Raw genomic sequence first — 56,812 nt, forward strand, 5'->3', positions numbered from 1 at the left:
GAGGAAAACCCAAAGCGGGAGGCGGCGGGTGAAAAGCCGCTTCGGGTCCCAAGCTATGAGCGCTTGGTGGCGGAGATTAACTCCATCCACGAATTCGATGTTCATGCATGCCGCTATGGTCTCGACGCCGCAAGAAAGCGCTTCGCGATGGTCCAAAACGGCGTCGACGTCGAGCGGCCACTTCAGCGCGTTGAAATCGATGAATGGCGCGTGAACCTGCAAACCCTCTGCGCAGATCTCGGGATCCTCGATAAGCTTTCAGACAAGCTGCAGTCAGAGATCGCAACCGCTCGTCCGTGGCTATGCGCTGCCCTGGATAGCGCGACATCCGTCTGTGTTGGATTCAAGCTCGGCCTCACACCGACGGCCGAGCTTGCGTTGGACACTCTCGAGATGGTGGTGACACCGAAGGCGCCGTACGCCTTGGCCGCCGGCGCGATGTGCCGAGACGACTTCTATGGCTCGCCCGAGCGCATTGTTCATGATCAGGGGGCCGCTTTTCTGTCCCTGCGATTTCGCCGCGCGATCATCGATCTCGAAGCCGACGCGGAAGCTCCGCCAGCCGGAATTCCGTCACTTCGGGGGCGCATCGAGCGGTTCTTCAGAACAGCAGGTACGCAAGCGCTTTGCCCGTACACCGGCCGGACTTTTGAATCGATCGCGGCGAAGGGTGATTACGACCCGGTCGCCCGAGTCAGCCTGACCTTGCATGAGCTCTGCGATGTCATCACCCGGTGGGTGCTCGACATCTACCACAACACTCCGCACGCCGGTTTGAAAGGAGAAACACCCGCCAACTGCTGGAAGCGGTTGGTCAAGGCCTATGGGATCATTCCATCGCCTGATCGCCACCGTCGTCGTGCCGTCTTCGGTGTCAAGCGCGATTGCTGCTTGACGCCCAAGGGCGTCAACTTGTTCGGCCTCCACTTCAATAGCCGTGAGTTGCAGGAATTTCGCCGCCAGCGAGGTGATGTCACCCTCGAGGCCCGCATGGACCATATGGACCTCGGTCACGTCTCCGTCCGCCTCGAAGATGGCGGTTGGCTCGCGGTTCCGAACGTACGGCCAGGCTTCGACGACGTCCCATTGAAAATTTGGCGCGCGGCGGAGGCGGATCTTCGGCGGCGATTCAAGGCTGAGGCGGCGGTTGCGGATGGGATCGTCGCCAAGGCGATCAAGGATGCCTGGGAGCTTGGCAGGGCGGCCGCTGCCCGCGTGAGTATCTTCTCCACTCGGCCAAGCACCGAAGAGCTGGACTACGCACAAAAGGAGCTCGGGTACGGCTTTGGTCGACCTGCGCAGCTGCCTGACGGCGCCGCGCCACTCGTCGGCAATCTGCTCGCGGGGGCGATTCCGACCGGGACCAGCGAACTCGCTGTGCCTTCAGCTGTCGCACCCAAAGCCAAGACCCGTTCATTTAAGATTACGGATTGATATTTCCATGACCTATAACTCTGACCTCATTGAGGTATTCCGCGTTTCGCTTTCAGAGCAGCAGAAAATCGTTTTGGCGGCGCGTGAAAAGCTGAAAAACAAGCATATCGAGACGGAATGGGATCCTGAGCTCAGGCGCAAGTTCGATACGCTGATGCGTTCCGTTCTGAGCCAGCGGCAGTCTGGCAGCGAGCCAGCGCACGCTCGGCATGAGGGGCGCTGCCTCTTCGTGAGCGGGGAGGCCGGAACCGGAAAAACCGCATCTCTCGAGCGGCTTTTTCGAACACACCCCATCCTTCAGCCTCGGGGAGAGCATCGCTCTCCCTTGCTCAGGGTGATCGTGCCAGCTCCTTGCACCTTAAAAACGCTCGGGCGAGAGGTGCTCAGAGCACTGGGCTACCCTCTGGCTCGGGAATTGGCGGATCACATCATCTGGGCCCGCATCCTGGAGCTTCTACCCGTTGCCGGTGTGCTGATCATCCATTTCGACGAGACGCACAATCTCACGGACAACGCCAACGTGGTCCAAATGGACAACATCAGGAAGACCTTCAAGACGCTGATGGTCTCGTCCTGGCCAGTTGGCCTGATCATTTCGGGCTTGCCCAGCCTGACCCCTGAGATGCGCAAAATCGACGAGATTCGCCGTCGTGGCCAGTTTGTGTCGGTTCCGCTGCTAAGGCTGCCCGACGACAATGAGATGGTCGGAGGCATCATCTGCGGCCTTGCGGAGGTGGTTGGCGTCGCCATTGGCGAAGACGCGGTCGAGCAGATCGCGCCTCGGCTGATCCACGGCGCCTTGCACCGCTTCGGGCTTGTGATTGAGCTTATTCACGAGGCCGTCGAGCTGGCCCTGTTGGACGAGAAGGCGCTTTCGATCGAGCACTTCGCCACTGCCTACACAGACCGAACCGGCTGCGGCGCGCTGATGAACCCATTCGTGGCTCCAAACTGGGCTGATCTCGATTGCTCACAGGTCCTGGTTGATGAGCCGCCAATCGAGCCCGTCCTACCGATTGACCCGCCGCGTCGTAGTGGTCGCGGTCGCAAGAAAGGAGGTCGCTCATGAGCGGCCTCTATCCTTCGCTCGAACTGCGGACCGGTGAGTCACCGGCGAGCTTCCTGTCACGGCTGGCACTTCTGCACCGCGCCCAGAGCCTCAGCGTGTTCGCGCTCGATATGGGTTTCCAGCACCAGCACATCGTAGACGGAGATCGGGCCGCGTTGAGCCGACTTGCCACCGTCTCCGGTGCTCCGGCCGAGCGGCTCTTCGATCGGGCCATTGTCCGTGAGCATGACCATTATCTCTATCGCGGGCAGACCTTCGTCAGATCCTCCCTTCGACGAGCGCGAGTCGCGGCCTGCCCCCGCTGCCTGGCGGAGGATCTCGGCGATGGCGCCAGTCCATGGCAAGCGAGCGGCCGCAGCGATTGGCTGTTTCAACATTACCGTGTTTGTCTGAAGCACCATGTGCGGCTGGTGGAGTTCGGCGAGGTCAGCAACGACCAGACCACTCATGACTTTGCCCGGAGAATGGCACCGCTCGTCGTCGATATTCCGACACTCGCTCAAGAGGCAAAGCCGGGCGATCCAACGGAGTTGGAGCAATATCTTGAAGCGCGTCTGACTGGCGGCGCCGGCCCCCGCTGGCTCGACAGCCTGCCATTCTATGTTGCCTGGAGAACCTGCGAAGTGATCGGTGCCGTAGACCGCAACGGGCGCGATGCGCCCATTCGCGATCTGAGCGAAGAGGACTGGCGACATGCCGGCAGCCGCGGGTACGCCATTGCCGCCGGCGGTCCTGCCGATGTTCGAGCGTTCTTGCACGATCTCTGGTCGACAAGCAGTTGCGCCAGGCAAGGCGCCTCCGGCCCTCAGGCCTGGTTTGGGCAATTCTTCAAATGGCTGTACGCGATGAAGGGCGATCCGAACTACGACCCGGTTCAAGCCATCGTCATCGACTTCGTCGCTGACGTGGCCCCTGTCAGCCCGGACGACAGGCTCTTCGGCAAGCAAATTGTTCAGGAACGATGGCTGCACTCGGTCTTCACGGCGACCCGCGCAAGTGGAATCCATCACAAGCGCCTCAGGAGGGTGCTCCGCGCGTCAGGCGTGTTGCCGCCCGATAGCGACCACCTCAGCGACAACTTGGTGACCTTCCGCCTGTCAGCAGGTGAGCCGATCATCGAGATGCTCCAGAACGTCATCACGCTGAAGCAGGCCGAGACCTACATCAATGCCGGGCGCGTGCACACCAAACTCCTGGCAGATCATGGCTTCATTCAGCCGGTGGAAGGGCATGACCGCCTCGAGCTAGGCGATCAGCGCTACCACCGCCGCGAGCTTGACGAATTCATAAGGCGCCTGTCCGCCAACGCTGTATGGGTTAAAGAACCTGAGGGGCCCCAGTTGACCATCGCAGCGGCGGCGAAGCGTGCCTGCTGCTCGGCCATGGAGATTGTAAAACTGATACTCGATCACCAGCTGCGCTGGGTGGGCTCGTGGACCGCGACAACTGGATACCATTCCATTTTGGTCGATGTCGCCGAGATAAAACGGCTTACGCACGGTGACTACGGTGACAATCTTACAATGCGTCAGGCTGCAGACTTACTTCGATCCACCGAGCGGGTTGTCAGCGCGCTCGCAAACAGCCAGCTGCTCGCGAGTGAGAGCCGGATCAACCCGATCAATCGATGTCCCTATATCGCCGTTCCCCGCAAATCCATCGAAGGGTTCAAAGCTCAATATGCATCGCTCCATGAGCTCGCCCGGAGTCGCGGAAAGCATATGCCCGCGTTGAAGCGGGAATTGGCAATGCGCGGTGTTGAGCCAGCTTGGCCGCCAAATCAGGTTGGTGCGTCGTTCTACGAGCGAGCCGCTATTCCGCCCGGCATCTAATCGAATCCAGGTTCGCTAGGATTTCAACCCGGCCTCAACGGCCGGGTTTTTTGTGTTTTGGGCTAAGCGATCGGCTAAGTTTGCGGAAGTACTATCCCTCTGATTGCGGAACTTTAATCCTGGAATCCAATAATCCCAATCAAATGATTTCAATAACTTAGGGTTTCTGTTGCGGAAACACTATGCCTCTCTCTTCATTGTTGTAGACGCTCCCGAAAGACGGCCGTTTTTCTCCAAAGCGCGCCTCGATGTGATCGGAAGCATGCCGCACTGATGAAAATGCCCCGCCGCTGACCGGCGGCGGGGTCCACCATTCAGAGAATTCTGTCTGCGAAAGAGCAGATCGGACGCCGTCTCACCGGCCGCCCTTCAGGCCTGAGCGGCCAGTCCTCGCCAAACTCTCCGTCATCACCTGCCGAGGAAGCGTCGCACGGCGACCTCGAAGGCGCTGATCATGTCGAAGGCTGCTCCGGCTGGCTCGCCATCATCCTTTGATCGATAACACCGCTGCTTAAGCTCTGCCCCTGAATGAGCCGCCGAATTGCGCGGTGAGACACTCGACCCTCAGGTTTGGCTCGCGGCCCGCTCCAGGCCGGACGCCTCTCCGCCGAAAGCGCGCGTCGCCCGCGCCGCCGCGGCGAGCAGCGGCCGCTTCATCTCGGCGATAAAGGCCTCGCTGATGCGTGTGCGCGGGCCGGCCAGCGTGATTGCGCCGACCAGGGCGGCGGCAGGTCCGAAGACCGGGGCCGATAACCCGGCCGTATCCGGGTCGCGATCGCCGAGCGACACATAGTGGAAGCTTCGCCGGATCGTTTCATAGGGCTCGCCCGCTTCCCCGGAAAACGCCGCAAGAATTCGTCCGCCTGACCCCGAAGACAGCGGCAGCACGTCGCCCTCGCGCACATGGTAGCGGATGGGGTGCCTGGATTCGATGCGGTAAAGGCAGGTCCGCAGGTTTCCAGCCGGTGCATAGAAGGCGACGCTCTCGCCGCTCTCCTCGGCGAGGTCGCGCATGATCGGCAGCAAGATGTCGGCGGCCGCGACAGAACGCTGGTAGATCGCCCCGAGCCTGAACGCTCCCGATCCAATGCGGTAGAGGCCATCGGGTAGCCGTTCGAGCAGATGTCCCCGGATCAGCGAGCCTGCCAGCCGCAGGATCGTGCTCTTGTAGAGACCCGTCCGGGCCGCGATCTCGGCCAGCGTCAGCGCCCGCTCCTGCGGCGTGAAGGCATTGAGGATCGCGATGGCGCGATCCAGCGCCGCAACGCCGTCCGAGGAGGCCGGCAGCGATGCATCGCCCGCCCGGCTGGTCTTGCTTGCCGCTTCGGTCTTTCCGGTCATGCGCGAGCGTTATCGGATCAGGTCAGCTTCGTCTAGATCGTTCTGTCTGATAGAATTCAATTCTGATTGACAGAACGATAATGGAATGACAAAAGCGTCGCCGGGCAGGCTCCAGATGAAGAAGCGCCATCAGGCCGACGCGACCCTGTCCCGGAGGAAGCCGGAATTCCCGGCCCAGAACCTTGGAGGAAATCGATGCTGTCTCGCCGTCATGTTCTGCTGGGCTCGCTCGCCACTGGAGCCGCCATCCAGGTGCAAGGGCCGATCGGCGCCGCTTTCGCGCAGACGCCGGCCCAGCTTCAGATGTTCGTGCCCGCGGCGCCCGGCGGCGGCTGGGACCAGACCGCCCGCACGATGGAGCAGGTGCTGCGCGCGGAGAAACTGATCAGCGGCGCCCAGATCACCAATGTCGGCGGCGCCGGCGGCACGGTCGGCCTGCCGCAGTTCATCAATCAGTGGAAGGGTCGCCCGAACGCGCTGATGATCTCTGGCATGGTGATGGTCGGTGCGATCATCGCCAACAAGGCGCCGGTCAAGCTGACGCAGACGACGCCGATCGCCCGCCTGACCGGCGAGTTCCTTGCGCTCGTCGTGCCGGCGGCCTCTCCCTTCAGGACGGCGAAGGATTTCATCGCCGCACTCAAGGCCGATCCGGCAAAGGTCCCGGTCTGCGGCGGCTCGGCCGGCGGGTCCGACCATATCCTGCTCGGGCTGATGGCGAAGTCGGTCGGCGTCGCGCCGGCCAAGCTCTCCTACGTCCCCTATGCCGGCGGCGGCCAGGCCGTGGCCTCGCTGCTGGGCAACCAGGTCGCGGCCGGCATCTCCGGCTATGGCGAATTCTCGGAGCAGGTGAAGGCCGGCAAGCTGCGCCTGCTCGCGATCTCCGCCGACAAGCGCCAGCCCGGCATCGACGCGCCGACGCTGAAGGAGCAAGGCATCGATGTCGAGCTGTTCAACTGGCGCGGTGTCTTCGCCCCGCCTGGCGTCAGCAACGACCAGCGCGCCGCAATGATCACCCTGATGGAGAAGATGGCCGGCAGCCCCGCCTGGCTCGACGAGGTGAAGAAGCGCGACTGGACGCCGATCCTGCTGACCGGCGACGCCTATGCCGGCTTCCTGCAGGAGGAAACCGCGCGCATCGAGGCAATCCTCAGGGATCTCGGCCTGGCGGCCTGATCGCCACCGGAGACTGCACCCTACAATTCGCTCAAGGACACCCGTGATGACCGATGTTCATCCGCGGCAGCGGACGCATGCGCGCCTGGCGCCGGCAGAAGCCCTGATCGGGCTCGGGCTTCTGCTTTTCGCTGGGCTCACGCTCTGGCAGACGCTCTCGATCCCGGTCTCGCCGATGTATGCCCAGGTCGGCCCGCGGGTCTTTCCGTACATCACGACGGCAGGCCTGGCCCTGTTCGCCGTGCTCCTCCTCGTGCAGGCCGCGCGCGGTGGCTGGCAGCCCGAGGAGGAGAAGGAGGTCGTGCTGGACTGGCGCGCCGTGGTCTTCGTCACTGCCGGCCTCGTCGCCAATGTCGCACTGATCGGCCCGCTCGGCTTCTCGGCCGCATCGACCGCGATGTTCGTGCTGGTCGCCCACGGCTTCGGCAGCCGGCGACCGCTGCGGGATGCCGCGATCGGGCTCACCCTCGCGCTCGCCGCCTATTTCGGTTTCGCGAGGGCGCTCGGCGTCAATATCGGCGCCGGCCTCATCGAAAACCTGCTGGGAGGCTGAGGTCATGGACACGCTCTCTCAGCTGGCTAACGGCTTTGCGGTCGCCTTCTCGCCGACCAACCTGCTCTGGTGCCTCGTCGGCACCACGCTCGGCACCGCCATCGGCGTGCTGCCGGGATTGGGGCCGGCGCTGACCATCGCGCTGCTGCTGCCGATTACCTTCCAGGTCGCCCCGGAAGCCGCCTTCATCCTCTTCGCCGGCATCTATTACGGCGCGATGTATGGCGGCTCGACCACCTCGATCCTGCTCAACACGCCGGGCGAGAGCGCGACCATCGTCACCGCGCTCGAGGGCAACAAGATGGCCCGCTCGGGCCGTGCCGGCGCGGCGCTCGCGACCTCGGCGATCGGCTCGTTCGTCGCTGGCACGATCGGCACCATGGGCGTCACCTTCCTGGCGCCGGTCGTCGTCGGCCTCGCTCTGCTGTTCGGCCCGGCCGAGTATTTCTCGCTGATGGTGCTCGCCTTCGTCACGGTCTCGGCCGTGCTCGGCTCGTCCGCGGTGCGCGGCCTCGCCGCCCTGTTTCTCGGCTTCTATCTCGGCATGATCGGCATCGACCTTCAGACCGGGCAGCCGCGCCTCACCTTCGGCCTGACCGAACTGCTCGACGGCACCAACGTCATCGTCGTCGCGGTCGGTCTGTTCGCGGTCGGCGAGACGCTCTATGTCGCTGCCCGCCGCTATGCCGGCAAGGACGAGATCGTGCCCCTGCGCGGCTCGCTCTACATGACGCGCGAGGAATGGTCGCGCTCCTGGAAGCCCTGGCTGCGCGGCACGGCGATCGGCTTTCCGATCGGCGCCATGCCGGCGGGCGGAGCGGAGATCCCGACCTTCCTCTCCTATGTCCTCGAGAAGCGCCTGTCGAAGAAGCCCGAGGAGTTCGGCACGGTCGGCGCGATCGAAGGCGTGGCCGGCCCGGAAGCCGCCAACAACGCCTCGGCCGCCGGCGTGCTGGTGCCGATGCTGACACTCGGCCTGCCGACCTCGGCGACGGCAGCGATCATGCTCTCGGCCTTCCAGAGCTACGGCATCCAGCCCGGGCCGCTGCTGCTCGACACCCAGCCAGCGCTGGTCTGGGGCCTGATCGCCAGCCTCTATGTCGCCAATGTCCTGCTCGTCGTCCTCAACCTGCCGCTGGTTGGGCTCTGGGTGCGCATCCTGAAGATCCCGGCGCCGCAGCTCTATGCCGGCATCCTGGTCTTCGCGACGGTCGGCACCTACGGCATCTCGCAATCACCGATCGACTTGATCCTGCTCTACATCCTCGGCGGCGTCGGCTTCCTGATGCGTCGCTTCGACTTCCCGACCGCGCCGGTCGTCATCGGGATGATCCTCGGGCCGATGGCCGAGACCGAGTTCCGCCGGGCGATGACGATCTCGAACGGCGACTGGACGGTGCTGTTTACCCAGCCGCTCTCCGCCGCACTGCTGGCGCTTGCCTTCACGGCGCTGTTCGGCCCGCGCCTCTATCGCCTGATCATTGCCTGGCGCGGTCCGCGCCCGGACCACGTCCCCGGCGACGCCTGAGAAGCGAGACACAAGATGACAAAGCTCCTCCACGGCCTTCGCGTCCTCGACCTCACCAATGTGCTGGCCGGCCCCTATTGCGGCTATCAACTCGCCCTGCTCGGGGCGGATGTCATCAAGGTCGAGGCGCCCCATGGCGGCGACCTTGCCCGCCAGCTCGGCGCCTCGCCCGCGCTCAACAGGGCGGCGATGGGCACCTCCTTCCTGGCCCAGAACGCCGGCAAGCGCTCCGTCGTCGTCGATCTCAAGAGCGAGGACGGCCGCGAGCAGTTCCGCGACCTCGTCGCCACGGCGGATGCTCTCGTCGAGAACTTCCGGCCGGGCGTGATGGATCGCCTCGGGCTCGGCTACGAGAGCCTGCGCGCCATCCGCCCGAACCTCGTCTATTGCGCGATCTCCGGCTTCGGCCAGACCGGGCCGATGCGGGACAACCCCGCCTATGACCAGATCATCCAGGGCCTCTCCGGGGTGATGAGCATCACCGGTACGCCGGAGACCGCGCCCTTGCGGGTCGGCTACCCCGTCTGCGACACGCTGGGCGGCCTGTTCGGCGCTTTCGCGATGGTCTCCGCGCTGCTGCGCCGCGCCAGCACCGGCGAAGGCGCCTTCCTCGACGTCTCCATGCTGGAATGCACGCTCAGCGCACTCGGCTGGCCCGTGTCGAACTATCTGACGGCCGGCGTCGAGCCCCGGGCGATGGGCAACGAGAACATGACGGCAGCGCCCTCCGGCGCGTTCGAGACCGGCGACGGGTTGCTCAACATCGCTGCCAACAAGCAGGAGCAGTTCGTCACGCTCTGCGGCGTGATCGGGCGGCCCGAACTCGCGAGCGATCCGCGCTTCGGCGAGCGCGAGGCCCGCAAGCGCCATCGCGGCGAGCTCAAGCAGGAGATCGAGGCCGCCCTCGCCGCCGCGCCTGCCGCGGAATGGGAAGCGAGGCTCAACCGGGCCGGCGTGCCGGCCGGACGCGTGCTGACGATCCCGCAGGTCCTGCAGGAGGAGCAGGTCACCTCGCGCAGCATGACGACCCGCTTCGAGGCGGGCGCCGGCGACGGCCCGCTGACGGTGATCCGCGGTGGCTTCCTGGTCGATGGCGAAGCGCCCCGGCCCATGCAGCCGCCGCCGAAGCTCGGCGAGCATAGCGACCAGATCCTGGCGGAGGCCCGCCGGCAGCGTGAGACGAGGAGGCAGGCATGAGCGACGGCACCCGCAAGGAAGGCCGCGAGCGCGGCGAGGAATGGTGGGCGACCGAGATCATCGAGATGCGGCCCGGATTGATCCGCCTGCGCGGCTATCCGATCGAGGACCTGATCGGCCGCGTCAGCTTCCCCGCGATGATCTGGCTGATGCTGCGCGGCGAACTGCCGAGCGAGGCGCAGGCAGCGCTGCTCGGCACGGCTCTTGGCGCGGCGGTCGATCACGGCCCGCAGGCGCCTTCGATCGCGATCGCCCGAATGGCCGCGACCTGCGGCGTCGGCATCAACAGCGCGATGGCCTCGGCCATCAACGTGCTCGGCGATGTGCATGGCGGCGCCGGTGAGCAGGCGCTGGAGTTCTTCGGCGCCATCGCCGCAGCGATGGATGCGGGTGAGCCGCTGGAGCGCGCCGCCACGGATCACGTCGCGCGCTTTCTCTCCGAAAGCGGCTATGTGCCCGGCCTCGGCCATCGCTTCCATCCGGTCGACCCGCGGGCGCCGCGGCTGCTGGCCCTGACGCGCGAAGCGGCCGCCGCCGGCACCGTCACGGGGCGGTTCGCCGATATCGCGGAGGCGGTCGAGGCCGCCGTCTCGCACCGGAAAGGCAAGCGCATCCCGCTCAATATCGATGGCGCTACGGCCGTCATCTATGGCGAGCTCGGCTTCCCGCCGCCGCTGACGCGCGGTCTCTTCGTGCTCTCCCGCTCGGTCGGCATCCTCGCCCATGCCTGGGAGCAATCCCAGAAGCCCGACCGCAACAAGGGGCCGCTGCCGCGCGAATGGCTCTGGGCCTATCAGGGCGCGCCGGAACGCCGGCTACCAGAGGCTTAAGCCGCGCAGCCATCACCATCAGACCCATAACCAAGAGCCATCTCGGGGGAGACCATCATGACGCAACTTTCTCGCCGCTCGTTCCTGCATGCTTCGCTCGGGACCTCCGTCACCGCGCTCGGACTCAGCCGATTGGCCAGCCCGGCGTTCGCGCAGGCGTATCCATCGGCCAATATCAGGATGGTCGTCCCCTATGCCGCTGGCGGCACCACCGATTTCGTCGGGCGGCTGATCGCAGAGGCGATAAGCGAGCAGCTCAACGGCCACCGCTTCTTTGTCGAGAACAAGACCGGCGCGGCCGGCGCCATCGGCATGAAGGACGTCGCCGGTTCCAAGCCCGACGGCTACACCGTCCTGCTCGGCGATTCCACCATGGCGGTGACGCCGACCCTGACCCCGGCGGCCGGGATCGATCCGCTCAAGATGTTCAGGCCGGTCTGCCTGATCGCGACGTTCCCTTCGGTGCTCGTCGTGCATCCGAGCGTGCCGGCCAAGACCGTCGCCGAGCTTGTCGCCTATGCGAAGGCGAATCCGGGCAAGCTGAATTTCGGCTCGGGTGGCGTCGGCACCGTGCCGCATCTCCAGGGCGAGCAGTTCAAGCTGAAGACCGGCGCGAGCCTGCAGCATGTGCCGTACCGCGGCGCGGCGGCGGCCCTTCAGGATGTCGTCGCCGGGCAGATCCAGATGCTGTTCACCGCGGCGCCGACCGCGCTCTCCTTCATCGAGGGCGGCCAGCTCAGGCTGATCGCGACGACAGGAGCAGAACGGCTGCCGATCGCCGCGCAGGTGCCGACCCTGGTCGAAGCCGGCGTGAAGGACTTCGTCTCCTCGCAATGGTTCGGCCTGCTCGCCCCGGCCGGAACGCCGGAGCCGGTCGTCGCACGCCTCAACGAACTCGCCGTCCAGGCGACCCGCAATCCGAGCGTCGCCAAGCGCATCACCGACCAAGGCGGATTCCCGCAGCCGGGCGCGCCGGAGGATTTCGCCAAGTTCATCGCGAGCGAAATCAAGACCTGGGGCGACGTCGTTCGCGCCTCGCAGGCCTAGCCGAGTCATGCGGCAAATCTCACGCCGGAGATCCGAACAATGAGCTGGTTCGCACCGCCGCAGCCGATCGAGACGACGGTCCATGCCCGCCTGCCCGACGATTTTCGGGAGCGGCGTCCAAGCGCTTGGGGCGATGCCAACAAGGGCGGGCAGGCGGTCGACTCGTTCCTGGAAGGCCCCTGCCTCGGGCCTGACGGCACGCTTTATGTCGTCGACATCCCGTTCGGGCGAATCTTCGCGATCGATTCCGCCGGGCAATGGCGGTTGGTCACCGCCTATGACGGCTGGCCGAACGGTATGAAGGTCGCGTCGGACGGCCGGCTGATCGTGGCCGACTACCGCCTCGGCCTGCTCTCGATCGATCCCGGAAGCGGGGCGATCGAGATCATTCTCGGGGCCGTCAACAGCGAGGGTTTCAAGGGGCTGAACGATCTCCAGCTCCTGCCCGACGGCTCGATCCTGTTCACCGACCAGGGCCAGACCGGCATGCAGGACCCGAGCGGCCGGCTCTACCGGCTCTGGCCGGATGGACGCCTCGACCGGATCATCTGCAACGCGGCGAGCCCGAATGGTGTCGCCGTCTCGCGCGAGGGAACCCATGCCTTCCTGGCGCTAACCCGCGCCGCCCAGATCTGGCGGGTGCCGCTCGACCCCAGCGCCCAGGCTGGAAAGACCCAGGTCTTCGCCCAGTTGCCCGGCGGCCAGTCCGGACCGGACGGGCTGGTGGTGGATCGACATGGTCGCCTGGTCGTCTGCGATCCCGGCCATGGCTGCGCCTGGGTGCTCTCGCCGCTCGGCGTACCGCTCTACCGCATCCTTTCCTGCGCCGGCCGGACGGTGACGAATGCGGCGCTTCTGCCCGATGGAGCGACATTGCTTCTGACTGAATCCGAAAGCGGGCAGATCCTGCGCGCGTACCTTCCGGATACGTAACCGCCACAATGATACCGACCGCGCGCAGGGAATTGCAGCCCCTTCTGAGTGATCAGGAGGGGCAAGGGACTGCCGCCGCGCCAATGGCTTTGGCCTATCGCGGCCCAACGGAGGTAGACCTCTTTCTACTGATAGGGGCGGCAATGCCGACTTGCATCAGGCTCCCCTGCGCTGCGGCTCGGGTCGCCGACCGATGAAGCCTGCGGGCTCGCTGCCGTGGTTCGGTGGTAGCGGCAAGAGCAGTTCCGCGATCCTCCGAATCGCGGAATTTCTCCAAGCCTTTGTTTTAACGCATTTTCTTCACGCGAGCCGGTACCCGCTTCGCTTGAAAAGGCTCTAGATCTCGATCTCCACGCCCACCTCGACCACCTGCTTGGCCGGAATGTGGAAATGGGCGGCGGAGCGCTCGGCATTGCGCTGCATGAAGGCGAACAGAGATTCGCGCCACACGGCCATTCCCGCGATGTCCTCGCGCGGAATAACGGTTTCGCGGCCGATGTAATAGGAGAGGTCGGCGAGATCGATGCCGGGCAGCAGGCCGTGCTCGACGCCGCAGCGCAGGCCGTCCGGAATGCGCGGCGTCTCCATGAAGCCGAAATGCACGATCACGCGCGTGACGCCGGGCGCGAGCTCGATCGTTTCCATGCGGTTTTCATCGGCTACGCGCGGGATTTCCTCCAGCTTGCCGGTGACGAGCAAAATCCGCTCGTGCAGGGCATGGTTGTGGCGAACGAAATGCGAGAGCGAAAGCGGAACGCCGCGGGCGGCCGAGGCGAGGAATGCCGCCGCGCCCGGCAGGCGCACCGGCGGCTTCGCCGACAGCATCTCGAGAAACGCCTTCTCCGGTTCGCGCTGGCGGCTGCGCGCCGCCTCGACCAAAGCGAGCCCGCGCCGCCAGGTCAGCATGACCACCACCAGCACGAGCGCCAGGACCAGTGGATACCAGCCGCCCTCATGCAGTTTCGGCAGGTTGGCGGAGAAAAACACGAGGTCGATCAACAGAAAGAAGCCGTTGACCGCGACGACGAGGATCGGGCTGAAACCCCATTTCAGAGCGATCAGCGCCGCCAGCCCGGTGGTGATGGCCATCAGCAGGGAGACCGCGATACCGTAGGCGCCGGCAAGGGCCTCGGACGAGCGGAATGCAAAGACCGACGTCAAGGTCGCCAGGCAGATGAGCCAGTTCACGATCGGGATGTAGATCTGACCCCGCTGGTCATGAGCCGTGTGCTTGATGCGGACGGCCGGGAAGAGGCCGAGTTGCACGGCTTGGCGGGTCAGCGAAAAGGCGCCAGTGAGGATCGACTGCGAGGCGATGACGGCCGCCGCCGTCGCGAAGGCAATCAGGGGATAATGCGCCCAGTTCGGGGCGAGCTGATAAAACGGATTCTCGATCGCCTCCGGATGGATCAGCAGCAGCCCGCCCTGGCCGAAATAATTCAGCATCAGTGCCGGCAGCACGACGGTAAACCAGGCCAGGCGGATCGTCTTCGGGCCGAAATGGCCCATATCCGCATACATTGCCTCGCCGCCGGTCACAGCCAGGAAAGTCGCCCCGAGAACGGCGAAGCCGACGAGCGGAGAGGTGTGGGTGATGAAGTACAGCGCGTTGAACGGATTGATCGCAGCCAGGATGCCCGGCGCCATCAGGATGCCCCGGATGCCGAGAAGCGCGAGGATCAGGAACCAGAGCAGCATGACCGGCCCGAACAGCCGGCCGATGAAACCTGTACCCTTGCTCTGAACCAGGAAGAGGCCCATCAGGATCGCCGCGGTCAACGGAACCACGGCCGGCGCCAGGAACGGCGCGTCGACCTTGAGGCCTTCGATGGCGCTCAGCACGGAGATCGCCGGCGTGATGGCGCCGTCGCCATAGAGCAAAGCGGCACCGACGAGGCCGACGACGAGGACATAGGCCCGTGCCGAGCCCGGCTTGGCATGACGCGCCTTGAGCAGGGCCAGCATCGCCATGATGCCGCCTTCGCCACGATTGTCGGCCCGCATGATCAGCAGCGAATACTTGATCGAGATGATCAGGATCAAAGCCCAGAGGATCATCGAGACGCAGCCGACCACTGCCTCCGGCCGCAAGACGCCGCCAGCGGCCGCAGCCCGAACGGCCTCCTTGAGCGCATAGAGCGGGCTGGTGCCGATATCGCCGTAGACAACGCCGAGCGCCCCCAGAGTCAGGGCGGGAACGGAGCCGTTGTGATCGTGGGAAGACGGCCTGCCGCCCGGTGACGGAACCTCATGCGCCATGCGCTGCCCTCCCCATTATCTCGGAAGTAGGGCACGCGGCGGCGCTGACAGCAAGCCTGCGCGAACGGCCTGGGCCGCGGCCTCAGCCTGCCTCGCCGGATCGGCTGATCGCCGCCGATCTCGCTGCGAGCGAGGCCCCCGGCAAGGCCCGCGGCAATCAGCCTGGATACAAGAGGAGAAGTTTAGTTTCAGAATCATATCATGAACTGACGAATATATATTACGAACACAATCCCAGCGAATAATACTATGAGATTTTTATTTGAGTTCAACGGCTGAGCGCGATCTAAGGAGGCTTCCAAAGTCATCCGAGACCAGCGACATGCTTTCCGTGCCAGCGTTCCCATCAAGCTTCACCCGCCCGCTGATCGGCGCGCTCGGGGCATCGCTTCTCGGCGCCGTCGCCGTCCAGGCTGCCGAACCGGCCCCGAAGACGCTGCCCGCCGCCGCAACCGCTCCCGAGAAGCCGATCGACTTTGCCTTCGGCTTCAAGCTGGCCTCGGACTACAACTTCCGCGGCATCACGCAGTCGAACCACGAGCCGAGCCCGCAGGCCTATGGCGAGCTCCAGCTTTTCGACAACCTGCTTTACGCCGGTGTCGCAGGCTATCGGGTCGATCTGCCGACGCGCCCGGCAGCGGAAATCGACCTGACCGCCGGCTTTCGCCCGAAATTGGGGCCGCTGACCTTCGATCTCGGCGTCATCTATTACTATTACCCGGGCGAGCGGCGCCTGGTCGACGCCGCCGGCGCGATCCTGACACCGAAGAACACCGACTTCCTCGAATTGGCAGGCAAGGTGTCCTGGGCCGTCGACGAGCAATGGACACTCGGCGCCGGCATCTTCCACGCCGGGGACTGGCTGGGCTCCGGGGCGCCCGGCACCTATGCCAATGTGACGGCGAAATATGCGCTGCCCGACAGGTTCCTCGGCGTCCTGCCCGCTGGCCTGGCCGTGTCGGTTGAGCTCGGGCGCTACAGCCTCGGCACCACGGCGGCCGTCTACGGCTCCGTCCGCCTGCCGGATTACAGCTACTGGAACGCAGGCGTATCCTATACCTACGCCAACACCACGCTCGATCTGCGCTATCACGACACCGATCTGAGCAGGCGTGAATGCTTCAGCCTGACCACGGATCCAAGAGGCCTCGCCACGGGCTCGGCCCGTTCGAACTGGTGCGGGGCGGCCTTCATCGCGACGCTGTCCTTCGACACCACCGCGAGCCAGCTCGGCGTCTTCGCATCGCGCTGACCGCGACGGACGCCATCGGGCAGCGATCGCCTGGTCGCTTCCCGTACCGTTGGTGAGCTGCGTCGAGAAGGGGCGTGGCTAAGGCTCGATCCTGCTCAGGGCGTCTTCACCCGGCTCCCGGCTCTGCCGCCACTATGACTTTCCAATGCGGAGGAACGCTTTCCTGCATGGAACGCTTATGCGCCGCGCCCTAGTTGCTGAGACACGCACCATCTTGGGCAGTGGCGCTGAACAGCTTTCGACCGCAGGAGGCTGACCATGACGAACTCGGGAAGCATCGAAGACACCGACCTCGTTCCGGACGGCAGGCCGCCGGGAGTTCTGCCTCAGGAGCCGGCCCTGCCGAGCGCGCTGGGCTATCTCGCGGCACTCGTCATGACGGGCTTCGCGACGCTGCTCGCTTTCGCTCTCGAAAGCGCGGCGTCGATCCCCAACCTTTCCCTGGTCTTCGTTCTTCCTGTCATCATCGCCGCCATTTTCTTCGGTTTCGGGCCGTCGATGCTCGCGGCTGTCGCGGGCGCTCTGGCCTAACCTCCGTCTCGGTCGTGCTCGGCACCTCGATCCTGCGCGGCCTCGTCTCGCTGTTCTTCGGGCTGGCGCTCGCCGTGATGGGGACCGACTACCAGGCCGGCCTGCCGCGCCTGACTTTCGGCGTGCCGGAGCTGTCGGACGGTATCGGCATCACCATCGTCCTGGTCGCGATGTTCGCGGTGGGCGAGATCCTGTTCGTCGCCAGCCGCCTCAGCCGCGAGCCGCAAAAGGTCATCGAGGTCAACGGGCCGATCGCGATGTCGCGCGAGGACTGGCGGAGATCGTGGAAGCCCTGGCTGCGCGGCGCGGCGCTCGGTTTCCCGATCGGAGTCATGCCGGCCGGCGGCTCGGAAATTCCCACGCTGCTGTCCTACACGCTGGAGCGGCGCCTCTCGAAGAATCCGGAAGAGTTCGGTCACGGCGCGATCGAGGGCGTTGCCGGCCCCGAAGCGGCGAACAACGCCGCCGTCGCAGGCGTCATGGTACCATTGCTTACGCTCGGCCTGCCGACATCGGCCACCGCCGCGGTGATGCTGGCAGCCTTCCAGAACTACGGCCTCCAGCCCGGCCCGACGCTGTTCACCAGCAATCCCGAACTGGTCTGGGGCGTGATCGCCTCGCTCTATATCGGCAATCTCATGCTGCTGGTGCTCAACCTGCCGATGGCGCGGGTCTGGGTGAAGCTGCTGGCGATCCCGAAACCGCATCTCTACGCGGGCATCCTGATCTTCTCGCTGGTCGGCGTCTGGGGTCTGTCGCAGTCCTGGGTCGAGTTGCTGGCCCTCGCCGTCCTGGGCGTGATCGGATACGGCTTCCGCTGCTGTTCAGTGCCGATCGCGCCCGCGCTCATCGGCCTCATTCTCGGCCCTATGGCCGAGCTTCAGCTTCGTCGTGCCCTGGCAATCGGTCAGGGCGACCCGATGACGCTGGTTTCCTCCCCGATCGCAGCGGGCCTGCTGATCGTCGCGGCCCTGCTGTTGCTGATTCCGTTGCTCCGGTTCATTCAGAGCCGGCGGAACGAAAACCCGACTTTGACGGCTGCTCAATAAATCCACCCGGCCTCGAGTCGGCCAGGGAGGTCGAAATGCGGGCTTTCATCGGTGTTGCTCTTGCGGTGGTACCGCTCGGCACCTCAGCAACGGCCCAGGTCAAGCTTTTCGAGGAGGTTATGGCAATCGTATCGTTGCCGACACATAGCCCCTTCAATGTCTCGGGCATTGCAGCTTCATCAACCTGAGCGTGCATTAAACAATTAACCATCGCATTGAATGAATCGCACGCCTGCCGTATCGGCAACGTCTCGAAAACTCCGGACCTCTATCGTCGCGATTATTCCAATCGGACGTGAAGCCAGAAATGCTTCGAGAGCGACAGAATTCGCTACCAGCAATCGATCTTCCGGGGCCTGCCCTGTCGATCGAATTGGGAACCCGGCATAACTCCCCCGCTGCAAGTAACTCAGAGACCGAGCAACTGCGGGATATGGTTGCGCGATTGATGCACAGCGCGGCCCACGATCCATTGACCGGCCTGCTCACGCGCAGCCTGTTGCTGGAACGGCTTGAACGCGAGCTCTTGCGCGGCGACGCCGATGGCGCGGATATCGCGATCCTCTTCATCGACCTCGACAATTTCAAGCTCGTCAACGATTCCTTCGGGCACAGCAGTGGCGACCAGGTGCTGTCCGAGATGGCCAGGCGCATCAGCACCTGCACCGGACCGGATGATCTGGCGAGCCGGTTCGGTGGCGACGAGATCGTCATTCTGCACCCGCAGGCGACCACTCGCTCCGGCACGTCGCTTGGCCGGCGGATTCTCGATGCCCTGGCCGAGCCGATCTTCATCGCCGGCCGCGAGGTGGTGGTCACGGCCAGCGTCGGGATCGCGCAATGCGCCCCCGGGATGAAATCCGGCGAGCAATTGCTGCGGGAGGCCGATACCGCTCTCTACGCCGCCAAGGCTCGTGGACGTGCGCGGCTCGAGCAATTCGACGACGAGCTGCACAGGCGCGCCGAGAAGCGCGTGCAGATCGAATCGGATTTGCGAGCGGCCTTGCGGGAAGCGCAGCTCTTCGTGGAGTACCAGCCCCAGGTGCGACTGACCGACGGATATGTCGTGGGGGTCGAGGCGCTTGTCCGCTGGCGCCATCCCGAGCAAGGCATCGTGCCGCCCGGCGACTTCATCCCCGTGGCTGAGGATTGCGGGTTGATCGTCAAGATCGGGCAAGAGGTGCTGCTGCAATCCTGCCGCCAGCTTGCGGCCTGGACACGGGCGATGCCCGGCCGTTCCTTGACCATGACGGTCAATGTTTCTCCCCGCCAGATCGCGGAACCGACCTTTTTCGCAGAGCTGCGCCAGGTGATCGGGGATACGCAGATCGATCCGACGGCGCTGTGCCTGGAAATCACCGAAAGCGCGATGATGAGCGCGACGGACGAGGTCGTCGGACTGCTCAACCGCATCAAGGAACTCGGCGTCTACATCGCGATCGACGATTTCGGCACCGAGCACTCGTCGCTGTCTCGTCTTCGGGACATGCCGGCAGAGGTCCTGAAGATCGATCGCAGCTTCATCGACGGCCTCAGCAGCGAACCCGGCGATACCGCGATCGTTTCATCGATCCTGAGTCTGGCTTTCGCGATGGGCAAGCACACCATCGCCGAGGGCGTCGAAAAGCATGAACAGGCGGCGATGTTGCTCCGCATGGGTTGCGAGGTCGCACAAGGCTTCTTCTTCTCGCGGCCCGTCGCGGCCGAGCGCATCGCGCCCATGCTGATCAAGCCGATCTGGGAGCCGCGTTCGATCCGGAAGCTCCACGGCACGCGTTTCACGAGCGGGCCGGTTCGGCAAGGCCATCGCTATTTCATCGACGAGTTCCTCGACCACATCGGCGCGCCGATGGGGATCAAGGCCGCGAGGTCGCCATGATCGCAACCGTGGTCGGCATCACGACCCTGATGATCGGATCGGCCTATCTGGGGCTCGGCCTGCTCTCGATCTGGGAAACGATCAGCCTTCATCATTATCGAGGCTGGTCCCGGTTCGGCATCGGCTTCGCGCTGATGGCGGCAAGCTGCGGCCCGCATCACCTGATGCATGGCTGGCAACTGCTCCAGGGCGAGACCGTTTCCTGGCCGACGCTCGCCGCCACGATCATCGGCTTGCCGCCCGGTCTCGTATTCGTGTGGCTTCGCTTCGAAACCATGTGGAACGGCCAGGGCGACCGCGGCATCGCCGCATCGCCGCAGCGTCTGATCCTGCTCGGCTTCGTCGCGGCTCTCCTCGCCGGCGGCCTGGCCTCCTGGAATCTCGTTCAGCAGCCGGCCGCAGAACTATCTTTCCTGATCCTCTGCATTTCGCCAGCGAGCGCGGCGAGCGCGCCGGAAACCGGTTACGCCTTTGCCTCCGCCTCGTTCTTCGCCAACGCGTTCGTGACCGCCACCTATGGCATGGTCGGCTGGTATCTCGCCGATCGTCAGGTGCGCCGCTATCTTTCTGATGGCTCCTGGTCCCTGGCGGGCATCGCCCTGACCGGCATTTTCATGACCTGCGCTCTGATGCATCTGATCGATGCCAGGGCCTGTTCATCCTGGGCCACCCTGGTCTTCGACCTGATCGGCATTCCCGCCTCGATCTACTTCCTGTGGATCGTCAGGCAGGTGCATAGCGACGCCGTGACGGACTGGAACCGGCGTCCATTGATCGGCGCTGCGACGGCGCCGGCACGTCCCTCGCCCTGGAGCAGCACGAATTCCCGATCTGGATCGTACGATCCGGTGGTTCGTGACTAAGAACCTCCAACAAAAACATGACCGTCCGGGGTATCGCGCTTTCGGCGCTTTACACCGGCGACGAGGCCCGACCAGATAGACGGCCCCGATCTGTCGGCCGCCGAGCGGAGAGCTCAAATGGGTGTCGCATTGGACAGGAATGCCACGGCAACGGCCCGCGACTGGGTCGACCAGGCGATCGCGGCGATCGAAGCCGACCAGCGCCGCTCGGCCGATACCCATCTGTGGAAGCTCGATACACCCGCACTGACCGGGATCGATCTGTACCTGAAGGATGAATCCACCCATCCGACCGGCAGCCTGAAACACCGGCTGGCACGCTCGCTCTTCCTCTATGCGCTCTGCAACGGCCTGATCCGCAAGGACACGGCGGTGGTCGAGGCGTCCTCCGGCTCGACGGCGGTGTCGGAGGCGTATTTCGCCCGCATGATCGGCGTTCCGTTTTATGCCGTCATGCCGCGCTCCACCTCCCCGGAAAAGATCGCCGCGATCGAACATTACGGCGGGCGTTGCCATTTCATCGACGACGGCGAGCGGATCTATGCTGAGTCGGCGGAGCTGGCCGCGCGCCTGTCCGGCCATTTCATGGACCAGTTCACCCATGCCGAGCGGGCCACGGACTGGCGCGGAAACAACAACATCGCGGAGTCGATCTTCCAGCAGCTGGCGGGCGAACGCCATCCGATCCCGTCCTGGGTCGTGATGAGCGCGGGCACCGGCGGCACCACCGCCACCATCGGCCGCTATATCCGCTACAAGCGCCATGCCACGCTGCTCTCGGTAGCGGATGTCGAGCGCTCCGCTTTCTTCGAAGGCTTTGCCACGCGAAACCCGTCATGCCGATGCGAGCGCCCCTCGCGCATCGAAGGCATCGGGAGGCCGCGCGTGGAGCCCTCCTTCGTACCGGGTGTGATCGATACCATGCTGCGGGTGCCGGATGCCGTCTCGCTGGCAGCGATGCGAGTGCTGTCGCGCCGGCTCGGGCGCCGCGTCGGCGGCTCGACAGGCACGAATTTCGCCGCGATGTGCCATCACGCGGCCCGCATGGCGAAGGCCGGCCTATCGGGATCTCTGGTGACGCTGATCTGCGATTCCGGCGAGCGCTATTCGAACAGCTACTATGCCGATGCCTGGCTTGAAGCCAACGGCCTGGACCCATCCCCCTTCGAACCTGCCTTCGAAACCTTCCTGCAGGGCGGAGAACTCGACGTCGCCATGGAGGAGTGTGGCGGCTGAGGCGAATATCGTGGCCGTTGGGCGGGTGGGCCGCCATGGCCCGCAGGCTGGCGGGGCGAATCGAGACCTCCCTGCCCTGCGCAGAAAGCGCTCCGCCACCGACGATCCCAAAGCAGATTCGAGAGGCGCGGAATGGTGGCCGAGCACGATTTCATCATCGTTGGCATGGGCAGCCACCGCTGACCGGGCAATCTCACTTGGATCGAAACAAGATCATCGCCACTGCATCTGCCCGACCACGGTTGAGCGTCGTGGCGCGACCATGCGAGAACACGCAAGCACAGGGATCGACCTCCGGGCCGCTCCTCTCGACAAGGCGGGCTTCGAGTCCGGACGGGCAACGTGGAACACGCAAGCAGAACACCGAGCTGGGCTCCCTTCGAGGCCGGAGGCGAGACGATCTTCCGTCTCGATTGCGCCTCCCTGCTTGGCGCAGACTACCGCCGGCTGCCGCATGTCCTGCGCATCCTGCTCGAGAATGCGATGCGGACGGCGCCGGCAGAGGAAACCGACCATCTGCCCCACGCGTTCCGGGAGTGGCTGGAGAACGGTAGCAGCCTTGCCGAAATCCCGTTCCTGCCCAACCGCATCATGATGCATGACACGACCTGCGGGCCGGCCCTGGTCGATATCGCGGCGATGCGTGACGTCCTCGGCGAACATGGGGGCGACCCCGACCTGCTGATGCCGCGGATTCCGGTCGATGTCTCGACCGACCACTCCTCGGGCGTCGACTTCTTCGGCCGCGCCGATGCCTTCCAGCGCAATCTGGAGAAGGAGTTCGCCCGCAACGCCGAGCGCTACCGGCTGATGAAATGGGCGTCCGCGGCGATGCCGGGCATCCGCGTCCACCCGCCCGGCTCCGGCATCATGCACACGATCAACCTGGAACGGCTGTCCCGTATCGTCGTCCGCGAGACGCAAGCCGGGCAGCGGCGCGCCTTTCCCGACGCCCTGCTCGGCACCGACAGCCATACGCCGACGGTCAACGGCCTCGGGGTGCTCGGCTGGGGCGTCGGCGGCCTCGAAGCCGAGGGCGCGCTGTTCGGCGTGCCCGTCGTGCTGCGCATCCCCAATGTCGTCGGCGTCCGGCTGACCGGGCGGCTGCGCGAGGGCGCGACGGCAACCGACCTTGCCTTGGAGATCACGCGCGCCTTGCGCGCGCTCGGCGTGACCGGCGATTTCGTCGAGTTCCATGGGCCCGGCGTCGCCACGCTTTCCGTCGGCGAGCGGGCGGCGATCGCCAACATGGCGCCCGAATACGGCGCCTCGACCGGCTATTTCCCGATCGACGCGGCCTCGCTCGCCTATCTCGCGAAGATCGGCCGCCCCGAATCTGACCGCATTCTGGTCGAAACCTATGCGAAGGCTGCCGGGCTCTGGTTCGATCCGGATTCCTCGCTCCGCTTCACCCGTAGCATCGCCATCGACCTCGATCGGATCGAGGCGAGCGTCGCCGGGCCGCGCCGTCCGCAAGACAGGATTCCCGCCGGCAGGACCCGGAGCGCTTTCGAACCGCCGCTCTCCTCCGGTTCAGAGACCGTTCCCGACGGCGCCGTGGTGATCGCCGCGATCACGAGCTGCACCAACACCTCGGACGCCGCCATGCTGGCCGCTGCCGGCGTGCTCGCCCGCAAGGCCCGTGAACTCGGGTTGCGGCCCGCGGCGTACGTCAAGACCTCGCTGGCGCCGGGCTCGCCGACAGCGGAGCGCTTTCTGCGCCGGGCGGGGTTGATGGCGGATCTCGAAGCGCTCGGGTTCGGCATCGTCGGCTATGGCTGCACGACTTGCATCGGCAATTCCGGCGCCCTCCCCGAGGTCGTGCAAGAGCAGCTCGGTCGAGCGGGCTTTCGGCCGGTCGCGGTCCTGTCGGGCAACCGGAACTTTCCCGGCCGGGTCCACCCGGACCTGGAATACGGCTTCCTGGCCTCGCCTGCCCTTGTCATCGCCTTCGCGCTGGCCGGAACGGTCGATATCGACATCATGAGCGAGCCCCTCGGCATCGCGGCCGACGGCAGGCCGGTGATGCTGCGCGACATCTGGCCGACGGGCGCCGAGATCGATGCCGCCCTCGCCACGGGCTGGGAGGTCGGCGATTTCGACGCCGCCTACCGCGAGGCCGCCACGCGCCCGCTCTGGGTCGAACTCGACGCCCCCGCGGGACCGCGCTTTCCCTGGGACGCAGGCTCGACCTATCTGCGAAGGCCGCCCTTCGTGCGGCCGGCCGGGCTGGCTCCCGCGATTGGCCCGGCCCGCGCGCTGCTCGTGCTCGGCGACGACGTCACCACCGACCATATCTCCCCGGCGAACCAGATCCGCCCCGACAGCGCGGCTGGTCGCTACATCGTCGAGCGTGGCAGCGATCCGGCCGATCTCAATGTCTACGCGTCACGACGCGGCAATTTCGAGGTCATGCTGCGCGGCGCCTTCACCAACCGGCTCGCCGTCAACCGGCTGGTGCCGCAGGCGCCGGCCGGCATGACCCGCCACGAGCCGTCCGGCGACATCGTCACCCTGACGGAGGCCGCAGCACGCTACGCTCGCGCCGGCATTCCGCTGGTGCTCGTCGCCGGCGAGCGCTACGGCATGGGCTCGTCGCGCGACTGGGCCGCCAAGGCCGTCGCCTTGCTGGGGGTTCGTGCCGTGATCGCGGCGAGCATCGAGCGCATCCACCGCACGAACCTGATCGGCATGGGCGTGCTGCCCCTGCTGCTGCCCGAGGGTATCAGCCCGGACACGCTCGACATCGGATCGCAGGACCTGTTCGAGATCGACCTGTCGCCAAGCGGGCTCGCTCCGCGCTGCGACGTGCCGCTGGCGATCGTGAGAGCGGATGGCCGCGTGACGCGGCTCAGCCTGCGGGCAGCGATCGAGACGTCGCTGGAAGTCACCCTCCTCAAATCCGGAGGCCTCATCCCGCATGTCCTGTCCGGCCTGCTCGCCGCGCCTGAACACGCCAAGGGAGTAGCGTGACCATGCCGCTCGACACGCCGCCCGAACTAGCGGGCTCGGACCTCGACCTCGTCATCTGCGGCTTCCCCGGCAAATCCGCCTGCCATGGCGGACTTGGCTGGAGCACGGTGGCGCTGCTGCGCTCGGGAGAGCGCGTCGCACTGGTCGATGCTGGCAATTTCGGCATGCGCAAACTGATCATCGAGCAGCTGGCCGTACGTAACCTCAAGCCCGCCGAGGTCACCGACCTGCTGCTGACGCATTCGCATTACGATCATTCGGTCAACTGGACGCTGTTTCGCGACGCCAGGATCGTGGTCGGCACGGTCGAGCTGGACTGGGCGCTGAACGAGCCCTGGGGCGAGACGCCGGTTCCGGAGCTCTATGTGCGTGCGCTGGCCGATTGGCGGACCTGCGAGAAGGTCGCCGACGGATCGGAGGTCTTTCCGGGCATGACCGCCCATCTGGCCCCCGGGCATACGCCCGGTTGCCTCGTCTTCCATTGGCGCACGCCGGCACGCGACATCATCTTCACTGGCGACGCGGCGAAGAACCGGGCCGAGCTGATTTCGGGCGATACCGACATGACCTATGACGCCGCCGTCAGCCGCGCCTCGATCGAGATGATCTGGGATCGCTGGCGCGCCCGGCCTGGCACGGTGGTCGTTCCCGGCCACGACATGCCCATGGTGCTCATCGATGGCAAGCCGCACTATCTCGGCAAGCGGCGAGCATCGATCCGCGCCTGGTTCGGCGACGACATCACGACATTGACCGATATCGACCTCGCAGCCGGTGGGCAAAGCTGACGGCTCCGCCAGCTCAGGCGACAGCCTCCTGCCGGGCTATCCAGCGCCGGTACCGGCGGGCGCGCCGCGTCCCCTCGACCTGCGCGCAGAGCAGCGCCCAGACCGGCGAGACATTCGGGGCCGTGCGCCGCCGATGGCTGAGACGCGCCAGCTGGTAGCGCGCGGCCGCCATATGGGCGGACGACGCAAGCGGCTTGTTCCGCCAGGTGATCGGCCTCAGCGAGGGCGCATCGGCCTTTCCGGCCCGCCAGTTGCGCGGCAGGCGGGGCTCGATCGCCAATGCGGTCGCAATCCCCGCCATGGCGACGCCGCTGGCGATGACCCTCTCCGCGACGTCGTACCGCCTGATGCCACCGGTGACCATCAGCGGCATCGTCGCGACCTCCGCGATCTCGCGAGCGAACTCTAGGAAATAGGCTTCCCGCGCCAACGTCCGCTCGTTGCGTGCGGCGCCCATCATCGCCGGCGCCTCGTAGCTGCCGCCGGAGAGCTCGACGAGATCGACGCCGAGCGGGTTCAGCATCGCGACCACGGCCTTCGCATCCTCGGGCGAGAAGCCGCCGCGCTGGAAATCGGCGGAGTTGAGCTTGACCGCGATGGCGAAGCCCGGCGCGACGGCGGCACGAACCCCGCGCACGATCTCGGTGAGCAGGCGGGCGCGGTTCTCCAGGCTGCCGCCCCATTGGTCCCGCCGATGGTTCGACAGAGGTGAGAGGAACTGGCTGAGCAGGTAGCCATGCGCCGCATGGATCTCGACGCCGGTGAAGCCGGCGCGCTCGGCCAGGCGCGCGGTTGCGACGAAGCGGCGCTCGACCTCGGCGATTTCGAATTCCGTCATCGCGCGCGGCACCGGAAAGCGCTTCGACTGCGCGCCAAGATCCAGTGCGATCGCGGAAGGCGCCAGTGTCTCCTGGCCCAGGCTCGCCGGCATCTGGCGGCCGGGATGGTTGATCTGCATCCAGACCTGCGCGCCATGCGAGCGGGACGCCGCGGCCCAGGCCCTGAAGCGGTCGAGATGGCGCTCGTTCTCCAGCACCACGCCGCCGGGACCGGTCATGGCGCGGGCATCGACCATCACGTTACCGGTGATGATCAGACCGGCCTCGCCTTCGGCCCAGGCGCGGTAGAGATTGATCAGCTCGGCCGAGGGGGCGTGGTCGGCATCGGCCATGTTCTCCTCCATCGCGGCCTTGGCGATGCGGTTGGGGATGACGGCGCCGTTGGGCAGTGTCAGCGGTGAAAACAGGGACATCAGGGGTCTCCTTCGAGAAGTTGCGCAGACCGTAACCTTTTAGTTAAGTTGAAGGTCAAGCAGCTTTCCGAGGGAGCGGAGGCGATGAATATCGGTGAGCTGGCGAAACGGACGGGCCTCACGAATTCGCGTATCCGCTTCTATGAGAGCGCCGGCCTGCTCCGGACCGTCGATCGGCGCCCGAACGGCTACCGCACCTATCCGCCCGAAGCCGTGCTTGTGCTGGAATTGATCACGACCGCGCAGAAGGCCGGCTTCAGTCTCGATGAGATCCGCAAGCTCCTGCCGCCGGGGCTCGACAACTGGGATCACGTCGCGCTGGTCGCGGCGCTGCGCCGCAAGGTGGCGGATATCGAGGCGCTCGAGGCGCGGCTGACGGAGAGCAAGGCCCAGCTTGTCACGCTGCTGGCCGATATCGAGGCGAAGCCTGACGACATCGACTGCGCCACCAACGCGCGCCGTGCGCTCTCGCATATGCTTGGAGGCAAGATCGGGAACGCGGACATCCCGATTGGTGACGGCGGGCTGCTCGCGAAGAAGACCCGGCGCCGCACATTCAAGGCGAACTAGAAACGGCAAGTATAGCGAATCTGATTCTCAGCCATCGCATGGCAACGCAAGGTGGCCGGCCGGCGACGGTTCTGAGGAGGCCAGAAATCCGTTACCGACCGGCCGAGCCCTTCGGTTTCCCAGGAGATGCGGCGGACCTGAGCACCCGAGGGGCATTTGGGAGCGATCTGCGTGATCACTGCGTTGCACAATCTCTACAATGCGCCGCATCTGAATCAATCAAATCCGACCGATCGGCCGGATTCATCGATCGTTAACCCTACCTGCTAAGCTTAAAGCCTGCAGCGCACGCACGAATGCCAAGCCGTATTACTGCTCGACTTCAGAAACTTGGCGCAATCGCCTGATAATAAGCTTGAAGATGACGCTGCGAGGGGCTGCAGCGAAGGGGTCTGCGCCTTACGCCGCGCTGGCGACGATCACGCGGTTACGGCCGCCGGCCTTGGCCCGGTAGAGCGCGTCGTCCGCCCGCTTCATCATGTCGGCAGACGAGGCATCGCCGGCGCGCCGGTTCGAGACGCCGACGGAGACCGTGACCTTGATGTCGCGGGTATTGCTCTGGACCGCGAAAGGCGAACTCTCGACCCGCTCGCGAATGCGCTCGGCCACGCGATAGGCGGCATCGCGCCCGGTATCGGGCAGCACGACGACGATCTCCTCGCCGCCCATGCGCGCAACGAGATCGATGCCGCGCGTGCAGGCGCGGACGCGGTCGGCGAATTCGCGCAGGACCTCGTCGCCGGCATCGTGGCCCCAGCTGTCGTTGACCGACTTGAAATGATCGATGTCGAGCACGAGCAGCGAGAGCGAACGGGCACGCAGCGCCGATTCGTCGAACATCACCGAGAGCCGGTTGTCCATGAAGCGGCGGTTATGCAGCCCGGTGAGCTGGTCCATCACCGCCATTTCCATCGATGACTGCACGCTGTCGCGGAGCCGCTCGGTGAAGCGCTTGCGGCGCACTTGCGTGCGCACGCGCGCCAGCAATTCATTGCGGTCGATCGGGCGGAGCAGAAAATCATGCGCGCCGATCTCGAGCCCGCGCAGGATACGCTCGCGATCCTCGGCCTCGCCCATGAGCAGCACGGACATGTTGCGGGTCCGCTCCAGCGAGCGCAGCTGGCTGCACAGGCGCAGGCCGTCCTGCCCCTGCAGGCCCAGGCTGATCACGACGGCATCGAAATCGCCCTCGGCGGCGCGCATCACGGCCTGCTGGGCGTCGTCCTCGATCTCCACAGCATGGAAGGCCGAAAGCGCGCTCTGCACCCGCTCGGCAGCGCTCGGTCGATCCTCGATCACGAGGATGCGGCCATTCAGCCCGGTCTCGGCCGCCGCCGTCGCAAGCGGGTCGGCGATGCCCAGGCGGACCGAGGCGACGGCGCGGCTGCGCAATTCGTCGGTCATTGCCTTCAGCCGGGCAAGGCTGCGCACGCGGGCAAAGAGCGCGGTATCGTCGAGCGGCTTGGTCAGGAAATCGTCGGCGCCGGCATCGAGACCCTGCAGGCGGTCGCGAGGCTGGTCGAGCGTGGTGACGATCACCACGGGGATATGCGCGGTCGAGGGCGCGCCCTTGAGGCGCCGGCAGACCTCGAAGCCGTTCATGCCCGGCATCATCACGTCGAGCAGGACGATATCGACCTCGCCGCGCTCGCAAAGCGCGATCGCGTCGCGCCCGTTCGTCGCCGTGACCACGCCGAAATACTCGGCCGAGAGCTTGGCTTCGAGCAACTTCACATTGGCGGGAATGTCGTCGACGACGAGTACGCGGGCGGTCATGGCTGTGCTTTCGCCGGCTCAGGCCGCGCCGGCATAGGTGCGGACGGTCTCCAGGAATTTGGCGACCGAGATCGGCTTGGAGAGATAGGCCTCGCAGCCGCCCTCCCGGATCCGCTCCTCGTCGCCCTTCATGGCGAAGGCCGTGACCGCGACGACCGGGATCATCTTCAGGTCGTCATCCTCCTTGATCCATTTGGTGACCTCGAGCCCGGAGACCTCCGGAAGCTGGATATCCATCAGGATCAACGCCGGATGATGCGTCCGCGCCAACTCGATCGCCTCGATGCCATCCGACGTCTTCAGCGTCGCGTAGCCATGGGCCTCGAGCAGATCGTTGAAGAGCTTCATGTTGAGCTCGTTGTCCTCGACGATCAGAACCGTCTTCATCGGGCCGCCCTTCATTTGTGCCGGGAGCGCCACGCCGAAGGCGGGCTTTCCAAATTGGCGGCATCATCAGATGATTGCGTAGCACACGAGCAGTTGACGAAACGCAAACCGGATACCCGACTCAAGGCCTCATGATACGACGACCGACCACAGACGAGGCCGAGGCGCTCGCGCTCCAGGCCCTTGCCTTCCTGGCTTCCGAACCCGAGCGGATCGAGCCCTTTCTAAGCACGACAGGCCTCAACCCGGCCAATCTGCGCCAAGCCGCCGGAGAACCCGGCTTCCTCGCCGCCGTACTCGACCATATCGGCAGCAGCGATTCGCTCCTGCTGGAGTTTGCCGGAAATTTAAGGCTGAATCCCGAAATCGTCGCCGATGCCAGGCGCGTCCTCGCCGGGCCGGAGCCGGACGACATCCCGTGAGCACGGGCGCGCCCTCGCCGCGCTGGCTCTGCCGCGACTGCCTCGCGGATCACGACTCATCCGGGCCAGCGAAACGCTGCCCGGCCTGCGGCTCGCCGCGCCTGCTCAGTCATAGCGAGCGCGACAGCTTGAGCCTCGCCCATATCGATTGCGACGCCTTCTACGCCACGATCGAGAAGCGCGACGATCCGAGCCTGCAAGACAAGCCGGTCATCGTCGGCGGCGGCAAGCGCGGCGTGGTCTCGACCTGCTGCTATATCGCCCGCACCTACGGTGTCCGCTCGGCCATGCCGATGTTCAAGGCGCTGAAGGCCTGCCCTGACGCCGTGGTGGTCAAGCCGAACATGGCGAAATACGTCACGGTCGGCCGCCAGGTCCGCCAGCTCATGCGGGAACTCACGCCGCTGGTCGAGCCGCTCTCGATCGACGAGGCCTTCCTCGACCTCTCCGGGACGGAGCGATTGCATCATGCCAGCCCTGCTGTGACGCTGGCGCGCTTCGCGAGACATGTCGAAGCCGAGCTCGGCATCACCATCTCGGTCGGCCTGTCCTATGCCAAATTCCTGGCCAAGGTCGCCTCCGACCTCGACAAGCCGCGCGGCTTCTCGATCATCGGGCGGGGCGAGGCCGTCGCCTTCCTCTCGACCAAGCCGATCAGCCTCATCCCCGGCATGGGTCCGGCCGGTGTCGCCAGGCTCGCGGAAGGCGGCTTCAAGCTGATCGGTGACCTGCGCGAGGCGCCCGTCGACAAACTCTTCAAGCTTGCCGGCAAGGACGGGCCGCGCCTGAAGAACCTCGCCAACGGCATCGATACCCGCCAGGTCACGCCGGAGCGCGAGACCAAGAGCGTTTCAAGCGAAACGACGCTCGATGTCGATCTCGCCCGCTTCGAGGAGCTGGAACCGATCCTGTGGCGGCTCTGCGAAAAGACATCGAAAAGGCTGAAGGCGCAGGAGCTTGCGGGCCGGACCATCACCCTGAAGCTGAAGACGGCCGACTTCCACATCATCACCCGCGCCGCCCGCCTGCCGGAGCCGACGCAGCTTGCCGCCCGCCTCTTCACGGCCGGGGGCGACCTGCTGAAGCGCGAATGCAACGGCGCGCATTATCGCCTGATCGGCATCGGCGCGAGCGATTTCAGCCCGCCGGAGGCCGCCGACCATGGCGATCTCGCCGACACCGCAACGCCACGCCTGAAGGCGATGGAGGGCGCACTCGACAAGTTGCGCGCCCGCTTCGGGGACGAGGCGATCGGCAAGGGCCTGAGCCTGCGCCTGCCGCAGCGCCGCTCGTCGGAGCCCGCTACTTCGCGCAAGGCTCCTGAGGAAGAAGATCCAGACGAGTGAGCGTGCCGCGCAGCGCAAACGAGCCGTAATCGAGCCGGATCGCGCCGGTGACGCCGTTCTCGTAGAGCTCGAAATTGATGCTGTAGGCCGGCGTCGATTCGCCGGAGCCCGCCTTGAAATAGGAGATCGTCACCGGCCAGCGCGCCAGCTTCTCGAATTCGGGGCGCTGCAACGGCTTCTCGGAGGGGGCGGCCTCGATGCGCTTCCCGATGATCGAGAGCGTGTCATAGACCTCCTTGCCGGAATTGGCTCCGTCATAGAGCCTGACGCTCAGCGTCTTCTGCCCGGCGCGCGCGGCCTGGATCACGGCCTTCATCTGCGCATTCGGGAACAGCGCGTCGCTCGCCTCGCGATGCGTCTCGACCTTGGGCAGGCGCAGCTTCACCTCATAGCCGCCATCGCTCTTCTGCGCGGTGCCGTCGACCGTGTCCGGCTTGGCGCCGGCGGCGGTGCTTTCGGTCTTGAAGCGGTAATTCGCGCCGTCGCCGGCCTCGAAACTGGTGGTGCGGGCATCGATCAGGCGCGGACCGGCCTCGGTGCCGAGCTGCGTCACCTGCCGAAACGACAGCGCATAGCCCTCGCAGGCATCGCCGGTGAACTCGAAAGCGATGCGGCCCTTCGCTGTCTCGATGTTGCCGGATGGCTTGGTGCTGTCGAGCACGAGGTCATAGACCGCACGATGCGGCGACAGCACCACCCGCTCGGGCGCGGCTTGCGCCCAGGCCGGCACGGCGGCCAGAACCAGCGCTCCCGCCAAAACCCCGCTCGCCTGGGTCGCGAACTTCGAGACTGTTCCGTTCATGCGTCGCTTGTCCGTTGTGGCCTGCTGCGAAATCTAGGTGCATCGCGGCAATGGCGCAAACATGGCGGAGGCCGCTCTCACAACCGTCGCATCGGCCCTGCCCGCCCGGCATGCCACGGTGCTTGCGGGCTGCCCGGCCATCGGCCATGAAAGGCCTGCCCGAAGGCACCCTGCCTCGCTCGCGGAGCCAAGCCCATGAACGCCGCCGATACCCGCCTCGCCGAACTCGGCATCACCCTGCCGTCCCCGGCCGCGCCCATCGCCAACTATGTGCCGTATGTGATTACCGGCAACCTTCTGATCATCTCGGGCCAGATTTGCTTCGGGCTCGACGGCAAGCTCGCGGACAAGCACAAGGGCAAGCTCGGCGCCGAAATCTTCAACGAGGCCGGCCTTGAAGCCGCCCGCCTCTGCGCCATCAACGTGCTGGCGCAGGCGAAGGCCGCGCTCGGCGGCGATCTCGGCCGCATCGTGCGCTGCGTCCGCCTCGGTGGCTTCATCAACTCCGCGCCGCATTTCTCCGCCCTGCCGGCGATCATGAACGGTGCGTCCGACCTGATGGTCGAGGTGCTCGGCGACAAGGGCCGCCATGCCCGCTCGACCGTCGGCGTCGCCGAACTGCCGGCCGATGCCGCCGTCGAGGTCGAAGCGATGTTCGAGATCGCCTGATGTCCGCAGGGACTCTCAAGAATGCCTGCCGGCCCGATCTGGGCTGGGTGGTGGCGAAGCCGATCGCCCATCGCGGCCTGCATGATCTCGCTTCCGGCGTGATCGAGAACAGCCCCTCCGCTGCCACAGCCGCGATCGCGGGCGGGTTCGGCATCGAATGCGACGTCCAGCTCACCGCCGATGGCGAGGCGGTCGTCTTCCACGATTTCGTGCTCGACCGCCTGACGGGTGAGACCGGTACTGTCGTCGCGCGCAAGGCCGCGGAGCTCGGCGCGATCACGCTCAAGGGGTCGAACGATCCCATCCTCACGCTCTCGGCCTTCCTCGACCTGATCGGCGGGCGCGTGCCGCTCGTGATCGAGATCAAGAGCCGGTTCGACGGTGATCTGACCCTGACCAAGCGAACCGTGGAGGTTGTCGCGGGCTACAAGGGTCACCCGATCGTGATCAAATCCTTCGATCCGGATATCGTGAAGGCCCTGCGCGAGCTGGCGCCGGAGATTCCGCGCGGCATCGTGGCGATGAATGCCTATGATTACGGCGATTATGTCAGCCTCTCGCCGGAGCGGAAGCATGCGTTGGCCAATCTGCTGCACTTCACCGAGAGCCGGCCGGACTTCGTCTCCTGGAAGGTCACGGATCTGGAGAGCGCCGCGCCCTATCTCTGCCGCAACGCGCTCGGCCTGCCCCTGATGAGCTGGACGGTGCGCACGCCGGAAGAGCGGCAGCGGGCCGCGGCCATGGCCGACCAGATGGTCTTCGAGGGCTTTCGCCCTTGAGCGAAGCGGAGGGTAGCGATCTCACCGTTCGTGTCGCGACCTCCCTCAAGGCCGTCCCCGCAGGCGCATGGAATGCCTGCGCCAATCCTCATGCGCTGGCGGACGCAATATCGGCGCCCGCTACGCAGCCTACCGATCCCGCGCTCGACCGGGACAATCCCTTCGTCAGCCATGAATTCCTCATAGCGCTGGAAGACAGCCGCTGCATCGGTGGCCGCACCGGCTGGTCGCTTGCCTATCTCCTCGTCGAGGACGACGCCGGCCAGCTCTTGGCGGCATCGCCCAGCTTCCTGAAAAGCCACAGCCAGGGCGAATATGTCTTCGACCACAGCTGGGCCGATGCCTATGAGCGAGCGGGCGGGCGCTATTATCCCAAGCTTCAGGTCGCCGCGCCCTTCACTCCGGCAACCGGCCCGCGCCTCCTGGTCGCTGACGGCCCCCGCGCCGACGAGGCCCGCGCCGCGCTGATCAGCGGGCTGGAGGCCCTGCGGGGGCAGACGCAATCCTCCTCGGTCCATGTCACCTTCGCGCAGGAGCCGGACCTCGCCGCGCTGAAGCAGGCCGGCTATGTCGAGCGCAACGACCTGCAGTTCCATTGGCAGAACGAAGGCTTCGGCACCTACGACGACTTCCTGGCGACGCTGGCCTCCCGCAAGCGCAAGGCGCTGAAGCGTGAGCGGCGCGAGGCGCTCGCTAACGGCATCAGCATCGATGTCCTCTCCGGCAACGATCTCACCGCAGCGGTCTGGGACGACTTCTTCTCGTTCTATGAGGATACCGGCTCGCGCAAATGGGGCCGCCCTTATCTCAACCGCGCGTTCTTCTCAGCGGTCGGCGCGGCGATGGGCGAGCGGATCGTGCTGGTGATGGCGAAGCGCGCCGGGCGCTACATTGCCGGCGCCATCAATTTCCGCGGCGCCAACACGCTCTATGGCCGCAACTGGGGTTGCATCGAAGACCATCCCTTCCTGCATTTCGAGGTCTGCTACCACCAGGCCATCGACTATGCGATTGCGCACGGCCTCGCCCGCGTCGAGGCCGGTGCGCAGGGCGAGCATAAGCTCGCGCGCGGCTACCGGCCGGTCATCACCCGCTCGCTGCACCATATCGCCGACCCCGGCCTGCGCCGGCCTGTCGCCGCCTATCTTGCGCAGGAGCGCGAGCAGATCGCGGCGGCGCGCGAAGCGCTCGCAGCCGAAAGCCCCTTCCGCAAGACAGAGACCTCCGATGACTGACGCCGCGCTCGCGACTGCCGCCTCCGCTCCGATCTTCTGCGAGGACGACGAACTCGGCTATCGCCGCAGCCTCACCGACTTCACAATGCCGCTGACGCTCGACGAAAGCTACCGGCTGGCGCATCTGCCTCTGGTCGCGCCGGAGCATCCCGGAATCATCGCCCGGCGCGAGGGCAAGTTCTACGAGATGGGCCGCCACCCGGCAGTCTATTCGCTGGTTCTGCCGGTGGAAGACAGCGTGTTACGCGCTTCGCCCGCCTTCCTCGCTCTGGAGGCTGAACTGAAGGCCGCGCCCTTCGCCCATAAGATCGCCTGGAACATCCTGCCGAAACGGCAGGATCGCCTGCATGCGACGGTTTGCGGCTCGCTCGGTCTCGCCGAGGCACCGGTCATCGCCGCAGAAACGCGCGAAGCCCTGCGCCGGATAGAGCCCTTCACAGTCGAGCTGCGCGGGCTCTTCTCCGGCAATGTCAATCGCGGGCGGCTCTATCTGCCGGTCTATCCGGAGAAGCGCGCCGGCCGGAACATGTTGCAGGAGGTCCAGGCCGCTTTCGGCCGGGCGCCGGGCGATATCTGGCTGATCGGCCTCTACAACCTCACCGACGATCTCGATGCCGGCGAGACCGCGGCGCTGGCCGACATCGTCGCGCGCTGGTGGGGTAAGTCCCTGCTCAGCCTCACCGTCAGCGAGCTTCAGGTCATGGGCGCCAGCGACGATCTCGTGCTCGACGCCCATGTCGAGACGGTGCTGCCGCTCGGCGCCTGAGGCAGGCCCATCAGCCGGTCCGCGGCCTTGACGCCCCGGCTGGCGCGCCGCAGCTTGCGCCTACCTTTTTCGATCCTGCCGGACCCGCCATGACCGCCTATGATCCGTCCAACGTCTTCGCCAAGATCCTGCGCGGCGAGTTGCCCTCCCACACCGTCTACGAGGACACTGACACGCTCGCGATCATGGACATCATGCCGCGTGCCGACGGCCATGTGCTGGTGGTCCCGAAGGCAGCCTGCCGCAATGTCTTCGATGCCCCGGCCGATGCGCTGAAGGCGGTGGCGCTGACCACGCAGAAGCTGGCGCGCGCGGTGAAGGCTGCCTTCTCGGCAGAAGGCGTCACCATCCAGCAATTCAACGAGGCCGCCGGCGGCCAGGTCGTGTTCCATCTCCACGTCCATGTCATGCCGCGTTTCGACGGCGTGGCGCTGCGCCCGCATACCGGCGCGATGGAGAAGAACGAGGTGCTCGCCAGCAATGCCGAGAAAATCCGCGAGGCCCTGAAAAAAATCTGACGGGCCATGTCACAGCGGGGTGAGCTGCCTCGTCTTGTCGTCATCAACCGATGGAGACAATCATGAGCCAACGCCTCAACGCCTTCCAGATCGCGCCCGAAGCCTACAAGGCCATGCTGGTCCTGCAGGATTACGTCAACAAGTCGGCCCTCGAGCACAGCCTGATGGAGCTGGTGAAGATCCGCGCCTCGCAGATCAACCGCTGTGCCTATTGCCTGCACATGCATGTGCTCGACGCGCGCAAGGCCGGCGAGACCGAGGCGCGCATCAACCTGCTCAATGCCTGGGAGGAATCCGAGCTCTATACGCCGCGCGAGCGCGCCGCCCTGCGCTGGACGGAAGAATTGACCCGCGCCTCCGAGCGCAGCCCGAGCGACGCGGCCTATGCCGAGCTCAAGGAGCATTTCAGCGAGAAGGACATGGTCGACCTGTCCTTCGCCATCGGCGCCATCAACACCTGGAACCGCGTCAATGTGGGCTTCCGCACGCGCCATCCGGCCGACCGGCCGCGCAAGAGCGAGGCTGCCGCCTGATGACGCCAGCCCGGCGCGCATGACGAGCGCGCCCGCCAGCCCCTTCGAGGCCAACCGGTCCTACCTGACCCGCCTCGCCTACCGCATGCTCGGCTCGCTCAGCGATGCCGAGGATGTGGTGCAGGATGCATGGCTGCGCTGGCATGACTCCGCGCCGGAGGCGATCGCCAATCCGCGCGCCTGGCTTGGGCGCGTGGTGACACGGCTCTGCCTCGACCTGATGAAATCGGCGCGGCGCAAGCGCGAGACCTATGTCGGTGCCTGGCTGCCCGAGCCGCTGATCGAGACGATCGGCGCGGCTCCGAGCGCCGACGAAGCGATCGACGTGCCCTACGCACTCCAGCTCGCGCTGGAGCGGCTGTCGCCGCTGGAGCGCGCCGCCTTCCTGCTGCACGATGTCTTCGATCTGCCGTTCAGCGAAATCGCCGATACGCTCGGGCGCAGCGAAGCCGCCTGCCGGCAATTGGTCTCACGGGCGCGCCGCCATGCGCGCGAGGAGGACGGCCCGCGCCATCCGCTCTCACCGGAAGAGGCAAGACGTTATGCAAAAGCCTTCTTCGAGGCCGCCCACAGTACCGATGCCACCATCCTCAAGAGCATGCTCGCCCATGACGCGATCCTGCGCGCGGATGGCGGCGGCAAGGTCAATTCGGTGCTGAACCCGATCCTTGGCAGCGACAAGATCGGCCGCTTCTTCGCCGGTATCAGCCGCCATGTCGAACGGGAGGCACGGGCGACCACGCGCTATCAATTCGTGATGATCAACGGGCTGCCCGGCTATGTCAGCCTGGAGCGCGGCGAGACCGTGCAGGCGATGGCCCTCGACATCCGCGACGGGGCGGTCGCAGCGATCTACGTCATCCGCAACCCCGACAAGCTCGGCCATGTCCGGCGTTTGCTGGCGGAGGCCTAGCCAGCGAACAGCCAGACGCCCCCGATCAGGACCGTCTCACCGGCCAGGACCGCGAGCATCATCCGGCGCTTGTCGAACAGCATCACGGCAGCCGCGGCAGCCAATGCCGCGATACGCACCCAGCCCGGAGCTGCCGCCAGCACACCCGGCGGCGAGACGATCAGCTTGGCGACGATCCCTGCGAGCAGCGCGGTCGCGACCGCCCTCACCCATTCCAGCAATGGCGAGTCATTGGAGAGTCCACGCGCGAAGCCGACCGCGAGCCAGCGCCAGATTTCCGTCGGCAACACGGCAAAGAGCATCAGCGCGAGATAGGGCCAGAGCGGCCCGTCGAGCAGGGCGATCGGCTGGGTCATGCCGGCCTCCGCTTCCGTCCGATGAGAAAGGCGATGGTTCCTGCGACAAGGCCCGCGACGATCAGGTCGAAGCCTCCGCCGATGAAGCGTTCGCAGATCGGCGCCAGCGCAAGCCCGAGCAGGAGCGCCGCCACGTCACCGCGATGGCGCAAGCCGGCGATCAGCGAGACCAGAAAGAACATGGGCGTGAGGCACAACAGACCGGCGGCGAAGGGGATCGGCAGTGCGCCGAGCAGGTAATAGCCCGCGAAGGTGCCGATCGAGCTCACCGCCATGCAGGTATTGGCGAAGCCGAGGAAATAGGCGACGCGCTGATGCGGGGCGATGCCGGGCAGGCGCCGCAGGCCCTCGCTCCAGGCAGTGACAGCAACGTAATGCGCGAGGAAAAGCTGCTGCCAGACGCTCTGGCCGGGACGGCGCAGCAGCGGCAGGATCGCCATCGTCATCGGCAGGAAACGCAACGAGGCAAAGCCGATCGCGATCGCGATGGCGCTCCAGGCGGCGCCGGCCGCGATCGAAGCGAAGAAGAGCACCTGCGACGGGCCGGCCCAGACCAGGATCGTCGAGAGCACGGCGACATCGACGGGATAGCCGACATCGCGGGCGAGCGAGCCGATCCCGATCAATCCGAAGCCGACGATCCAGGCCGGCAGCATCAGCGCATCGCGCATGCCGGCCAGCGCGACGCGCTGCCAGCTCCAGTCGGCGGATACGCTCATGAGGTCATCGCGAGGGGATGCATTCGGAAGGGGCTCGATCCCGGCAGGCCCGGAAGCTCCGTCCTCTATCGTTCATGCATGCGGCGCTTGATAGATATCAGCAAGCCGGCCCGCCCTGCGGCAGGCGCAAGAAATGCCCTCAGCCTTGGCCGGGCTTCACGATCCGGGTCAGGCGATTGTCGGTGAAGAGGTAGATCTCGCGGCCGCCGGGCTCGGAATAGAGCACCTGGACCTCGCGCTGGCCCTTGCCGCTCTCGCCGACGAGCACGTCGGTCGGGCGCGCGCCCTTCAGCTTCAGCAGCTCGCATTCGGTGATGCCGGGCGCGATCTCCTTCGGCAGCGGCCGGGTCGAGGGATCGAGCGAGACGCCGACGCTGCATTCGCCTTCCGGCGTCAAAACCGGCTCCCGCGTCGAGATGCCGGCGCTGGCGGTGGTGGTCGTCATCGTGGTGACGCCCCCCTTCGTCTCGGACTGGAAGGCAAAACCGCCCATATCGACCGAACAGCCGGCAAGGGCCGCGGTGCAGAGCAACAGAACAGGCAGTCTCACGCTTTCTTCTCCCAACGGCCGGCGTCGTCCTGCTGCCAGTAGCTGGCGGCATGGCCCGAGGCCCTGGCCTTCTTCCAATCCTCGCGGGCGGCAGCGAGCGCCTCGGGATCGTCTCCATCGAATATCAGGACGACGCGCTCGTAGTCCTGCATTGCGTCGGGAATGCGAACCCCGTCGGCGCAGATCCGGACCTGTGCGGCATTCGGATTATGCGCCTGCGTCGTCAGCACGACCGGATTTTGCGGTGCATCGGCCTCCAGCGCCGTGACATGCGGCAGGAAGCTTTCATCCGCATATGTCCAGAGGTGATCGTCGAGCACGCTCAGACGCTCCTGGCCGCCGACCTCGACGACGACCTTCTGGCCGCGCGACAGGGCGCGGTCGAGGATCGTCGGCAGGACCTGCTCCAGCGGGCGGGACTGCAGATGGAAAAACAGGATCTCGGCCATCGAACCCCTTATATCCTAACGGGTTGCCGGCATTATCGCAGAAATCGAATCAATCCTCGTAGTGGTCGGCGACCAGCCGGTCGAGCAGGCGCACGCCCCAGCCCGGCCCCCAGGACCGGTTGATTTCCGAATTCGCGGCGGCCATTCCGGTTCCCGCGATGTCGAGATGCGCCCAGGGCGTGTCGTTGACATGCCGCTGCAGGAACTGCGCCGCGGTGATCGAGCCGCCATAGCGACCGGCCGAGTTCTTCATGTCGGCGAATTTCGAATCGATCATCTTGTCGTAGGCCTTGCCGAGCGGCATGCGCCAGACCGTCTCGCCGGTGGCGATGCCGGCCGCCGTCAGGCGCTCCGAGAGTTCGTCATTGTTGCTGAACAGGCCGGCATTCTCCTGTGCCAGCGCCACGAGGATCGCGCCGGTCAGCGTCGCCAGGTTGATCATGAAGCGCGGCTCGAAGCGCTCCTGCGTGTACCAGAGCACGTCCGCCAGGACGAGGCGGCCCTCGGCGTCGGTGTTGATGATCTCGATGGTTTGGCCCGAGAGCGAGGTGACGATGTCGCCGGGGCGCTGGGCATTGCCGTCAGGCATGTTCTCGACGAGGCCAATCACACCGATGGCGTTGACCTTGGCCTTGCGGCCGGCGAGCGCCTGCATCAGGCCGACGACGCAGGCCGCGCCGGCCATGTCGCCCTTCATGTCCTCCATGCCGGCGCCCGGCTTCAGCGATATGCCACCGGTGTCGAAAGTCACGCCCTTGCCGACGAAGGCGACGGGCTTCTCGTCTTTCTTCGCGCCATTCCAGCGCATGATGGCGACGCGGCTTTCACGGCGGGAGCCCTGGCCGACGCCGAGCAGCGCGCGCATGCCGATCTTCTTCAGCGCCTTCTCATCGAGGATCTCGATCTCGACGCCGAGCTTCTCCAGCTTGGCGGCCCGATCGGCGAACTCCTCGGGATAGAGGACGTTCGGCGGCTCGTTCACGAGGTCGCGAGCCTGGAGGACGCCGGCGGCGATGGCGTCAGTCGTCTTCACGGCCTTCTTGACGGAAGACGCGTCAGCCGTACGCAGGGTGACCGTCAGCGGCTCGGCCTCGTCCTTGTCCTTGCTCTTGGTCTTGTAGCGATCGAAGGCATAGGCGCGCAGCCTGAGCCCCAGCGCGATATCGGCGGCCTGTCTCGCCTCGATCGCCCCCTCGGGCAACGCGAGGACGATCTCGGCGCTGCGGCCGGTGCCGAGCCGGCCGGCGATGGCACCGCCCAGCTTGACGAAATCGAGCTTGGCGCGCTCGCCCTCGGGCCCGACGCCGACAACGATGAGGCGCTCATAGGAGGCGCCCTCAGGCGAAGGCAAGGTCAGGCCGGCCAGCGCCTTGCCCTTGAAGCGCTCGGCAGCCGCCGCCCGCGTCAGCAGTGCCTGCGCGCCCTCGCCCGCCCATTCCTGCGCCGCGCCGGGCACCGTGAGCTTATCAGAGACAAGGATCACCAGATCCTGCGCCTCGACGGCATCCAGGGCTTTGATTTCGAGCTTCAGGCGCTGCGACATGATCCGCTCACAATCTTGCGAAAATGACAGGGGAAGGACAATTGACGGCAGACGGCAAACGATTCCCGTTTGCGCCCTCGCCGCGCCTATACCATAGGGTGTGTCCGACGAACCACCTCGGAGGGCTCAAGGCTCTCCAGCTCCGGAACCGACGCGTGCTTCTCAACCGCCTCGATCGCTACATTCTGAAGATCGCGGCGGTGGCGGCGATCGTGCTGCTGCTCGGGCTGACCGGCGTGATCTGGGTCACGCAGGCGCTGCGCGAGGTCGATCTCATCACCGGCAAGGGCCAGACGGTCCTGATCTTCCTGACCGTGACGCTGCTCTCGCTGCCGGCGCTGATCGCCGGCATCGCGCCGGTCGCGCTGTTCATGTCGACGCTCTACACGCTCAACAGGCTTAACGGTGATTCCGAGCTGATCGTGATGAATGCCGCCGGCGTGGCGCCGCAGCGGATCACGCGGCCCTTCATCGTGCTGACGCTCGCGACCTCGCTGGTCGTGGCCTGGATGACCATCTCGGTCATGCCCGCGAGTTTCCGCATGCTGCGCGACCTGATCACGCTGATCCGCGCCGATTTCGTCGCCAACGTGGTCAAGGAAGGCCAGTTCGTCTCGCTCGATTCCGGCGTGACCTTCCATTACCGCGAGAAGGCCGGCGACGCGCTGATCGGCATCTTCATGCAGGATCGCCGCGACCCGTCGCAGCCCTCGATCTATCTCGCCGAGCGCGGCCGGACGGTCGAGGCCGAGGGCCAGAGCTTCCTGATGCTGGAGAAGGGCACGATCCAGCGCGAGGCCAAGAACACCAGCACGACCTCGATCATCTCCTTCGAGCGCTACGCCCTGAACCTGTCGGCGCTGACCGGCGATTCCAGCGGAGGCCCCGGCGAGGGCGATGGCGACAAGGTGATCTACAAGCCGCGCGAGCGCTCGACCTGGGAGCTGCTCACGCAGGACAAGAACGAGGCCTACTACAAGATCCAGGAAGGCCGCTTCCGGGCGGAGCTGCACAACCGGCTCTCGTCGCCGCTCTATCCCTTCGCCTTCATGCTGATCGCGTTTGCCGCCATCGGCGAGGCGCGCACGACCCGCCAGGGACGAGCTCTCGCGATCCAGTCGGCGATCATGATCGTCGGTGCCACCCGCATCGCGGCCTATGCCGCCTGGACCGCGAGCGTGCGTTCGCCCTTCGCGGCCGCGCTGCTCTATATCCTGCCGATCGGGGCCATCGTCCTGTCCACGGCCTTCATCTTCTACGGCGCCCGGATCCAGCCCGTCCTGGCTCGCCTGCTGTCCCCCGTCACAACGCCGCTGGTCAATCTCGCGGCCCGGTTCCGGCGCGCCTGATGCTGCTGTTCACGACCTTCGGCCGCTATCTGACGAAGCGCTTCACGCGCGCCATCGTCGGGGTCTTCAGCACCTTCTTCTTCCTGATCGGCACGCTCGACTTCGTCGAGTTGATGCGTCGCGCCGGCGATTCCCCGATCGCGACGACGCCGCGCATCGTCCAGCTCGCGCTCTTCCGGGCGCCGGCCGTGGCCGAGCAGATCTTCCCCTTCGCGGCATTGTTCGGCGGCATGTTCGCGTTGCTCACGCTGAGCCGGAAGCTCGAGCTCGTCGTCGCCCGCTCCGTCGGCGTCTCGGCCTGGCAGTTCCTGCAGCCGGCCGCCGCCGTCGCCGGCATCGTCGGGCTGGTCTCGATCATGATCTACAACCCGGTCGCGGCCGAGCTGAAGCGCAAGGCCACCGCGCTGGAGACACGCCTGTTCGTCCGCACGGGCGGCAAGTCCGGCCTGTCCCAGGAAATCTGGCTCCGGCAGCGCAGCGTCGACGGGCAAGCGATCATCCGTGCCGCCGGCGCCCTCCCGGACGAGGACGGCCTGTCGCAGGTCGCGTTCTTCATCTTCAACCCCGATGGCAGCTTCAAGGAACGAATCGACGCCCGGCAGGCCCTGCTGCGCCCAGGCCATTGGGAGCTCGCCGACGCGCGCTCCACCTCCGCCACGGAAGAGCCACAGAGCTATAAGAGCTACGTGCTCGCCACGACGCTGGAGCCGGAACAGATGCGCCAGAGCTTCACCCCACCCGACGCGGTGGGCTTCTGGTCCATGCCGGCTGTGATCGACAGGACACAGCGCGCCGGCCTCGACACGACCCCTTATGAGCTGCGCTATCAATCGCTTATGGCGCGCCCGCTGCTGCTCATTGCGATGGTGCTGGTGGCCGCATCCGTTTCTTTAAGATTTTTCCGGTTTGGTGGTGTGACCAAACTGGTGATAGGTGGCGTCGCGGCCGGGTTCGTGCTCTATGTGGCGACGCACTTGTCGGAGGAACTCGGATCGTCGGGAATCGTCAATCCGGTTGTCGCGGCGTGGTTGCCTGCAGCATTGGGGGCAATGCTGGGAGCACTCGCCCTCCTCCATCAGGAAGATGGGTGAAACGTACTGTGCCTATGGTTAATTTCGAGTTTATGAGATGGGGCCAGGAGTGAACCGGCTAGCACGCTTTGCGGCGGCGACGGCTCTCGCCTCCAGCCTGGCCTATCTGCTGGCCGAGCCTGCCCATGCCCAGAATCGGGCGGTGGGCGCGCAACCCAAGCCCGCGACCGCCGCTGCGGCCAAGCCGCAGGACCGGATGGTCGTGGACGCGCGCGAGCTCGTCTATGACAACGACAAGAAGACGGTCGCAGCCGTCGGCGACGTCCAGATTCTTTATCAGGGCCGGACGATCGAGGCCGATCGCGTCACCTACGACCAAGGCAGCAAGCGCGTCATCGCCGTCGGCAATGCCCGGATCACCGAAGCCAACGGCACGGTGATCACCGGCGACAAGTTCAACCTGACCGACGACTTCCGCGACGGCTTCATCGACTCCCTGCGGGTCGTGAATCCGGACAAGACCCGTTTCTCGGCGCCCCGCGCCGAACGTACGGACGGCGAGACCTTCGTCTTCGACAAGGGCATCTACACCGCCTGCGAACCCTGCAAGGACAACCCGGAGCGGCCGCCGCTGTGGCAGGTCCGCGCGGCGCGGATCATCCACAAGAAGTCCGAGCAGACCATCTATTACGAGGATGCGCGCGTCGAGTTCGCCGGCATCCCGATGGCCTATATCCCCTACATGTCCGGCCCGGACTCCACGGTGAAGCGCAAGTCAGGCTTCCTGTCGCCGCGGTTCATCAACACCTCGGCGCTCGGCTACGGCGTCGGGCTGCCCTATTTCCTGAACCTGGCGCCGAACTACGATCTCACGGTGACGCCCACCTATTTCAGCCGCCAGGGCTTCCTCGGCCAGATGGAATGGCGGCATCGCCTGGTGAGCGGCTCCTACGCGATCAGGGCTTCCGGCATCTTCCAGCAAGACCAGGACGCCTATCTGCCAAGCCCGCTCGGCCCCCGCGACAAGGAGTTCCGCGGTTCGGTGGAGACGAACGGCAAGTTCTTCATCAATCCGCGCTGGACGGTCGGCTGGAATGCCTCGATGTCGACGGATCGGTGGTTCTACAAGAACTATCGCATCCGCAACGAGAGCCTCAGCACCACCACCTATCTGCAGGAAGCGATCTCGACCGCCTATCTCAACGGCCAGAGCGAGAGCGCGTGGTTCGATCTGCGTGGCTACTATTTCCAGCCCCTGAACTACCAGGACTGGCAGAAGCAGCAGCCCGTCGTGCTGCCGGTGCTGGACTACGACAAGCGCGTCCACAAGCCGTCCTTCCTCGGCGGCGAGCTGTCGTTCAACGTCAACCTGACCAGCCTGACGCGCGACACCGCAGCCTTCTCGGAGCTGCCGCAGCAGAAGAGCTACCTGATCACGACGCCGAGCTATTCGCTCTATGACGGCTGCGCCGTCTACGACAAGAATCGCTGCCTCGTGCGCGGCCTTGCCGGCAATGTCTCGCGGGCGACGGCGCAGGTTTCATGGCGCCGCAACTTCATCGACCCGCTCGGGCAGATGTGGACGCCCTACGCCTCCGTGCGGGCCGATATCTTCTCGATCAACCCGGACACGACCGGACCGATCAATTCGCGCGTCGCGACCATCGCCGACACCTCGGACGAGGTGTTCGGGCGGGTCATGCCGGCCATCGGCCTGATGTATCGCTATCCGTTCGTCGCCAAGACCGACTGGGGCACGCATATCATCGAGCCGGTCGCGCAGATCGTCGCGCGCCCGAACGAGACGAACAGCCTGCGCGTCGCCAACGAAGACGCGCAGAGCCTGGTCTTCGACGCCAACAACCTGTTCGAATGGAGCGGCAAGTTCTCCGGCTTCGACCGCGTCGAAGGCGGCACCCGCGCGAATGTCGGCGCTCTCTATACCGGGCGCTTCGGCAAGGAATCCTTTGCCAACCTGCTCATCGGCCAGTCCTTCCAGCTCGCCGGGCGCAATTCCTTCGCCAGCGGCGACCTGCTCAATACCGGCCTGAACTCCGGTCTCGAGACCCGCAATTCCGACTATGTCGCCCGCGCGCAGCTCTCGCCGTTCAAGGGCTTCTTCCTGACCGGCGCGACGCGCCTCAACGCGACGACCTTCGAGGCCCAGCGCATCGATGCCGCCGCGACCTATGCCAACAGCGTCATCACCGCCTCGGTGGGCTATGGCCGCTACGAGCCGCAGCCTGATCTCGGCATCTCGCGCCGCCGCGAAGGCCTCTCCCTGAGTGGCTCGCTGCGCGTGGCCGAGAACTGGCGCCTGCGGGCCGGCGTGCTGTTCGATCTCGACAAGTACAAGTACGATCGCGAGCGCTATCGCGACGCCTACGCGTCCTACATGGCGGCCCCGGCGGTCGCCGCGATGCCGATCTACCCGAATACCGGGCCGTTCCAGACCGCCTCGACCTCGTTCGGTATCAACTACACCGACGAGTGCACGGTCTTCGACATCAGCTATTCGCAGAGCTATGCCGACCGCCAGGCGGGATCGACAAAAGACACGCGCACGGTCATGTTCCGCCTCGAGCTGCGCACGCTGGGCGAGATCAGCTACTCGCAGAACCTCAGCTCGAGCTCCTCAAGCGACGGCGTCGGCTCGTCGAACTAATCACCGGCCCGCGATGACGGGCCGGCTCTCACTTCAGGTCGCGGAGTTCGTCTTGCCGGCAACGCCGCTCGCATTGACCCAGGGCGATCCGGCCGGGATCGGGCCGGAGCTGACGTTGCGAGCCTGGCTGGAACGGGGCGGACGCGGATTGCCCGCCTTCGCCTGCATCAGTGACCCCGGCCATCTCGCGACTGTCGCACGCCAGCTCGGCTGGAGCGTGCCAGTGCGCGCGTGCAGCTGGGGCGATGCCGCGGCCATCTTTGCCGAGGCGCTGCCCGTGATCCCGCTCGACGCCACGACCAGCGTCGTACCGGGAAAGCCGGATCCAGCGACCGCTGCGGGCACGATCCGCTCGATCGACAGCGCGGTCGCGGCCGTCCGCTCTGGCGAAGCCGCAGCCGTGGTCACCAATCCGATCGCGAAATCAGTGCTTTACAGCGCCGGCTTCAAGCATCCCGGCCATACCGAATACCTCGCGCATCTGGCAGCTCAAGACGGCATCGAACCCCGCCCGGTCATGATGCTCTGGTGCGAGGAGCTCGCGGTCGTGCCGGTCACCATCCATGAGCCGCTGCGCCGTGTGCCGGAGCTGTTGACCACCGCATTGATCGTCGAGACCGGCAGGATCGTCGCCGCGGAGCTGCGCAGCCGCTTCGGCATCGCCGCGCCACGGCTGGCGATCAGCGGTCTCAACCCCCATGCCGGCGAGAGCGGCACGATGGGCCATGAGGACGGGACCATCGTCGCACCCGCCATCGCCCAATTGCAGGCCGAAGGCATCGATGCGCGCGGCCCTTATCCGGCCGACACGATGTTCCACGCGCGGGCACGGGCCGGCTACGACGCGGCCTTGGCGATGTATCACGACCAGGCGCTGATCCCGATCAAGACGATCGCCTTCGACGAAGGCGTCAATGTCACACTCGGCCTGCCTTTCATCCGGACCTCGCCGGACCATGGCACGGCCTTCGACATCGCCGGCCACGGCATCGCGCGGCCGGACAGCCTCTGCGCCGCCCTGAAGCTCGCCGCTCGCATGGCCGAGCGTACCACCGCGGATGCAGCGGCATGAGCCAGATCGACGACCTGCCGCCGCTGCGCGAGGTGGTTGAGCGCCATGGGCTGATGGCGCAGAAGGCGCTTGGCCAGAACTTCCTGTTCGACCTCAACCTGACGAGCCGCATTGCCCGCTCTGCCGGCCCGCTGGAGGGTCAGACGGTGGTCGAGATCGGCCCTGGCCCCGGCGGGCTGACGCGGGCGCTGCTGGCCAATGGTGCCGGGCGCGTCATCGCGATCGAGCGGGACCGGCGCTGCCTGCCGGCGCTCGCCGAGATCGCGGCGCATTATCCGGGCCGTCTGGAAGTCATCGACGGCGACGCGCTCGCGGTCGACCTCACGCCTCATCTTGGTGGCGAGCGGGCGCGGATCGTCGCCAACCTGCCCTATAATATCGGCACGCCGCTGCTGGTCGGCTGGTTGAGCCTTGAACCGTGGCCGTCCTGGTGGGATTCGCTGACGCTGATGTTCCAGCGCGAGGTCGCCGAGCGCATCGTCGCGACGCCGGACGAACGGGCCGATTACGGTCGGCTCGCGGTGCTGTCGAACTGGCGCTGCGAGACGAGGATCCTGTTCGACGTGCCGCGCAGCGCCTTCGTGCCGCCGCCGAAGATCACCTCGTCCATCGTCCAGCTAACTCCGCGCGCGCAGCCGGAGCCGTGCGACCGGCGCCTGCTGGAGCGGGTGACGCTCGCGGCCTTCGGCCAGCGCCGCAAGATGCTGCGGCAGAGCCTCAAGGCCGTGCTGCCGGACCCGTCGCCAATCATCACGGCCGCAGGGCTCGCGGAGACGGCGCGGGCCGAAGAGATCCCGGTATCGGGCTTCGTCAGGCTGGCGAACGCGCTGGCCGCCCAGCACTAGGTACACCCTTGTCATTCCGGGGCTTCGCGCAGCGAAGAACCCGGAACCCACGACTGGGCGAACGTTGGCGATCGTGCGGCTGAAAGCGCTCACCCGGTCGTGGGTTCCGGGTTCGGCCTTCGGCCGCCCCGGAATGACAAGGGGTTGTGGCGCCCGCTGATCAGGGCAGCTGCTCGGTCAGGAGCTGATCGACGAAGTCGTTGAGGCCGACGGCGCGGCTGCGCTTCAGGCGCTCGGCCGTCAGGATCGCCTTGATCGACTCATAGGCCGCCTGGAGATCGTGGTTGACGATGACGTAATCGTACTGGCTCCAGCGCGCGATCTCGTCGCGGGCATTGGCGAGGCGCTTGACGATGACCTCCTCGGCATCCTCGGCGCGGCGGATCAGGCGCGAGCGCAACTCCGCCATCGAGGGCGGCAGGATGAAGATGGTGACGACGTCGGCGCGAGCCTTCTTGACGATCTGCTGGGTGCCCTGCCAGTCGATATCGAAGAGCACGTCGCGCCCGCCCGCCAATGAGGCCTCGACCTCCCGGCGCGGCGTGCCGTAGCCGTTGCCATGGACCTCCGCCCATTCCAGCAGGTCGTTGTGCTGGCGCATGGTGTCGAAGGCGGCGCGGTCGATGAAGCGATAATGCACGCCCTCGATCTCGGACGGGCGCTTGGCGCGGGTCGTGACTGAGATGGAGAGATCGAGATTGTTCTCGCTCTTGAGGTTGCGCGTCAGCGTCGTCTTGCCCGCGCCGGAGGGCGAGGACAGGATCAGCATCAGGCCGCGGCGGGCCGGGCGAAGGGTCTCGGCAGCCATCCGGCTCACTCCACGTTCTGAACCTGCTCGCGCATCTGGTCGACGACCGTGCGGAGTTCGAGGCCGATACGCGACAGGCCGGGATCGTTGGCCTTGGCGCAGAGCGTCGAAGCCTCGCGGCCGAATTCCTGCGAGAGGAAGTCGAGCTTGCGGCCGATCGGGCCGCCCTTGGCCAAAAGCTCGCGCAAAGCTTCGACATGGGCTTGAAGCCGATCGATCTCCTCGCGGATGTCGGCGCGAACAGCGATCAACGCCGCCTCCTGATGGAGGCGCTGCGGATCGAAGCCGTTATTCGCTCCCAGAAGCGTCTCGACCTGTGCGGCGATACGGGCGCGGATCGCCTCGCTGCTGCGAGCGGGATGGTGCTCCGCCTCGCCAGCGAGCCGGGCGATGGTTTCGAGATGGCCGAGGACGATAGTTTCGAGCGCACGGCCTTCAGAGGCCCGCGCTTCCTTCAGGGACTTGGCGACGGCTTCGAGACCGGCCAGGGCCGGCGCCTCGACCGCGCCCAGCGCATCCTGGGCCTCGTCGGCGTATTCCACCACGCCACGGATGCCGAGCAGGCCGTCATAGGAAGGCGGATTGATGCCGGCAGCCGGCGGCAGCTTCTCGACCGCCTCAAGCAAGGCGGTAAGGACCGCCTCGTTGACGCGCGGGCGCGGCGGCCCGGCATCGCTGGTGACGGCGAGATTGACGTGGAGCGTGCCGCGCGAGAAGGCCGCGCCCAGCTTCTTGCGGGCGGCCTCAGCCAGAACCTCGAAGCCGGGCGGGACACGGACGCGCAGGTCGAGCCCGCGCCCGTTGACGCTGCGGATTTCCCAGGCCCAGCCATGGACCCCGGCCGTTCCCGCCGCACGGGCAAATCCCGTCATGCTTTCGATGGCCATTGCCCCTGCCGCCTTTGTTCAAGATCGGCGGGACCGTAGTGGCGCATATCAGCGACAGCAAGCGGCCCGCTGCCGGAAAATGGGGATTGAGAGCCTTCCGGCCCGCAGGTCAGGGCTTGAGCTGCGGAACCTGCTTCGGCGAGTTCAAGTCGAAGCTCTTGTTCAGCAGCGGGTCCCGCGCTGTCCCTTCGGACGCATCGAAGGCGCGCGCGCGCGTTCCCGCCACCGCCCCGACAGGCTGGGCGACCGGCACACCGGCAGAGCCGGCATTGTCGGAGGCGGGCTGGGTCGTGGCGGGCGCCTCGGTACGATTGTCGGGGCCAGCCGGCGGTTCGACCTTGTCGACGCTGTCGGCAGGCGGCTTGCCGCCCTGCTGCTGGCTGCGCGTCGTCTCGATCTGGCGCCAGCGCCCGACATTGCGGTTGTGCTGCTCCAGCGTCTCGGCGAAGGCGTGGCCGCCGCTGCCATCGGCAACGAAATAGAGGTCCTTGGTCCGCGAATGGTTGACCACCGCCTCCATGGCGGCGCGGCCGGGATTGGCGATCGGGCCCGGCGGCAGGCCGTTGATGACATAGGTGTTGTAGGGCGTCGCCTGCGTGATCTCGCTGCGCAGGATCGGCCGGCCGAGCGTACCTTTTCCGCCGACGAGGCCGTAGACGATCGTCGGGTCGGATTGCAGCCGCATCTTCTGGTTGAGCCGGTTGATGAAGACGCCCGCGACACGCGGCCGCTCGTCGGCACGCCCGGTCTCCTTCTCGACGATGGAGGCGAGGATGACGAGTTCATCCGTGGTCTTGATCGGCAGGCCGGCGGGAATGCGGATGTTCTTGAGGACCGCGAGCTGGCTGCGCGCCATCACGTCGAGGATACCCTTGCGGGAGAAGCCGCGCGGGAAGCGGTAGGTGTCCGGCAGGATCGAACCTTCCTTGGGCACCTCCGCGATGTCGCCGGTCAGAAGCTCGTTGCTCCGAAGCCGCTCGACGATCTGTTCGCTTGTCAGCCCTTCGGGAATGGTGATCGAATATTCGACCGACTTGCCGCTGGAGATGACGCCGAGGATTTCCTGCGGGCTGACGCGCGCCTTGAACAGGTACTCGCCCGCCTTCAGCTTGTGCCAGTCGCCGCTGACGATCGCCGCGATGCGGAAGGTCAGCGGGTGCTCGATCAGGCCCTCGCGCTGCAGCAGCTCGGTGATCTCGGTGAGCCCGCTTTCCTTCGGGATGATGAGGGTGCGGTCGCTGGCCAGCGGCCCCGGCGCCTTGCTCTGGTTCGAGACGATGGCGATGCCCGCACCGACCACGCCGGCACCAACCAGCGCGATCGTGAACAGGCCGCTCAGCATCGACAGGAACGGGCTGCGCCGGCGGCGGCGGGCCTTGGGCGGCGGCGCGGGCGGCGCTACGGGCTTGAGGGCCTCGCTCGGGCTTTTCGGGGCGACGCGGGGCGTATCATTCACGATCAAGACGCTCGCAGCACGGGGTAATTGATATCGGCACGGTGCCATCTGGACCGCGCCTGCCGGAGTGGACAAGCCACCGCACCGAAGCCGGACGGTCGCATTAGAGCCGGTTTCCTCGCGGCTGTGAACGCGGAATCACGCATTCGGCCGCAGCTGCCGCAAACTCTACCCAAGATTATGGCGAAACCGCGCTAGCTCGCAGCGGTTCACGGCTCGGGTCGATAGCGCCGCATCACCAGCGAGGCATTGGTCCCGCCGAAGCCGAAGGAATTCGACAGCGCGTAGTCGATCTCGCGCTTGCGGGCGACATGCGGCACCAGGTCGATCTCGGTCTCGACGGACGGGTTGTCGAGATTGATCGTCGGCGGCGCCACCTGATCGCGGATCGCGAGCACGGTGAAGATCGCCTCGATCGCGCCAGCGGCACCGAGCAGATGGCCGGTCGACGACTTGGTCGACGACATGGACGGGCGTTTCGGCGCATTGGCCAGCAAGCGCTCGACCGCGCGCAATTCGATCTCGTCGCCGAGCGGCGTCGAGGTGCCGTGGGCGTTGATGTAATCGAGATCGGCGGCCGTGATGCCGGCGCGATCAAGCGCAGCCCGCATGCAGCGATAGGCGCCGTCACCGTCCTCGGACGGAGAGGTGATGTGGTAGGCGTCGCCCGACATGCCGTAGCCGACGATCTCGGCATAGATGCGGGCGCCGCGAGCCAGGGCGTGATCGAGTTCCTCGAGCACCAGGACACCGGCGCCCTCACCCATCACGAAGCCGTCGCGGTCCTTGTCATAGGGGCGAGAGGCCTTCTCGGGCGTATCGTTGAAACCGGTCGAGAGCGCGCGGCAGGCGCAGAAGCCGGCAATACCGATGCGGTTGATCGCCGATTCGGCGCCGCCGGCAACCATGACCTCGGCATCGCCGAGCGCGATCATGCGGGCCGCATCGCCGACCGCATGGGCGCCGGTCGAGCAGGCTGTCACGACGGCATGATTCGGGCCCTTCAGCCCGTGCTCGATCGAGACATAGCCCGCCGCCAGATTGCTCAGGCGGCCGGGAATGAAGAAGGGGGAGAGACGGCGCGGACCGCGCTCCTTGAGCAGGAGCGAAGCCTCGTAGATGCCGCCGAGCCCGCCGATGCCGGAGCCGATGGCGACGCCGGTGCGGATCTGGTCCTCGTAGGTTTCCGGCTTCCAGTCGGCGTCCTTCAACGCCTGCGTGGCCGCCGCCATGGCGAAGACGATGAAATCGTCGACCTTGCGCTGCTCCTTCGGCTCCATCCACTCGTCGGGATTGAAGGTCCCGTCGCTGCCGTCACCCCGCGGGATGTTGCAGGCGATCTGCGCCGGCAGGTCGCTGGCGTCGAAACTCGTGATGGGGCCGGCGCCGCTGGCGCCGGCAAGAAGGCGTGACCAAGTCGGCTCGACGCCGCATGCAAGCGGCGTCACCATGCCGAGCCCGGTCACGACAACACGCCGCATCGGATAACTGCGAGAAGCCATGGCTCTTTCTGCGTAGACCGACCCGAAAGGCCGATCAGGCGCTCTTCGACGACAGGAACTTGACGGCGTCGCCGACGGTCACGATCGTCTCGGCGGCATCGTCCGGGATCTCGACACCGAACTCTTCCTCGAAGGCCATCACGAGCTCGACGGTGTCGAGGCTGTCCGCGCCCAGGTCCTCGATGAAGTTGGCGCCGTCGACGACCTTGTCGGCCTCAACGCCGAGGTGCTCGACCACGATCTTCTTCACGCGCTCGGCAACATCGCTCATGGGTCTCTTCCTTAGACTTAGAAACTGAAAACGCATCGCAGGGGTGCGACGCGGTGGAGGGATCTCATTCCGAGCCGCCGCGCCACCTGACGATGTCCGCGATCCGGAAAGCTCGAAGCCTGCACAAACGCAACAACCGAGGTTTCGTCAAGTCCCCTCGGATCGCCCAGCGGCAGCGCGACGGCGCTAGTTAACACACCCTTTACGGGCTGGCGAGTGCGCCGCAGACTTATCAAAACCGATCTAAAATGGGCGCTAACGCACCTAGATCATTGCCATTCCGCCGTTGACGTGCAGCGTCTGCCCGGTCACGTAACCCGCTTCCGTGCTGGCGAGGAAGGCGACCGCCGCGGCTACATCCGCGCCCTCGCCCAGCCGGCCCATCGGCACGCCGGAGAGGATGCCCTCGCGCTGCTTGTCGTTGAGGGCCTGCGTCATCGGCGACTCGATGAAGCCCGGCGCGACCACGTTGACGGTGATGTTGCGGCTCGCGACCTCGGCGGCCAGCGCCTTGGACATGCCGATCAGGCCGGCCTTGGCGGCGGCGTAATTGCCCTGGCCGGGATTGCCGGTGGTGGCGACGACCGAGCCGATCGCGACGATTCGGCCGTAACGGCGGCGCATCATCGACTTCACGGCGGCGCGCGACAAGCGGAAGGCCGCGGTCAGGTTGACGGCGAGCACGCTGTCCCAGTCCTCGTCCTTGAGGCGCAGGAACAGGTTGTCGCGGGTGATGCCGGCATTGTTGACGAGGATGTCGAGCCCGCCGAGCTTCTCCTCGGCCGTCGGCACCAGCGCCTCGACCGAATCCTTGTCGGAGAGATTGCAGGGCGCGATCACGACACGCTCGCCCAGTTCGGCCGCCAGCGCCTCCAGCGCTTCCGCGCGTGTTCCCGAGATCGCGACGCTGGCGCCTTGCGCATGCAGCGTCCGGGCGATGGCTCCACCGAGGCCGCCGGTCGCGCCGGTGACCAGGGCCTTGCGGCCGGTCAGATCAAACATGTTCGCTCCCTTTTCCGGCATTCTGCCGTCTTTACCTATTCTGGGCCCGAGCCGTCACGCGCCGCGGGCTTTATAGGCTGCAATATCGTCGGCAGTGCCGATCGAGACCGGCGTAACGCCTGCAGCGATACGCTTGACGAGACCGGCCAGCACCTTGCCACTGCCGAGCTCGACGAAATCGGTGACGCCGGCTGCAGCCATCGCCTGCACGCATTCGCGCCAGCGCACCGTGCCGGTGACCTGGGCGACGAGCGAGGCCCGGATCGCGTCAGGATCGCTCAGCGGCGCGGCACCGACATTGGCGACGACCGGCACGACCGGCGCCTGCATCGAAACCTTGGCGAGTGCATCACGCATCGCATCGGCGGCAGGCTGCATCAGGGCGCAATGGAAAGGCGCGGAAACTGGCAGCAGCATGGCGCGCTTCACACCGCGCTCGCCGGCAAGGACGATGGCGCGGTCGATCGCGGCCTTCGCGCCGGAAAGCACGACCTGGCCGCCGCCATTGTCGTTGGCCGCTTCGCAGACTTCGCCCTGGGCCGCAGCGGCCGCGATCTCGCGGGCGAGATCGAGTTCGGCGCCAAGCAGGGCCGCCATGGCACCCTGCCCGGCCGGAACGGCCTTCTGCATGGCATCGCCGCGGATCCGCAGCAGGCGGGCGGCGTCGCCGATCGTGAAGGTGCCGGCCGCGGCCAGCGCCGAGTACTCGCCGAGCGAATGGCCGGCTACGAAAGCGGCATCGCGCTTCAGGTCGAGCCCGGCTTCGCTTTCGAGCACGCGCACGACCGCGAGGCTGACCGCCATCAGGGCCGGCTGGGCATTGGCCGTCAGGGTCAGTTCCTCGGAAGGACCTTCCCACATCACGGCCGAGAGCTTCTGCGACAGGGCTGTATCGACCTCGTCGAAGACCGCCTTCGCGACTGGGAAGTTGTCGGCCAGGCTCTTGCCCATGCCGACCGCCTGAGAGCCCTGGCCCGGAAAGATGAACGCTGTGGTCATGCTGTGAACGTCCCGGTCTTCATTATCAGTCATTCGTCTTATATGACGCGGCTGTCACATCGCTTCCGTCGCCAAGTCAAGCGCGGCGCCCGAATTTTCCGCTCCTGGAGCGGTGTTTTCCGGCAGATTCCGGTTGCCATGGCGCAACGGACACTGTAACGACCGCATCCTGCTTGTTCGGCCGGAGGCTGAACGGATGGCGCATGTCCGAAAGGACCGGCGCAGGCTCGTTTCCCGAACCGTCATCCCGTGTCTCCGCCTTCGATGAAATCCTGTCGGGCCTTATCCAGGGCTCGGAGGGCTCCGCGCCGGGCGAAGCAGGGTGAAACAAGGAAGGCCACATATGGCATTGTACGAGCATGTGCTGCTCGCGCGGCAGGATGTCAGCGCGCAGCAGGTCGAAGCTCTTGTCGAGCAGTTCAAGGGCGTGATCGAAGCGAATGGCGGCGCCATCCGCAAGGTCGAGTACTGGGGCGTCAAGTCCCTCGGCTACCGCATCAAGAAGAACCGCAAGGCTCACTACACGCTGCTGAACATCGAGGCTCCCTCCGCCGCCGTGCTGGAGATGGAGCGCCAGATGCGCATCAACGAAGACATCCTGCGCTTCATGACCGTCAAGGTCGAGGAGCTCGAGGAAGGTCCGTCGGCCATGCTGCAGAAGCGTGACCGCGAGGACCGTCCGGAGCGTGGCGGCGACCGTTTCGACCGCGGCCCGCGCCGTGACCGTCCGCGTCGTGAAGACGAAGCGACCGAAACCGCCGAAGCGGAGGCCTGAGAATGTCGACTGCATCCGCTGGCGCCCGTCGCCCCTTCTTCCGCCGCCGCAAGTCCTGCCCGTTCTCGGGCGAAGGCGCTCCGAAGATCGACTACAAGGACGTGCGTCTGCTCTCGCGCTACATCTCCGAGCGCGGCAAGATCGTTCCGTCCCGCATCACGGCGGTCTCCGCCAAGAAGCAGCGCGAGCTCGCCCAGGCGATCAAGCGCGCCCGCTTCCTCGGCCTGCTGCCCTACGTCATCCGCTGATCCGTTCATTCGGATCCGGATACTGACAATTCCCGGAGGCGCCTCGTGTGCCTCCGGTTCTCGCTTTCAAGATCAACCAGTCGCCCGGCGGTGAAACTCCATCGGGTTCGTTGAGGCCAAGGGGCCTCTCACCCTGCCGAGCCCAAAAGGCTTGCGAGCAGCGGGACAGCAGGACGGACTTAATGATTCCGATTGTCGGCATCGGCGCGGGCCTCGTTTCGGCCCTGCTCTTCTCAGTGGTGATCACCGGATCGCCGCTGGCCGCTTTGCTGTACTCGGCCGCTCCCCTCCCGATCTTCATCGCATCGCTGGGCTGGAACCACCGCTCCGGGCTGTTCGCCACGGCTGCCGGTGCGCTTGCCGTGGCCATTGCGTTGGCCCCGACCGGCGGCATCGCCTTCGCTCTGATCATCGGCCTGCCGGCCTGGTGGATCGCCTATCTCGCGCTTCTCGCCCGTGGCGACACCGATGGCCGGGTCGAGTGGTATCCGCTCGGCAACCTGCTGCTCTGGATCGCCGCCACCGCCGCGCTCGCCACCGTCGGTAG

General features: G+C 66.0%; 53 protein-coding genes and 1 pseudogene (1 of these 54 cut by a window edge). 36 read left to right on the forward strand and 18 right to left on the reverse strand.

What is annotated here, in order from left to right:
- The 3 genes from AC3WMA_RS00005 to AC3WMA_RS00015 all read left to right on the forward strand — a co-directional run.
- Positions 1–1,434 (forward strand): TnsB C-terminal domain-containing protein (locus AC3WMA_RS00005; protein WP_492283381.1); only part of this gene is annotated, 1,434 nt, incomplete at its 5' end.
- A 7-nt stretch (positions 1,435–1,441) separates the two neighbouring features.
- A complete protein-coding gene (locus tag AC3WMA_RS00010; RefSeq protein ID WP_492283382.1) occupies positions 1,442–2,503 on the forward strand; it encodes an ATP-binding protein in 1,062 nt (353 codons plus the stop codon).
- The gene (locus AC3WMA_RS00015; RefSeq protein ID WP_492283383.1) at positions 2,500–4,335 is read left to right on the forward strand and encodes a TniQ family protein; all 1,836 of its coding nucleotides are present in this window, start codon (positions 2,500–2,502) and stop codon (positions 4,333–4,335) included. Before AC3WMA_RS00010 ends, AC3WMA_RS00015 begins: the two co-directional genes overlap by 4 nt.
- A 564-nt stretch (positions 4,336–4,899) precedes the next feature.
- Here the strand turns inward: AC3WMA_RS00015 and AC3WMA_RS00020 are convergent.
- Positions 4,900–5,676, reverse strand: a complete 777-nt coding sequence (locus AC3WMA_RS00020) for an IclR family transcriptional regulator (protein ID WP_492283384.1) — start codon at positions 5,674–5,676, stop codon at positions 4,900–4,902.
- Positions 5,677–5,871: 195 nt separating this feature from the next.
- On the opposite strand from AC3WMA_RS00020, the gene AC3WMA_RS00025 reads away from it, so the two are divergent.
- From AC3WMA_RS00025 to AC3WMA_RS00055, 7 genes are read left to right on the forward strand one after another with little or no spacing between them, the layout of a single operon-like run.
- Positions 5,872–6,852, forward strand: coding sequence for a Bug family tripartite tricarboxylate transporter substrate binding protein (locus AC3WMA_RS00025; RefSeq protein ID WP_492283385.1), 981 nt, complete (start codon positions 5,872–5,874; stop codon positions 6,850–6,852).
- Positions 6,853–6,898: 46 nt separating this feature from the next.
- Positions 6,899–7,405, forward strand: a complete 507-nt coding sequence (locus tag AC3WMA_RS00030; protein ID WP_492283386.1) for a tripartite tricarboxylate transporter TctB family protein — start codon at positions 6,899–6,901, stop codon at positions 7,403–7,405.
- A 4-nt stretch (positions 7,406–7,409) separates the two neighbouring features.
- Positions 7,410–8,933 (forward strand): tripartite tricarboxylate transporter permease, encoded by a 1,524-nt coding sequence (locus AC3WMA_RS00035; protein WP_492283387.1) that lies wholly within the window; start codon positions 7,410–7,412, stop codon positions 8,931–8,933.
- Between the two features lie 15 nt (positions 8,934–8,948).
- Complete coding sequence (locus AC3WMA_RS00040; RefSeq protein ID WP_492283388.1) at positions 8,949–10,130, forward strand: CaiB/BaiF CoA transferase family protein; 1,182 nt, start codon at positions 8,949–8,951, stop codon at positions 10,128–10,130.
- A complete protein-coding gene (locus AC3WMA_RS00045) occupies positions 10,127–10,960 on the forward strand; it encodes a citryl-CoA lyase (protein ID WP_492283389.1) in 834 nt (277 codons plus the stop codon). The genes AC3WMA_RS00040 and AC3WMA_RS00045 overlap by 4 nt, the downstream gene beginning before the upstream one ends.
- Before the next feature lie 57 nt (positions 10,961–11,017).
- Positions 11,018–12,007 carry a Bug family tripartite tricarboxylate transporter substrate binding protein gene (locus AC3WMA_RS00050; protein ID WP_492283390.1) on the forward strand — a complete coding sequence of 330 codons (990 nt, stop codon included), beginning with the start codon at positions 11,018–11,020 and terminating at the stop codon, positions 12,005–12,007.
- A 39-nt stretch (positions 12,008–12,046) separates the two neighbouring features.
- Positions 12,047–12,940, forward strand: a complete 894-nt coding sequence (locus AC3WMA_RS00055) for an SMP-30/gluconolactonase/LRE family protein (RefSeq protein ID WP_492283391.1) — start codon at positions 12,047–12,049, stop codon at positions 12,938–12,940.
- Positions 12,941–13,276: 336 nt separating this feature from the next.
- Here the strand turns inward: AC3WMA_RS00055 and AC3WMA_RS00060 are convergent, their stop codons facing one another.
- Positions 13,277–15,130, reverse strand: a complete 1,854-nt coding sequence (locus AC3WMA_RS00060) for a potassium transporter Kup (RefSeq protein ID WP_492284715.1) — start codon at positions 15,128–15,130, stop codon at positions 13,277–13,279.
- A 391-nt stretch (positions 15,131–15,521) separates the two neighbouring features.
- On the opposite strand from AC3WMA_RS00060, the gene AC3WMA_RS00065 reads away from it, so the two are divergent.
- The 8 genes and pseudogenes from AC3WMA_RS00065 to AC3WMA_RS00100 all read left to right on the forward strand — a co-directional run bounded on the left by AC3WMA_RS00065 (position 15,522) and on the right by AC3WMA_RS00100 (position 25,770).
- Complete coding sequence (locus AC3WMA_RS00065; RefSeq protein ID WP_492283392.1) at positions 15,522–16,451, forward strand: TorF family putative porin; 930 nt, start codon at positions 15,522–15,524, stop codon at positions 16,449–16,451.
- Positions 16,452–16,868: 417 nt separating this feature from the next.
- Positions 16,869–18,031, forward strand: a pseudogene (locus AC3WMA_RS00070) (tripartite tricarboxylate transporter permease); the annotation flags it as partial.
- A 35-nt stretch (positions 18,032–18,066) separates the two neighbouring features.
- Positions 18,067–18,219, forward strand: a complete 153-nt coding sequence (locus tag AC3WMA_RS00075) for a hypothetical protein (RefSeq protein WP_492283393.1) — start codon at positions 18,067–18,069, stop codon at positions 18,217–18,219.
- 260 nt (positions 18,220–18,479) lie between these two features.
- Entirely contained in the window at positions 18,480–19,910 is a 1,431-nt protein-coding gene (locus tag AC3WMA_RS00080) for a putative bifunctional diguanylate cyclase/phosphodiesterase (protein ID WP_492283394.1), read from the forward strand.
- Positions 19,907–20,773, forward strand: a complete 867-nt coding sequence (locus tag AC3WMA_RS00085; RefSeq protein WP_492283395.1) for a hypothetical protein — start codon at positions 19,907–19,909, stop codon at positions 20,771–20,773. The genes AC3WMA_RS00080 and AC3WMA_RS00085 overlap by 4 nt, the downstream gene beginning before the upstream one ends.
- 117 nt (positions 20,774–20,890) lie before the next feature.
- The gene (locus AC3WMA_RS00090; protein ID WP_492283396.1) at positions 20,891–22,009 is read left to right on the forward strand and encodes a PLP-dependent cysteine synthase family protein; all 1,119 of its coding nucleotides are present in this window, start codon (positions 20,891–20,893) and stop codon (positions 22,007–22,009) included.
- Between the two features lie 342 nt (positions 22,010–22,351).
- Complete coding sequence (acnA, locus tag AC3WMA_RS00095; protein WP_492283397.1) at positions 22,352–24,982, forward strand: aconitate hydratase AcnA; 2,631 nt, start codon at positions 22,352–22,354, stop codon at positions 24,980–24,982.
- 2 nt (positions 24,983–24,984) lie between these two features.
- Complete coding sequence (locus AC3WMA_RS00100) at positions 24,985–25,770, forward strand: MBL fold metallo-hydrolase (protein WP_492284716.1); 786 nt, start codon at positions 24,985–24,987, stop codon at positions 25,768–25,770.
- Positions 25,771–25,783: 13 nt separating this feature from the next.
- Here AC3WMA_RS00100 and AC3WMA_RS00105 read toward each other — a convergent pair whose 3' ends face one another.
- Positions 25,784–27,022 (reverse strand): NADH:flavin oxidoreductase/NADH oxidase family protein, encoded by a 1,239-nt coding sequence (locus AC3WMA_RS00105; protein ID WP_492283398.1) that lies wholly within the window; start codon positions 27,020–27,022, stop codon positions 25,784–25,786.
- Between the two features lie 84 nt (positions 27,023–27,106).
- Between AC3WMA_RS00105 and AC3WMA_RS00110 the strand changes: the two genes are divergently transcribed.
- Positions 27,107–27,592: a MerR family transcriptional regulator gene (locus AC3WMA_RS00110; protein ID WP_492283399.1), complete on the forward strand. Its 486-nt coding sequence runs from the start codon at positions 27,107–27,109 to the stop codon at positions 27,590–27,592.
- A 399-nt stretch (positions 27,593–27,991) separates the two neighbouring features.
- Here AC3WMA_RS00110 and AC3WMA_RS00115 read toward each other — a convergent pair whose 3' ends face one another.
- Both AC3WMA_RS00115 and AC3WMA_RS00120 read right to left on the reverse strand, forming a co-directional pair.
- Positions 27,992–29,368, reverse strand: coding sequence for a PleD family two-component system response regulator (locus AC3WMA_RS00115; protein ID WP_492283400.1), 1,377 nt, complete (start codon positions 29,366–29,368; stop codon positions 27,992–27,994).
- Positions 29,369–29,386: 18 nt separating this feature from the next.
- Positions 29,387–29,755 (reverse strand): response regulator, encoded by a 369-nt coding sequence (locus AC3WMA_RS00120; protein ID WP_492283401.1) that lies wholly within the window; start codon positions 29,753–29,755, stop codon positions 29,387–29,389.
- 131 nt (positions 29,756–29,886) lie between these two features.
- Here AC3WMA_RS00120 and AC3WMA_RS00125 point away from each other — a divergent pair, with 131 nt between their 5' ends.
- Both AC3WMA_RS00125 and AC3WMA_RS00130 read left to right on the forward strand, forming a co-directional pair.
- Entirely contained in the window at positions 29,887–30,177 is a 291-nt protein-coding gene (locus AC3WMA_RS00125) for a DUF3572 domain-containing protein (protein ID WP_492283402.1), read from the forward strand.
- The gene (locus AC3WMA_RS00130; protein ID WP_492283403.1) at positions 30,174–31,523 is read left to right on the forward strand and encodes a DNA polymerase IV; all 1,350 of its coding nucleotides are present in this window, start codon (positions 30,174–30,176) and stop codon (positions 31,521–31,523) included. Before AC3WMA_RS00125 ends, AC3WMA_RS00130 begins: the two co-directional genes overlap by 4 nt.
- Here AC3WMA_RS00130 and AC3WMA_RS00135 read toward each other — a convergent pair.
- Complete coding sequence (locus AC3WMA_RS00135; protein WP_492283404.1) at positions 31,480–32,325, reverse strand: cell envelope integrity EipB family protein; 846 nt, start codon at positions 32,323–32,325, stop codon at positions 31,480–31,482. The genes AC3WMA_RS00130 and AC3WMA_RS00135 overlap by 44 nt on opposite strands.
- Positions 32,326–32,520: 195 nt before the next feature.
- Here AC3WMA_RS00135 and AC3WMA_RS00140 point away from each other — a divergent pair, with 195 nt between their 5' ends.
- From AC3WMA_RS00140 to AC3WMA_RS00170, 7 genes are all read left to right on the forward strand, one after another.
- Entirely contained in the window at positions 32,521–32,994 is a 474-nt protein-coding gene (locus tag AC3WMA_RS00140) for a RidA family protein (RefSeq protein ID WP_492283405.1), read from the forward strand.
- The gene (locus AC3WMA_RS00145) at positions 32,994–33,773 is read left to right on the forward strand and encodes a glycerophosphodiester phosphodiesterase family protein (protein WP_492283406.1); all 780 of its coding nucleotides are present in this window, start codon (positions 32,994–32,996) and stop codon (positions 33,771–33,773) included. The genes AC3WMA_RS00140 and AC3WMA_RS00145 overlap by 1 nt, the downstream gene beginning before the upstream one ends.
- A complete protein-coding gene (locus AC3WMA_RS00150) occupies positions 33,770–35,008 on the forward strand; it encodes a GNAT family N-acetyltransferase (protein ID WP_492283407.1) in 1,239 nt (412 codons plus the stop codon). The genes AC3WMA_RS00145 and AC3WMA_RS00150 overlap by 4 nt, the downstream gene beginning before the upstream one ends.
- On the forward strand, positions 35,001–35,774 hold the full coding sequence (locus AC3WMA_RS00155; RefSeq protein WP_492283408.1) for a 2'-5' RNA ligase family protein: 774 nt from the start codon (positions 35,001–35,003) through the stop codon (positions 35,772–35,774). The genes AC3WMA_RS00150 and AC3WMA_RS00155 overlap by 8 nt, the downstream gene beginning before the upstream one ends.
- Positions 35,775–35,863: 89 nt before the next feature.
- The gene (locus AC3WMA_RS00160) at positions 35,864–36,292 is read left to right on the forward strand and encodes an HIT family protein (protein WP_492283409.1); all 429 of its coding nucleotides are present in this window, start codon (positions 35,864–35,866) and stop codon (positions 36,290–36,292) included.
- A 62-nt stretch (positions 36,293–36,354) separates the two neighbouring features.
- On the forward strand, positions 36,355–36,825 hold the full coding sequence (locus AC3WMA_RS00165; RefSeq protein ID WP_492283410.1) for a carboxymuconolactone decarboxylase family protein: 471 nt from the start codon (positions 36,355–36,357) through the stop codon (positions 36,823–36,825).
- Between the two features lie 19 nt (positions 36,826–36,844).
- The gene (locus tag AC3WMA_RS00170) at positions 36,845–37,738 is read left to right on the forward strand and encodes a sigma-70 family RNA polymerase sigma factor (protein ID WP_492283411.1); all 894 of its coding nucleotides are present in this window, start codon (positions 36,845–36,847) and stop codon (positions 37,736–37,738) included.
- Here AC3WMA_RS00170 and AC3WMA_RS00175 read toward each other — a convergent pair.
- From AC3WMA_RS00175 to AC3WMA_RS00195, 5 genes are all read right to left on the reverse strand, one after another.
- Positions 37,735–38,094 (reverse strand): AzlD domain-containing protein, encoded by a 360-nt coding sequence (locus AC3WMA_RS00175; protein ID WP_492283412.1) that lies wholly within the window; start codon positions 38,092–38,094, stop codon positions 37,735–37,737. The genes AC3WMA_RS00170 and AC3WMA_RS00175 overlap by 4 nt on opposite strands.
- Positions 38,091–38,813 carry an AzlC family ABC transporter permease gene (locus AC3WMA_RS00180; protein WP_492283413.1) on the reverse strand — a complete coding sequence of 241 codons (723 nt, stop codon included), beginning with the start codon at positions 38,811–38,813 and terminating at the stop codon, positions 38,091–38,093. Before AC3WMA_RS00180 ends, AC3WMA_RS00175 begins: the two co-directional genes overlap by 4 nt.
- Before the next feature lie 139 nt (positions 38,814–38,952).
- The gene (locus AC3WMA_RS00185; protein ID WP_492283414.1) at positions 38,953–39,363 is read right to left on the reverse strand and encodes a hypothetical protein; all 411 of its coding nucleotides are present in this window, start codon (positions 39,361–39,363) and stop codon (positions 38,953–38,955) included.
- Positions 39,360–39,812, reverse strand: a complete 453-nt coding sequence (locus tag AC3WMA_RS00190; RefSeq protein WP_492283415.1) for a DNA polymerase III subunit chi — start codon at positions 39,810–39,812, stop codon at positions 39,360–39,362. Before AC3WMA_RS00190 ends, AC3WMA_RS00185 begins: the two co-directional genes overlap by 4 nt.
- A 49-nt stretch (positions 39,813–39,861) precedes the next feature.
- On the reverse strand, positions 39,862–41,355 hold the full coding sequence (locus AC3WMA_RS00195; protein ID WP_492283416.1) for a leucyl aminopeptidase: 1,494 nt from the start codon (positions 41,353–41,355) through the stop codon (positions 39,862–39,864).
- 155 nt (positions 41,356–41,510) lie between these two features.
- Here AC3WMA_RS00195 and lptF point away from each other — a divergent pair, with 155 nt between their 5' ends.
- The 5 genes from lptF to rsmA are packed head-to-tail and all read left to right on the forward strand — an operon-like array spanning position 41,511 to position 48,317.
- On the forward strand, positions 41,511–42,704 hold the full coding sequence (gene lptF / locus AC3WMA_RS00200; RefSeq protein WP_492283417.1) for an LPS export ABC transporter permease LptF: 1,194 nt from the start codon (positions 41,511–41,513) through the stop codon (positions 42,702–42,704).
- Positions 42,704–43,795 carry an LPS export ABC transporter permease LptG gene (gene lptG / locus AC3WMA_RS00205; protein ID WP_492283418.1) on the forward strand — a complete coding sequence of 364 codons (1,092 nt, stop codon included), beginning with the start codon at positions 42,704–42,706 and terminating at the stop codon, positions 43,793–43,795. The genes lptF and lptG overlap by 1 nt, the downstream gene beginning before the upstream one ends.
- Positions 43,796–43,844: 49 nt before the next feature.
- Positions 43,845–46,400, forward strand: a complete 2,556-nt coding sequence (locus AC3WMA_RS00210; RefSeq protein ID WP_492283419.1) for an LPS-assembly protein LptD — start codon at positions 43,845–43,847, stop codon at positions 46,398–46,400.
- 52 nt (positions 46,401–46,452) lie between these two features.
- Positions 46,453–47,472, forward strand: coding sequence for a 4-hydroxythreonine-4-phosphate dehydrogenase PdxA (gene pdxA, locus AC3WMA_RS00215; protein WP_492283420.1), 1,020 nt, complete (start codon positions 46,453–46,455; stop codon positions 47,470–47,472).
- Positions 47,469–48,317 carry a 16S rRNA (adenine(1518)-N(6)/adenine(1519)-N(6))-dimethyltransferase RsmA gene (gene rsmA, locus AC3WMA_RS00220; RefSeq protein ID WP_492283421.1) on the forward strand — a complete coding sequence of 283 codons (849 nt, stop codon included), beginning with the start codon at positions 47,469–47,471 and terminating at the stop codon, positions 48,315–48,317. Before pdxA ends, rsmA begins: the two co-directional genes overlap by 4 nt.
- A gap of 160 nt (positions 48,318–48,477) precedes the next feature.
- Here the strand turns inward: rsmA and gmk are convergent, their stop codons facing one another.
- The 7 genes from gmk to fabD all read right to left on the reverse strand — a co-directional run bounded on the left by gmk (position 48,478) and on the right by fabD (position 55,242).
- On the reverse strand, positions 48,478–49,125 hold the full coding sequence (gmk, locus tag AC3WMA_RS00225; RefSeq protein ID WP_492283422.1) for a guanylate kinase: 648 nt from the start codon (positions 49,123–49,125) through the stop codon (positions 48,478–48,480).
- A gap of 5 nt (positions 49,126–49,130) precedes the next feature.
- Complete coding sequence (locus tag AC3WMA_RS00230; RefSeq protein WP_492283423.1) at positions 49,131–50,012, reverse strand: YicC/YloC family endoribonuclease; 882 nt, start codon at positions 50,010–50,012, stop codon at positions 49,131–49,133.
- A 109-nt stretch (positions 50,013–50,121) separates the two neighbouring features.
- The gene (mltG, locus tag AC3WMA_RS00235) at positions 50,122–51,468 is read right to left on the reverse strand and encodes an endolytic transglycosylase MltG (protein ID WP_492283424.1); all 1,347 of its coding nucleotides are present in this window, start codon (positions 51,466–51,468) and stop codon (positions 50,122–50,124) included.
- Between the two features lie 209 nt (positions 51,469–51,677).
- Positions 51,678–52,949: a beta-ketoacyl-ACP synthase II gene (gene fabF, locus AC3WMA_RS00240; RefSeq protein ID WP_492284717.1), complete on the reverse strand. Its 1,272-nt coding sequence runs from the start codon at positions 52,947–52,949 to the stop codon at positions 51,678–51,680.
- Positions 52,950–53,004: 55 nt separating this feature from the next.
- A complete protein-coding gene (locus tag AC3WMA_RS00245; protein WP_061968116.1) occupies positions 53,005–53,241 on the reverse strand; it encodes an acyl carrier protein in 237 nt (78 codons plus the stop codon).
- 264 nt (positions 53,242–53,505) lie between these two features.
- Complete coding sequence (gene fabG / locus AC3WMA_RS00250; protein WP_492283425.1) at positions 53,506–54,243, reverse strand: 3-oxoacyl-[acyl-carrier-protein] reductase; 738 nt, start codon at positions 54,241–54,243, stop codon at positions 53,506–53,508.
- Between the two features lie 54 nt (positions 54,244–54,297).
- Complete coding sequence (fabD, locus tag AC3WMA_RS00255; RefSeq protein WP_492283426.1) at positions 54,298–55,242, reverse strand: ACP S-malonyltransferase; 945 nt, start codon at positions 55,240–55,242, stop codon at positions 54,298–54,300.
- A gap of 343 nt (positions 55,243–55,585) precedes the next feature.
- Here fabD and rpsF point away from each other — a divergent pair, with 343 nt between their 5' ends.
- The 3 genes from rpsF to AC3WMA_RS00270 all read left to right on the forward strand — a co-directional run.
- Positions 55,586–56,017, forward strand: coding sequence for a 30S ribosomal protein S6 (gene rpsF, locus AC3WMA_RS00260; protein WP_265059203.1), 432 nt, complete (start codon positions 55,586–55,588; stop codon positions 56,015–56,017).
- Between the two features lie 2 nt (positions 56,018–56,019).
- Positions 56,020–56,265: a 30S ribosomal protein S18 gene (gene rpsR, locus AC3WMA_RS00265; protein ID WP_038367644.1), complete on the forward strand. Its 246-nt coding sequence runs from the start codon at positions 56,020–56,022 to the stop codon at positions 56,263–56,265.
- Between the two features lie 182 nt (positions 56,266–56,447).
- On the forward strand, positions 56,448–56,812 hold the start of the coding sequence (locus AC3WMA_RS00270; protein WP_492283427.1) for a DUF2232 domain-containing protein. Its footprint extends 583 nt past the window's final position; only the first 365 of its 948 coding nucleotides appear in the window; its start codon is at positions 56,448–56,450; the stop codon falls past the right edge of the window.

Source organism: Allobosea sp. FW305-C-101, assembly GCF_058783685.1.

Coding starts and splice junctions, on each gene's coding strand:
- AC3WMA_RS00010 (WP_492283382.1), top strand. CDS start 1,442: ATGACCTATAACTCTGACCTCATTGAGGTATTCCGCGTTTCGCTTTCA.
- AC3WMA_RS00015 (WP_492283383.1), top strand. CDS start 2,500: ATGAGCGGCCTCTATCCTTCGCTCGAACTGCGGACCGGTGAGTCACCG.
- AC3WMA_RS00020 (WP_492283384.1), bottom strand. CDS start 5,676: ATGACCGGAAAGACCGAAGCGGCAAGCAAGACCAGCCGGGCGGGCGAT.
- AC3WMA_RS00025 (WP_492283385.1), top strand. CDS start 5,872: ATGCTGTCTCGCCGTCATGTTCTGCTGGGCTCGCTCGCCACTGGAGCC.
- AC3WMA_RS00030 (WP_492283386.1), top strand. CDS start 6,899: ATGACCGATGTTCATCCGCGGCAGCGGACGCATGCGCGCCTGGCGCCG.
- AC3WMA_RS00035 (WP_492283387.1), top strand. CDS start 7,410: ATGGACACGCTCTCTCAGCTGGCTAACGGCTTTGCGGTCGCCTTCTCG.
- AC3WMA_RS00040 (WP_492283388.1), top strand. CDS start 8,949: ATGACAAAGCTCCTCCACGGCCTTCGCGTCCTCGACCTCACCAATGTG.
- AC3WMA_RS00045 (WP_492283389.1), top strand. CDS start 10,127: ATGAGCGACGGCACCCGCAAGGAAGGCCGCGAGCGCGGCGAGGAATGG.
- AC3WMA_RS00050 (WP_492283390.1), top strand. CDS start 11,018: ATGACGCAACTTTCTCGCCGCTCGTTCCTGCATGCTTCGCTCGGGACC.
- AC3WMA_RS00055 (WP_492283391.1), top strand. CDS start 12,047: ATGAGCTGGTTCGCACCGCCGCAGCCGATCGAGACGACGGTCCATGCC.
- AC3WMA_RS00065 (WP_492283392.1), top strand. CDS start 15,522: ATGCTTTCCGTGCCAGCGTTCCCATCAAGCTTCACCCGCCCGCTGATC.
- AC3WMA_RS00075 (WP_492283393.1), top strand. CDS start 18,067: ATGCGGGCTTTCATCGGTGTTGCTCTTGCGGTGGTACCGCTCGGCACC.
- AC3WMA_RS00080 (WP_492283394.1), top strand. CDS start 18,480: ATGCACAGCGCGGCCCACGATCCATTGACCGGCCTGCTCACGCGCAGC.
- AC3WMA_RS00085 (WP_492283395.1), top strand. CDS start 19,907: ATGATCGCAACCGTGGTCGGCATCACGACCCTGATGATCGGATCGGCC.
- AC3WMA_RS00090 (WP_492283396.1), top strand. CDS start 20,891: ATGGGTGTCGCATTGGACAGGAATGCCACGGCAACGGCCCGCGACTGG.
- AC3WMA_RS00100 (WP_492284716.1), top strand. CDS start 24,985: ATGCCGCTCGACACGCCGCCCGAACTAGCGGGCTCGGACCTCGACCTC.
- AC3WMA_RS00105 (WP_492283398.1), bottom strand. CDS start 27,022: ATGTCCCTGTTTTCACCGCTGACACTGCCCAACGGCGCCGTCATCCCC.
- AC3WMA_RS00110 (WP_492283399.1), top strand. CDS start 27,107: ATGAATATCGGTGAGCTGGCGAAACGGACGGGCCTCACGAATTCGCGT.
- AC3WMA_RS00115 (WP_492283400.1), bottom strand. CDS start 29,368: ATGACCGCCCGCGTACTCGTCGTCGACGACATTCCCGCCAATGTGAAG.
- AC3WMA_RS00120 (WP_492283401.1), bottom strand. CDS start 29,755: ATGAAGACGGTTCTGATCGTCGAGGACAACGAGCTCAACATGAAGCTC.
- AC3WMA_RS00125 (WP_492283402.1), top strand. CDS start 29,887: ATGATACGACGACCGACCACAGACGAGGCCGAGGCGCTCGCGCTCCAG.
- AC3WMA_RS00135 (WP_492283404.1), bottom strand. CDS start 32,325: ATGAACGGAACAGTCTCGAAGTTCGCGACCCAGGCGAGCGGGGTTTTG.
- AC3WMA_RS00140 (WP_492283405.1), top strand. CDS start 32,521: ATGAACGCCGCCGATACCCGCCTCGCCGAACTCGGCATCACCCTGCCG.
- AC3WMA_RS00145 (WP_492283406.1), top strand. CDS start 32,994: ATGTCCGCAGGGACTCTCAAGAATGCCTGCCGGCCCGATCTGGGCTGG.
- AC3WMA_RS00155 (WP_492283408.1), top strand. CDS start 35,001: ATGACTGACGCCGCGCTCGCGACTGCCGCCTCCGCTCCGATCTTCTGC.
- AC3WMA_RS00160 (WP_492283409.1), top strand. CDS start 35,864: ATGACCGCCTATGATCCGTCCAACGTCTTCGCCAAGATCCTGCGCGGC.
- AC3WMA_RS00165 (WP_492283410.1), top strand. CDS start 36,355: ATGAGCCAACGCCTCAACGCCTTCCAGATCGCGCCCGAAGCCTACAAG.
- AC3WMA_RS00170 (WP_492283411.1), top strand. CDS start 36,845: ATGACGAGCGCGCCCGCCAGCCCCTTCGAGGCCAACCGGTCCTACCTG.
- AC3WMA_RS00175 (WP_492283412.1), bottom strand. CDS start 38,094: ATGACCCAGCCGATCGCCCTGCTCGACGGGCCGCTCTGGCCCTATCTC.
- AC3WMA_RS00180 (WP_492283413.1), bottom strand. CDS start 38,813: ATGAGCGTATCCGCCGACTGGAGCTGGCAGCGCGTCGCGCTGGCCGGC.
- AC3WMA_RS00190 (WP_492283415.1), bottom strand. CDS start 39,812: ATGGCCGAGATCCTGTTTTTCCATCTGCAGTCCCGCCCGCTGGAGCAG.
- AC3WMA_RS00195 (WP_492283416.1), bottom strand. CDS start 41,355: ATGTCGCAGCGCCTGAAGCTCGAAATCAAAGCCCTGGATGCCGTCGAG.
- lptG (WP_492283418.1), top strand. CDS start 42,704: ATGCTGCTGTTCACGACCTTCGGCCGCTATCTGACGAAGCGCTTCACG.
- rsmA (WP_492283421.1), top strand. CDS start 47,469: ATGAGCCAGATCGACGACCTGCCGCCGCTGCGCGAGGTGGTTGAGCGC.
- gmk (WP_492283422.1), bottom strand. CDS start 49,125: ATGGCTGCCGAGACCCTTCGCCCGGCCCGCCGCGGCCTGATGCTGATC.
- AC3WMA_RS00230 (WP_492283423.1), bottom strand. CDS start 50,012: ATGGCCATCGAAAGCATGACGGGATTTGCCCGTGCGGCGGGAACGGCC.
- fabF (WP_492284717.1), bottom strand. CDS start 52,949: ATGCGGCGTGTTGTCGTGACCGGGCTCGGCATGGTGACGCCGCTTGCA.
- AC3WMA_RS00245 (WP_061968116.1), bottom strand. CDS start 53,241: ATGAGCGATGTTGCCGAGCGCGTGAAGAAGATCGTGGTCGAGCACCTC.
- fabG (WP_492283425.1), bottom strand. CDS start 54,243: ATGTTTGATCTGACCGGCCGCAAGGCCCTGGTCACCGGCGCGACCGGC.
- fabD (WP_492283426.1), bottom strand. CDS start 55,242: ATGACCACAGCGTTCATCTTTCCGGGCCAGGGCTCTCAGGCGGTCGGC.
- rpsF (WP_265059203.1), top strand. CDS start 55,586: ATGGCATTGTACGAGCATGTGCTGCTCGCGCGGCAGGATGTCAGCGCG.
- rpsR (WP_038367644.1), top strand. CDS start 56,020: ATGTCGACTGCATCCGCTGGCGCCCGTCGCCCCTTCTTCCGCCGCCGC.